The 56,642-nt window shown below is 62.7% G+C and carries 48 protein-coding genes, 1 tRNA gene and 1 pseudogene (2 of these 50 only partly in view); 18 read left to right on the plus strand and 32 right to left on the minus strand.

What is annotated here, in order from left to right; all coding sequences use genetic code 11:
- The 10 genes from OXH74_RS13440 to yaaA form a co-directional block, all read right to left on the minus strand.
- Window positions 1–1,414, minus strand: the 5' portion of a protein-coding gene (locus tag OXH74_RS13440; RefSeq protein WP_375737463.1) for an MBOAT family O-acyltransferase. 83 nt of this gene lie to the left of the window's left edge; only the first 1,414 of its 1,497 coding nucleotides appear in the window; its start codon is at window positions 1,412–1,414; the stop codon falls past the left edge of the window.
- A 190-nt stretch (window positions 1,415–1,604) separates the two neighbouring features.
- A complete protein-coding gene (locus tag OXH74_RS13445; protein WP_375737464.1) occupies window positions 1,605–2,690 on the minus strand; it encodes a mannuronate-specific alginate lyase in 1,086 nt (361 codons plus the stop codon).
- 14 nt (window positions 2,691–2,704) lie between these two features.
- Window positions 2,705–4,129, minus strand: coding sequence for an alginate O-acetyltransferase (locus OXH74_RS13450; RefSeq protein WP_375737465.1), 1,425 nt, complete (start codon window positions 4,127–4,129; stop codon window positions 2,705–2,707).
- A gap of 11 nt (window positions 4,130–4,140) precedes the next feature.
- The gene (gene algG, locus OXH74_RS13455) at window positions 4,141–5,700 is read right to left on the minus strand and encodes a mannuronan 5-epimerase AlgG (RefSeq protein WP_375737466.1); all 1,560 of its coding nucleotides are present in this window, start codon (window positions 5,698–5,700) and stop codon (window positions 4,141–4,143) included.
- Between the two features lie 29 nt (window positions 5,701–5,729).
- Entirely contained in the window at window positions 5,730–7,175 is a 1,446-nt protein-coding gene (locus tag OXH74_RS13460; protein WP_375737467.1) for an alginate export family protein, read from the minus strand.
- Window positions 7,176–7,321: 146 nt separating this feature from the next.
- Window positions 7,322–8,686, minus strand: a complete 1,365-nt coding sequence (gene algK / locus OXH74_RS13465; RefSeq protein ID WP_375737468.1) for an alginate biosynthesis TPR repeat lipoprotein AlgK — start codon at window positions 8,684–8,686, stop codon at window positions 7,322–7,324.
- Between the two features lie 13 nt (window positions 8,687–8,699).
- A complete protein-coding gene (locus tag OXH74_RS13470) occupies window positions 8,700–9,863 on the minus strand; it encodes a PilZ domain-containing protein (RefSeq protein ID WP_375737469.1) in 1,164 nt (387 codons plus the stop codon).
- A gap of 29 nt (window positions 9,864–9,892) precedes the next feature.
- The gene (alg8, locus tag OXH74_RS13475; RefSeq protein ID WP_375737470.1) at window positions 9,893–11,374 is read right to left on the minus strand and encodes a mannuronan synthase; all 1,482 of its coding nucleotides are present in this window, start codon (window positions 11,372–11,374) and stop codon (window positions 9,893–9,895) included.
- A 61-nt stretch (window positions 11,375–11,435) separates the two neighbouring features.
- Window positions 11,436–12,746, minus strand: coding sequence for a GDP-mannose 6-dehydrogenase (gene algD, locus OXH74_RS13480; RefSeq protein ID WP_375737471.1), 1,311 nt, complete (start codon window positions 12,744–12,746; stop codon window positions 11,436–11,438).
- A 771-nt stretch (window positions 12,747–13,517) separates the two neighbouring features.
- Window positions 13,518–14,297 (minus strand): peroxide stress protein YaaA, encoded by a 780-nt coding sequence (yaaA, locus tag OXH74_RS13485; protein WP_375737472.1) that lies wholly within the window; start codon window positions 14,295–14,297, stop codon window positions 13,518–13,520.
- A gap of 253 nt (window positions 14,298–14,550) precedes the next feature.
- Between yaaA and dmeF the strand changes: the two genes are divergently transcribed.
- The 6 genes from dmeF to OXH74_RS13515 all read left to right on the plus strand — a co-directional run bounded on the left by dmeF (window position 14,551) and on the right by OXH74_RS13515 (window position 19,547).
- Window positions 14,551–15,531 carry a CDF family Co(II)/Ni(II) efflux transporter DmeF gene (dmeF, locus tag OXH74_RS13490; RefSeq protein ID WP_375737473.1) on the plus strand — a complete coding sequence of 327 codons (981 nt, stop codon included), beginning with the start codon at window positions 14,551–14,553 and terminating at the stop codon, window positions 15,529–15,531.
- 267 nt (window positions 15,532–15,798) lie between these two features.
- Window positions 15,799–17,190 carry a PhoH family protein gene (locus OXH74_RS13495; protein ID WP_215378133.1) on the plus strand — a complete coding sequence of 464 codons (1,392 nt, stop codon included), beginning with the start codon at window positions 15,799–15,801 and terminating at the stop codon, window positions 17,188–17,190.
- 98 nt (window positions 17,191–17,288) lie between these two features.
- A complete protein-coding gene (gene moaC, locus OXH74_RS13500) occupies window positions 17,289–17,759 on the plus strand; it encodes a cyclic pyranopterin monophosphate synthase MoaC (protein WP_375737474.1) in 471 nt (156 codons plus the stop codon).
- Window positions 17,760–17,761: 2 nt separating this feature from the next.
- Window positions 17,762–18,010 (plus strand): MoaD/ThiS family protein, encoded by a 249-nt coding sequence (locus OXH74_RS13505; protein WP_215378138.1) that lies wholly within the window; start codon window positions 17,762–17,764, stop codon window positions 18,008–18,010.
- A gap of 1 nt (window position 18,011) precedes the next feature.
- Entirely contained in the window at window positions 18,012–18,464 is a 453-nt protein-coding gene (moaE, locus tag OXH74_RS13510) for a molybdopterin synthase catalytic subunit MoaE (protein ID WP_375737475.1), read from the plus strand.
- Between the two features lie 306 nt (window positions 18,465–18,770).
- Window positions 18,771–19,547, plus strand: a complete 777-nt coding sequence (locus tag OXH74_RS13515) for an ABC transporter substrate-binding protein (protein WP_375737476.1) — start codon at window positions 18,771–18,773, stop codon at window positions 19,545–19,547.
- A gap of 185 nt (window positions 19,548–19,732) precedes the next feature.
- Here the strand turns inward: OXH74_RS13515 and OXH74_RS13520 are convergent, their stop codons facing one another.
- From OXH74_RS13520 to OXH74_RS13560, 9 genes and pseudogenes are all read right to left on the minus strand, one after another.
- Window positions 19,733–20,365: a transcriptional regulator gene (locus OXH74_RS13520; RefSeq protein WP_375737477.1), complete on the minus strand. Its 633-nt coding sequence runs from the start codon at window positions 20,363–20,365 to the stop codon at window positions 19,733–19,735.
- Window positions 20,366–20,447: 82 nt separating this feature from the next.
- Window positions 20,448–21,572: an NAD(P)/FAD-dependent oxidoreductase gene (locus OXH74_RS13525; protein WP_375737478.1), complete on the minus strand. Its 1,125-nt coding sequence runs from the start codon at window positions 21,570–21,572 to the stop codon at window positions 20,448–20,450.
- Between the two features lie 9 nt (window positions 21,573–21,581).
- Window positions 21,582–22,541 (minus strand): ornithine cyclodeaminase family protein, encoded by a 960-nt coding sequence (locus OXH74_RS13530; RefSeq protein ID WP_375737479.1) that lies wholly within the window; start codon window positions 22,539–22,541, stop codon window positions 21,582–21,584.
- Window positions 22,542–22,702: 161 nt separating this feature from the next.
- Window positions 22,703–24,178, minus strand: a complete 1,476-nt coding sequence (gene rhlB / locus OXH74_RS13535; RefSeq protein WP_375737480.1) for an ATP-dependent RNA helicase RhlB — start codon at window positions 24,176–24,178, stop codon at window positions 22,703–22,705.
- Between the two features lie 97 nt (window positions 24,179–24,275).
- Window positions 24,276–25,433, minus strand: coding sequence for a dipeptidase (locus tag OXH74_RS13540; RefSeq protein WP_375737481.1), 1,158 nt, complete (start codon window positions 25,431–25,433; stop codon window positions 24,276–24,278).
- Between the two features lie 196 nt (window positions 25,434–25,629).
- Window positions 25,630–26,568: a GGDEF domain-containing protein gene (locus tag OXH74_RS13545; protein ID WP_375737482.1), complete on the minus strand. Its 939-nt coding sequence runs from the start codon at window positions 26,566–26,568 to the stop codon at window positions 25,630–25,632.
- A gap of 294 nt (window positions 26,569–26,862) precedes the next feature.
- Entirely contained in the window at window positions 26,863–27,003 is a 141-nt protein-coding gene (locus OXH74_RS13550; protein WP_375737483.1) for a hypothetical protein, read from the minus strand.
- Between the two features lie 41 nt (window positions 27,004–27,044).
- Window positions 27,045–27,747: pseudogene (locus tag OXH74_RS13555) on the minus strand (AMP-binding protein); the annotation flags it as partial.
- On the minus strand, window positions 27,704–28,387 hold the full coding sequence (locus OXH74_RS13560) for an alpha/beta hydrolase (protein WP_375737484.1): 684 nt from the start codon (window positions 28,385–28,387) through the stop codon (window positions 27,704–27,706). The gene OXH74_RS13560 and the pseudogene OXH74_RS13555, both read right to left, overlap by 44 nt.
- 475 nt (window positions 28,388–28,862) lie before the next feature.
- Between OXH74_RS13560 and OXH74_RS13565 the strand changes: the two genes are divergently transcribed.
- The 7 genes from OXH74_RS13565 (at window position 28,863) to OXH74_RS13595 (ending at window position 35,003) form a co-directional block, all read left to right on the plus strand.
- Window positions 28,863–29,891 (plus strand): amino acid ABC transporter substrate-binding protein, encoded by a 1,029-nt coding sequence (locus OXH74_RS13565; RefSeq protein ID WP_375737485.1) that lies wholly within the window; start codon window positions 28,863–28,865, stop codon window positions 29,889–29,891.
- A gap of 108 nt (window positions 29,892–29,999) precedes the next feature.
- Window positions 30,000–31,184: an amino acid ABC transporter permease gene (locus OXH74_RS13570; RefSeq protein ID WP_375737486.1), complete on the plus strand. Its 1,185-nt coding sequence runs from the start codon at window positions 30,000–30,002 to the stop codon at window positions 31,182–31,184.
- A 10-nt stretch (window positions 31,185–31,194) separates the two neighbouring features.
- Entirely contained in the window at window positions 31,195–32,292 is a 1,098-nt protein-coding gene (locus tag OXH74_RS13575) for an amino acid ABC transporter permease (RefSeq protein ID WP_375737487.1), read from the plus strand.
- 9 nt (window positions 32,293–32,301) lie between these two features.
- The gene (locus OXH74_RS13580; RefSeq protein ID WP_375737488.1) at window positions 32,302–33,063 is read left to right on the plus strand and encodes an amino acid ABC transporter ATP-binding protein; all 762 of its coding nucleotides are present in this window, start codon (window positions 32,302–32,304) and stop codon (window positions 33,061–33,063) included.
- A 92-nt stretch (window positions 33,064–33,155) separates the two neighbouring features.
- On the plus strand, window positions 33,156–33,626 hold the full coding sequence (locus OXH74_RS13585; RefSeq protein ID WP_375737489.1) for a nuclear transport factor 2 family protein: 471 nt from the start codon (window positions 33,156–33,158) through the stop codon (window positions 33,624–33,626).
- Between the two features lie 66 nt (window positions 33,627–33,692).
- A complete protein-coding gene (locus OXH74_RS13590; protein WP_375737490.1) occupies window positions 33,693–34,001 on the plus strand; it encodes a GIY-YIG nuclease family protein in 309 nt (102 codons plus the stop codon).
- 66 nt (window positions 34,002–34,067) lie between these two features.
- Window positions 34,068–35,003 (plus strand): glutathione S-transferase family protein, encoded by a 936-nt coding sequence (locus OXH74_RS13595; RefSeq protein ID WP_375737491.1) that lies wholly within the window; start codon window positions 34,068–34,070, stop codon window positions 35,001–35,003.
- A gap of 182 nt (window positions 35,004–35,185) precedes the next feature.
- Here the strand turns inward: OXH74_RS13595 and yejK are convergent, their stop codons facing one another.
- On the minus strand, window positions 35,186–36,196 hold the full coding sequence (gene yejK / locus OXH74_RS13600; protein WP_375737492.1) for a nucleoid-associated protein YejK: 1,011 nt from the start codon (window positions 36,194–36,196) through the stop codon (window positions 35,186–35,188).
- Window positions 36,197–36,264: 68 nt separating this feature from the next.
- A complete protein-coding gene (locus tag OXH74_RS13605; protein WP_375737493.1) occupies window positions 36,265–37,599 on the minus strand; it encodes a TAXI family TRAP transporter solute-binding subunit in 1,335 nt (444 codons plus the stop codon).
- Window positions 37,600–37,721: 122 nt separating this feature from the next.
- On the opposite strand from OXH74_RS13605, the gene sbcD reads away from it, so the two are divergent.
- Both sbcD and OXH74_RS13615 read left to right on the plus strand, forming a co-directional pair.
- Complete coding sequence (sbcD, locus tag OXH74_RS13610) at window positions 37,722–38,942, plus strand: exonuclease subunit SbcD (RefSeq protein WP_375737494.1); 1,221 nt, start codon at window positions 37,722–37,724, stop codon at window positions 38,940–38,942.
- Window positions 38,939–42,364 (plus strand): AAA family ATPase, encoded by a 3,426-nt coding sequence (locus tag OXH74_RS13615; protein ID WP_375737495.1) that lies wholly within the window; start codon window positions 38,939–38,941, stop codon window positions 42,362–42,364. The genes sbcD and OXH74_RS13615 overlap by 4 nt, the downstream gene beginning before the upstream one ends.
- A gap of 205 nt (window positions 42,365–42,569) precedes the next feature.
- Here the strand turns inward: OXH74_RS13615 and rlmF are convergent, their stop codons facing one another.
- The 8 genes from rlmF to OXH74_RS13655 form a co-directional block, all read right to left on the minus strand.
- Window positions 42,570–43,559 (minus strand): 23S rRNA (adenine(1618)-N(6))-methyltransferase RlmF, encoded by a 990-nt coding sequence (rlmF, locus tag OXH74_RS13620; RefSeq protein WP_375737496.1) that lies wholly within the window; start codon window positions 43,557–43,559, stop codon window positions 42,570–42,572.
- 67 nt (window positions 43,560–43,626) lie between these two features.
- Window positions 43,627–44,187, minus strand: coding sequence for a TVP38/TMEM64 family protein (locus OXH74_RS13625; RefSeq protein WP_375737497.1), 561 nt, complete (start codon window positions 44,185–44,187; stop codon window positions 43,627–43,629).
- Window positions 44,188–44,248: 61 nt separating this feature from the next.
- Window positions 44,249–46,078, minus strand: coding sequence for an SLC13 family permease (locus OXH74_RS13630; RefSeq protein ID WP_375737498.1), 1,830 nt, complete (start codon window positions 46,076–46,078; stop codon window positions 44,249–44,251).
- Window positions 46,079–46,114: 36 nt separating this feature from the next.
- A complete protein-coding gene (locus tag OXH74_RS13635) occupies window positions 46,115–46,411 on the minus strand; it encodes a helix-turn-helix domain-containing protein (protein ID WP_215378219.1) in 297 nt (98 codons plus the stop codon).
- Window positions 46,412–46,632: 221 nt separating this feature from the next.
- Window positions 46,633–49,497 carry a valine--tRNA ligase gene (locus tag OXH74_RS13640; RefSeq protein WP_375737499.1) on the minus strand — a complete coding sequence of 955 codons (2,865 nt, stop codon included), beginning with the start codon at window positions 49,495–49,497 and terminating at the stop codon, window positions 46,633–46,635.
- Between the two features lie 215 nt (window positions 49,498–49,712).
- Complete coding sequence (locus OXH74_RS13645) at window positions 49,713–50,117, minus strand: DNA polymerase III subunit chi (protein ID WP_375737500.1); 405 nt, start codon at window positions 50,115–50,117, stop codon at window positions 49,713–49,715.
- 11 nt (window positions 50,118–50,128) lie between these two features.
- Window positions 50,129–50,545, minus strand: a complete 417-nt coding sequence (locus tag OXH74_RS13650; RefSeq protein WP_375737501.1) for a DNA polymerase III subunit chi — start codon at window positions 50,543–50,545, stop codon at window positions 50,129–50,131.
- Window positions 50,542–52,029: a leucyl aminopeptidase gene (locus OXH74_RS13655; RefSeq protein WP_375737502.1), complete on the minus strand. Its 1,488-nt coding sequence runs from the start codon at window positions 52,027–52,029 to the stop codon at window positions 50,542–50,544. The genes OXH74_RS13650 and OXH74_RS13655 overlap by 4 nt, the downstream gene beginning before the upstream one ends.
- 143 nt (window positions 52,030–52,172) lie before the next feature.
- On the opposite strand from OXH74_RS13655, the gene lptF reads away from it, so the two are divergent.
- Both lptF and lptG read left to right on the plus strand, forming a co-directional pair.
- Window positions 52,173–53,294, plus strand: a complete 1,122-nt coding sequence (gene lptF / locus OXH74_RS13660) for an LPS export ABC transporter permease LptF (protein WP_215378237.1) — start codon at window positions 52,173–52,175, stop codon at window positions 53,292–53,294.
- The gene (gene lptG / locus OXH74_RS13665) at window positions 53,287–54,348 is read left to right on the plus strand and encodes an LPS export ABC transporter permease LptG (protein WP_375737503.1); all 1,062 of its coding nucleotides are present in this window, start codon (window positions 53,287–53,289) and stop codon (window positions 54,346–54,348) included. The genes lptF and lptG overlap by 8 nt, the downstream gene beginning before the upstream one ends.
- Before the next feature lie 59 nt (window positions 54,349–54,407).
- On the opposite strand, the gene OXH74_RS13670 is transcribed toward lptG, so the two are convergent.
- From OXH74_RS13670 to OXH74_RS13680, 3 genes are all read right to left on the minus strand, one after another.
- On the minus strand, window positions 54,408–54,902 hold the full coding sequence (locus OXH74_RS13670) for an RDD family protein (RefSeq protein ID WP_375737504.1): 495 nt from the start codon (window positions 54,900–54,902) through the stop codon (window positions 54,408–54,410).
- 102 nt (window positions 54,903–55,004) lie between these two features.
- Window positions 55,005–55,217 carry a cold-shock protein gene (locus OXH74_RS13675; RefSeq protein WP_215378246.1) on the minus strand — a complete coding sequence of 71 codons (213 nt, stop codon included), beginning with the start codon at window positions 55,215–55,217 and terminating at the stop codon, window positions 55,005–55,007.
- A gap of 301 nt (window positions 55,218–55,518) precedes the next feature.
- Window positions 55,519–55,605: transfer RNA gene (locus OXH74_RS13680), tRNA-Leu, on the minus strand.
- Window positions 55,606–55,714: 109 nt separating this feature from the next.
- Here OXH74_RS13680 and queA point away from each other — a divergent pair.
- On the plus strand, window positions 55,715–56,642 hold the 5' portion of the coding sequence (gene queA, locus OXH74_RS13685; protein ID WP_375737505.1) for a tRNA preQ1(34) S-adenosylmethionine ribosyltransferase-isomerase QueA. 122 nt of this gene lie beyond the right edge of the window; the window shows 928 of its 1,050 coding nt (coding positions 1–928); its start codon is at window positions 55,715–55,717; its stop codon lies beyond the right edge, outside the window.

The raw sequence follows: 56,642 nt of genomic DNA on the forward strand, positions 1-56,642 counted from the left end.
CGTGCAGGGCGACGGCGCGCAGCTGGCCGGTCCAGGCGCCCTGCAGGGCGACGGCACCATTGCCGCTGACCTGGATGTCTGCGTCGTCCTGGCTGGCCTTGGCCTTGGGCGCGCCGGACAGCGGTTGGGCATGGAACTGACGAATGCCGAACCAGGCGAGTACGGCGTAGGCCAGGATCAGGGTGGCGATCTGCAGGCTGGTCAGCTGGGCGCGGTTGAGTTCGGACAGCTGCCAGTCACCGAAGCTGAACATGGCGGCGTACATGCGCCAGGCGACGTCGAGGTTCTCGGCGCGGAAGATCACCCAGCCGATCACCACCAGCAGGAAGGTGAAGGCCCATTTCAGCGGCTTGATCACCGTCGGCGCGGCGTTCACGCCCAGGGCACGCTCGATGGCCAGCCAGGCTCCGTGCCAGGCGCCCCAGATGATGTAAGTGAAGTTGGCCCCGTGCCACAGGCCGCCCAGCAACATGGTGAGGAACAGGTTGCGGTAGGTCTGGAAGGTGGTGCCACGGTTGCCGCCCAGGCTGATGTACAGGTAGTCGCGCAGCCAGGTGGACAAGCTGATGTGCCAGCGCCGCCAGAATTCGGTGATGGACTGGCTGATGTAGGGCTGGTTGAAGTTTTCCATGAAGCGGAACCCCATCATCAGGCCGAGGCCGATGGCCATGTCGCTGTAACCGGAGAAGTCGAAATACAGCTGCGCGGTGTAGGCCAGCGCGCCAAGCCAGGCGTCACCCGTGGTGGGGTCGGAGAGCGCGAAGCAGTGGTCGGCGATGGGCGCGATGCTGTCGGCGATGAAGACCTTCTTGATGAAGCCTTGCATGAAGCGCGTGCAGCCTTCGGCGAACTTGTCGACGGTGTGGGTGCGGTGGTTGAACTGATCCACCAGGTCGCGGAAGCGCAGCACCGGGCCGGCGATCAGGTGCGGGAAGATCGCCACGAAGGCGGCGAAGTCGATCAGGTTGTGGGTCGCCGGCGTGTCGCCCCGGTAGACGTCGATGATGTAGCTGATGGACTCGAAGACGTAGAAGGAAATCCCGATCGGCAACAGGATGTGGGTGAGCACGAAGGGCTCCATGCCGAACGAGGTGATCATGGCGTTAAGGCTGTCGACGCCGAAGTTGGCGTACTTGAAATAGCCCAGCACGCAGAGGTCGACCACAACGCCGAGGAGCAGCCATTTCTGCGCGGTTTTCGTGCGCACGCCAGCAGCGCCTATGCGCAGGCCGATCCAGTAATTGAACACCGTGACCGCAGCGAACAACGCAAGGAAATCGATGCGCCACCACGCGTAGAAGATGTAGCTGGCAACCAGCAACAGCAGGTTTCGATAGCGCGTCCCGACCAGGTAGTACATGCCGAGGAAGATCGGCAGGAACAGGAACAGGAACACGTTTGAAGAAAAGACCATCCGAGTCTCTCCGTTGTGTGTCGGTTACAGGGCCGCCGCCGCGTCAGCGCGGGGGCGGGGTGTTTTTTCTCCCCTCTCCTTGTGGCGAGGGGCCGGGGCGGGCCGGGTTCGGATGAGGGATGCCTGGCTCCGCGCGGAGCTGAACTTCCCTCACCCCAACCCTCTCCCGGAGGGAGAGGGGCCATTCGCGCTAGCTCCCACCTCCCTTCTTCGGATGGAACACCTGGGTCACATCCCCGCCGAGGCGGAAGGTCTTGTACGGCCCCATCTCATCCTTCCATTCGCGGGTTTCGGCCGAGCACGGGTATAGCTCGCACCAGGGCTCCAGCCAGGCGAACTTGCTGTGCTTCTTCAGCTCGGTCATGTCCTGGCCCTTGCCGGTTTTCTTGTCGAAAGACTTTTGGTCCTCGACGCCTTCGATCACCTTCTCGCCGAGGCGGCGCAGGGCGCCGTTGTTTTCATTGCGCAGGTCCACGCCGTTGGCCTGGGCGAAGCTGGCGACCATCGCCAGCGGTGGCAGGCTGTAGTTGTGGTAGGCGAGGGCGCGCTGGCGGCGCTTGAGTTCGTTGGGTAGGAAGCCGTCCTTGTCGACCTGGTTGGCCGCCACGCGGAACTGCTTCACGGACCAGTCGAAGAGGTCGTGACGGTTGGTGGCCACGGCCGTGGACATGACCGACCAGGCCGCCCAATAGGCGTGGTTGTTGACCTTGTCCAGCGGCCGGCCGCTCCAGTCCTTCACCACCTGGTCGGCGAGTTTGGAGAACCACGACTCGATCACCTGGGTCTGCGAACGGTAGGGCGCCAGCGGCTGTGACTTGGAGAACTTCAGGCGCAGAAAGGCGGAGGACAGACTGCCCAGGGCCCATTTGCGCATGGACATGCCGGTGTGGTTGTAGTCGGTGCTCAGCAGGGCGTTGGCCTGTGCCCAACTGCCCAGCCATTGCAGGGTGCATTCGAGCTGCGGGCGCTGGCCTTCACGCATGTACTGCATGACCATCTTGCTGACCCCGCGCTCCATCTCACTGATGTCCGCGGTCTTTTTGCGGAAGGCCTTTTCCGCTGCCGGATTGAGCGTGGCGCGGGCCTTGTCGGAGCCTTCGTACTTGCTGCGGAACTGCAGACTAGCGGTGTAGGGCGCAGGTGGCGCTGTGCAGCCGCGTGGTGCCTTGTCGTCGATATCCACTGCAGCGAAGTAGCCGGGCGGCGGTACCAGCGCGGCAGCGAATGCCTGGGTGCTGAGTACAGCGCTGCCCAACAAGAGCCAGAGCTTTTTCATGGATTCCTCCTTCCTCAATCGGTGTGGGCCGTGAGGTTGATGCCGCCGGCGCTGGCGCGCTTGCAGACGCTGACATCGACGCTGAGGTCCTGCGGCATCTGTTCGGGGCTGTGGATTTCCAGGGAGAGCAGATTCAGATCGGCCCAGTCCTGCTCGTTGCGCAGTTCGAAGGCGTAGCGCCCGCCGGTGTCGATGCGGTCGCTCTGCTCGAGCTTGAAGTTTTCGCGGCGGCCGTTGAGGTACCAGATAGTGGTCTTGGCCTCGTGCACCGATGGGTCGCTGAAGCGCAGGTCGACCTGGTAATCGCTGCCGCGCAGGTCACGCAGAGGCTGCTGCTTGCCATTGACCAGCACCTCGTTGACGCCGGGCTTGAGCTTGACCTGGTTTTTCAGCACCACCGGGCGGCCTTCACAGCCGTTGTTCACCATCGGTACGGCCTGGCGATAGAAGCTCGCCTCGGCCAGGTCGTAGTGGGTGGCGAACTCCCAGATCAGCACCTTGGGCGGGTTCTCGTGGAATTCCTTGCTGCTCATGTACTGCATCAGGGCGCTTTCGAAGCCGCCGCCGCTGACGGCCATGTTGAGAACTTCGGCGCCGCTGTGCTGCTGCAGGAAACCGGCGAAGTTGTAGGCCGGGCCGCTGTTGCTGGTGCCCACCAGGGTCACCTGCGGGTTGGATTCGTCACCGAACAGACTGTCGCCGCCATCGCCGGCGGCTTCCGTCTCGTACTGGTCGACATACTGGGTGGCGTAGCCGCTGCCGCAGAGCTGGGTGGCGGTCTTGTGCAGGGTGCCGGCCTTGGGCAAGAGGCCGGTCACCTTGCTCTGATAGTTCTTCTTCGGGATATCGTCGAAGCCGGGAATCTGCTTCAGGGTCTCGGCCACCAGCTTGGCGGTGCGATCGGCACCGGCCGGGGTCCAGTGGTGGTCGGCCTTGAAGTAATAGTCGGTCTCCACTCCACGTTCATCGAACAGCGGCGAGAGGTCGGTGACCCAGATGCCAGCCTTTCTGAAGTTGGCCACGGCAGCAAGGTAGTTCTTCTTCGCCAGGTCGAAGTCGAAGGCAGCCTTTTCCTGCGGGGTGAGCTTTTCACGGTTCACCAGGCCACGGGTCGGCTGGTAGACCACCATCAGTTCGACGCCTTTCGCCTTCAGCGCATCGCGCAGGCGCTTCAGCTGGCTGTAGCCAAAGGGCGTGGTGCCGAAGTCGGTGCGCAGGTCGTACTGGGTACGGAACAGCCAGTCGCCCTGGCCCTGCACCAGGGTGGTGAAGAAGCTCAGGTACTTGGTGTTGTACGAGGCCGGGTTCTGGGCCACGGCGCAGAGCGGGCCGGTGCGTTGCACGCTGTATTGCGGGGCTGCTTGCGCGCCGTGGGCGCTGGCCAGCAGGGCGGCGGCCAGGGCGGAAGGGGTGAACCATTTATTTGAAAGTCTGTGCATGGTCTTTTGCCTCAATCCTGGAGTTCGGCCTGGGTTTCGACGGGATCGATCAGCACCGCCTGCTTGCGGCGCACCATCAGGTCAAGGATTTCTTCCTGCTTCTCGCCGAGAACGCCGGCAAAGCTGATGCCGGTGGATTTGCTCGGCGCGAGCAGTTCCACGCGGTACAACTCGACCGAGAGCGGCGAATCGATGGACAGGGGGCTGGAGCCGTTGCCGGCCAGCTTGCCGCCGACCAGGATCAGCGAGACTTTGGCGTCGAAGGGGTCAAGCTTGATGTCGCGGTCGGTGTTGGAGAGGTCCTTGATGTGGCCGAGCACACCGGTCAGGCCGTTGGCCGCGGAGAGGTTCTCGTACAGGCGGATGTTCACGCTGTTGCGCACGCGGATACCGTGGCGCGCGTTGTTGAGGACCTTGTTGCCCCACAACAGGTTGTTCGAGCTCTCGTAGAGGGTGATGCCGTCGGCGTGGTTCTGGTAGACCTCGTTCCAGGCCACCAGGTTGTTCACGCTGTTACGGTCGATGACGATGCCGGAGAGCTTGTTGTCGAAGGTCTTGTTGTTGACGATCCAGCTGTCATCCACCTCACGGGAGATGATGATGCCGTGCTTCTTCTTCGTACCAAATACGGTGTTCTCGGCGATGATCAGCCCGCGCGATCGGTCGTGCGGGTCGATGCCGTAGACGATGTTGTCGCGGTAGGTGTTGCCCTTGATGACGACATTCTCGGCCTCGAAGCAGTAGAAGCCGTACCAGTGGTCGACGAATTCCGAATTGATCAGCCAACCGGTGGGCGCCGCACGTTTGAGGCGCGCGGCTTGGCCGGGGGTATACTGAGTGATGGACACGCCATAGGACTTGGAGTTGTCGTAGCCGAGGCTGGTGACCGTGCTTGCGACTATGTACAGCTCGCTGCCACCCCAGGACACGAGGAACGGTCGGAACTCTTCCGGCTTGCGGAACCAGGCCGGGCTCTTGTCCTGCTCGCGCCAGGCGGTGAGCTTGCTGCCGGTGACGAACAGCTTGCCGTCGTTGACCAGGAACGAGCCCCGCTCTTGGGACAGGCGGAAATCGCGGGTTGCCTTGTCGATTTCAAGGCTTGCGTCGTGGGCTACCACCAGCGGCAGGCGCGCCAGGTAGACGCCTTTCTCCGTTTCGCTGAACTGGCTGTCCGGCAGGGCCTTGGCGATATCCGCCGGAGTGGCGTGACCACCTTCGATGAAGATCGCGTTAGGCATACCCTGCTGGCGCTTGACCCACTCGCGCAGGCGCTCGTTACCGCCGATAAAGTCCTTCAGCGCGTCCTGTTGCAGCATGCGCCGCACCACGACACGGCCTTTGCGGCTGCGGTCGATCTTGGCCTCCACCGCTTGTGCGGTGTATCCGGAGAGGTCCGGTAGCTTGGGTGGGTCAAGGTGCAGTTGTTCCACCGGTGCGGTGGAGACCGTGTAGTTCTTGATCTCCTTGAGCGCCTGCGTGGGCTCCGCTCCCTGGACCCAGGGCGCGGCCATCTGCAGGGCGCCTAGTACGACGCCGCCCATCAGCAGCGTGGTTCCCATGCCTCGTTTCATGGCTGTTACTCCCTTGCACGATGGCTGCATCAGAAGCGCCAGATGACGTCGACGAAGGCGCGGTGCATCAGCGAGTCGGTGCCGGCACCGTAGGCGTCGCCCGGCTTGAACACTCCGCCACGCAGGCGCACCAGGGCCGAGCGCTCGTCCAGGTGCTCAGTCATGGAAGCTGGCAGCAGGCCCTGCTTGAAGTACTTGGTGACCACCAGGTCAACTTCCTGGCCGATGTCCTTCTCGCCATCCTCGAGCGGCGCGATGATGCCGCTCTGGCCCACGTCCTGGTTGTCGTCCACGCGCCAGAAGCGGTGGTAGACCAGGCTGGCGTCGTAGTCCTCGCCCATCTGCCAGGAGGTGAATGCGCTGGCTACTTGCAGGTTGCTCAGCTCGCCCCGGAAGGCCTCGCCGAAACGGTGCATGCGCGCTTCGGTGCCAGTGAAGGCAGAGCGGTTGCTCTCGAGGCCGGTCTGGCGGAACTGCTCGGAGCTATCGTCATCACCACCGCCGCTGCCTCGGGCATAGGCGCCGCCGACTTTCCACTGGTCGTCGATGTTCCAGCGCAGACCCAGGTCCAGGGCCCAGGCGTTGACGTCGACACTGCGCGAGCCGCTGGCGATGGTCTGGTCGCCGACTGCGGTCTGCTCCAGCTCGTCCGCATCGCCGGTGAGCCAGGTGGCCTCGGCCCAGTAGTTCAGCGGCAGGGTGGAGCGGCGGTCGAAGAAGCCACCGTCGGCGTTGATGCCCAGCCAGGTGAGGTCCCCGGTGGTGCGCTTGGACAGCTCGTCCACTTCTTCGCCGACATTCGGCAGGTCGCCTTCGTCACGGCTGTGGTGGGCCTTCAGACCGACCCAGTGACCGGGTTGCCATTGCGTGGATATGTCGCCGAACAGGTGGCGGCGGTCTTCATCTTCCGGGGCCAGTTCGTCGATGTCGGTGCGGTACTCGCTGAAGCGCTCGGCAACGCCGACATGGGCCTTGAGCAGGGTGGTGTCGAAGCTCCAGCGCAGGGCTTCGATGTTGGTGTCCCACCAGGTGCCTTCCTCGCTGCGTACGCGCTGGCGGCCGAAACGCAGGTGCTCGCCCGGATAGGCAGTGAGGCCGCCGTAATCGACCCAGAACTCGCGCATGGCGAGGTAGTTCTTGTCCGGCTCGCGACCGTCGTTGCGCTGGCTGGAGTCGCTTTCGATATCACTGGATTCGAGCGTGTCGGTCTCGACGATGTCGGTGGCCGTCACTGCCTGGCCCATCGCGAAGGCACTCCACTCGCCACGCTCGCCATAGGCCCAGGGGCGCACATCGAGACCCAGGCCGTTGACGTCGCCACCGTCACGGGTGCCGAGGTCACGGTCGTCTTCGGACTGTGCGGTGATCTTCACGTCCAGGCCGAAATTCTTGTCATCGTTCTGGGCGGCGAAGGCAATGCTCGCCGAGAGCAGGGACAGGCCGAGGCCGGCGTTCATCCAGGGTTTCATGTTCATGGTCGTTCCTTATCGCTCGGTCTGGAGGCCGGGGCCGCAGGTTGGTGCTGAGCGCAACGCAGCCCAACAAGGCGCGCCGAGCGTGCCTCGCTGCGTTGAGCCTCGCTGGCTCGGCGCCAACCTACGGTCGACTTCCGGACGGGTCTTCATAGGCTGCTCATCTGGCCAGCGCCCTGGGCGCTGGCGCCACGCGCGAGGCGTTCCTCGCGTAGCAGTTGTTCGGCGCGGGCGCGTTCGGCGGGCGGCAGCTGCTGCTCCACCTGTTGCGCCAGTTCGAGCGCCTGCGGGGTGTTCTTGGGCAGGGCGAGCTGGCTGAATACATAGGCGTTGGCCGGGTTGGGCTGGATGCCCTTGCCTTGGGCGAACATCTGGCCGAGGGCGAAGTCGGCGTTGATCTGGCCGTTGCGGGCGGCGATCAGCAGGTGCTCCAGGGCCTTCTCCGGGTCCATGTCACCGAGGTAGCCGCGCAGGTACATCTGCCCCAGCAGGTAGTGGGCGTTGGGCTCGGTAGCGGAGGCCTTGAGCAGGTGTTGCTCGGCCTTGCGCGGGTCTTGCGGCACCAGCTTGCCTTCGTAGTACAGGCGGCCGAGCAGCAACTCGGCGCGGGGCAGGGCGGCGGCGCGACCTTTCTCCAGGTAAGCCAGCATCTGGTCGGTGTCGCCCAGCGCGGGATAGTCGTAAAGCAGCTTGGCCAGGCTGGTCCAGGCAGCCGGGTACGCCGGGGCGATTTCGTCCAGCAGCTCGCGGGCCTTGTTTTCGTCCGGCTTGCCCAGTTCGTTGTCGGCCAGCACCTGGGCCACCGAGTCCACGCGTTGGGCGGGAATACGGCCTGCGCGGTAGCCGGCCATCAGGCCGTCCAGCAGGGCCTTCTGGGCGTCTGACGTGCCTTGCTTCTGGTTGACGGTGGCCAGTTCGACGTAGCAGACATCGGCAATGGCCAGGTTGGAGGTGCAGATCCGCTCGATCTCTGCCAGGTGCTGATCGTAGGTGCCCTGGGTGCGATAGAAGAGGATCTGTGCCAGTGCGGCCTGGGTGTGGCCTTCCGCGCGCCATTGGGCGATGCGCGCGGGGACGTTGACCTCAGGGAAGTCCTGCGGGTACTGCATGTAGAGCATCACCAGCGGCATCAGGCTGCTTTCTTCACCTGCGGCGAAGGACTCCTCCAGCAGCTGTGCGGTCTCGCGACGTTCGGCCGGGTTCAGCTCGGGCTTGCGCACCAGCAGCTTGCCCAGGCGTGCCTTGGCTCGCGGCGAGTCGTCGATGGCCTGGCGATAGGTCTGTTCGGCGCGGCGCATCTGCTCCGGGTCGCCGGTGGCCACCTGCAGGTCGGCCAGGCCGACTTGGGCATCGGTGTAGCCGAGCTCCGCCAGCTGGCGGAAGTTCTGCTCTGCGGTGGCGCTGTCGCCGCGTTTGAGGGCTTCGCGGGCGAGGCGCTCGTCGGGTAACCCGGCGCAGCCGGCCAGGGCGATCGCCGCAGCTAGCAGCAGGAGTGGGGAGGCAGTGTGAGCCATGGCGGAGCCCTCCTCAGAGACCTGCGGCCAGGGGGCGATCGATCAGCCAGCCCAAGGACGGGCCGCGATCGATGCTGACTTCCACCGGCTGGCCGGCGAGGCTGCTCGGCAGAGGCTCGTCGGGCTGGATGGTGGCGCGGATATTCGCCGACATGTCACCGTCGTGCAGGCTGCTGCTGAGGATCTTGCCGTGGCGGACCTCATCCTCGCCGGCGACCTGGAAGCTGACGCTGGCGCCGGGCTTGGCCTGGGCGATGTTGCGGAAGGGGAAGCGCGCCTGCACGGTCGCCACGGTGTCCTGCGGGACCAGTTCGAAGATCACGTCACCCTTGCTGGCGAACTGGCCGTCGGCCACCAGTTGGCGGGCGATCTTGCAGTTGCAGGGGCTGGTGAGTGTGCCCTTCATCTCCTTGCCGAAGAGTTCTTCGACGTTGCTTGGGGAAAGCTGCTCGTCGGTCAGGTGACCCTTGAGCATTTCCAGCATGGTGGCGGAGAAGGAGGCGATGGGCGCACCTTTCTCGATGCTGGCGTCGGGGCCGACCAGGCTTTGTACCGTACCTTCGCGAGGCATGGTGACCTGCATGGAGGGCACCGCGACCATGGCCGAATCGGCATGGGTGACGAAGTACAGGCCGTAAAGCGATTTAGCGATATAGGCAAAGGCGCCGATGCCCACCATGAACAGCCCGAGGGTGAAGGAGACGGCCTTGAGGCGGCCGAACACGCCCATGCCATTGCCGCCCAAACCGTTCTTGCGCGCCCTCGTGAAGTTCTCGCGCTGCAGGGTGTTGAGCAGGTCGCCGGTGCTGACCAGTTCGCCCGACAGGTGCGCGCTGATCAGGTAGCGCAGGGTGGCGATATCGCGTGGCTTTAGGTTGTGGAACTGGCAGCCGACGCGACCGCTGCGTGGGTCGAACGCGCGGACCTGGAATTCCACGTCCAGACCCAGGGTGAGGCTGTCCACATGGAACTGCATACGGCCCCGGCAATGGTCGCCGACACTGATCTGGATGTTCCCGGCATTGAAGGCAAATCCGCCAGCAGAAACGTCGATCAGGGCCTGCTCCATGCGCTCGTTGCGGAGGATGTAGCGGATCTTGCCGGGGATCTTTACCCGCGCGTGCTGGCGCTGGGCTTCGGATTCATGCACCACATTGAGATTGACGGCTGTATTCATGGCTTCGATTCCTGTCAGATTCCTTGTGCTCACACGATCGCCATCAGGGTGGCGACGAATACGCTGGTTGCGGTGAAGGTCATGGCGCGTGAGGACCAGGTGTTGAACCAGCGCGTGAAGCTGGCGAGGTCACGGTTGAGCTTGGTGTTCTGGCGGGTCCAGGACTGCTGGTCGAGGCGGAAGAAGACGTAGATCTTCACCAGGGCCCCGACGATCTGGTTGTAATAAAGAATCAGCGGGTAGGCCGGGCCGATCCGGTGGCCGCTTATGGACAGCAGCAGGGTCAGGACCAGGCGGGTCAGGCCGATCCACAGCAGGTACACCAGCAGGTAGGCGATGCTGTACTTGAGGCTGGCGATGATGGCCACGGCCAGGCCCAGCAGGCAGGTCCACATGGACAGGCGCTGGTCGCTGAGAACCACGGTGGTGAACCAGCCCAGGCGGCTCGGTCCCAGGCGCAAGGCGCGGCTGTTCTGCCGTAGGTTGTTGCCGTACCAGCGGAACATCAGCTTGCGGCTGGCCTTGATGAAACTCTTCTCCGGCGGGTGTTCCACGGTGTTGATGGAGGCGTCTGGCACGTAGAAGGTGTCGTAGCCCAAACGCATCAGGCTGTACCAGCTGGACTTGTCGTCACCGGTGAGGAACTGGAAACGGCCCAGGCGCCAGTGGTCCAGGTGATCGCTTTCCACGTCGGCGATGAAGTCCGGGTCGGTCACCACCTTGGCGCGGAACACCGACATGCGCCCGGTCATCGTCAGCACGCGTTTGCTTAGTGCCATGGAGCACATGTTGAGGTGGCGCTGGGCGAAGCGCAGCTTGTGCCACTCGCTCATGATGTAGCCGCCACGCACCTCGCAGAACTCGTTGGTGGTCAGGCCGCCGACATTGGGAAAGAGCTTGAACCAGGGCACGGTCTTCTTCACCACACCCTCGGCCAGCACCGTGTCACCGTCGATGACCGCCACCACCGCATTCTCGTCCGGCAGTTGCCGGGAGATGGCGCGAAAGCCATAGGCCAGGCCGTCGCGCTTGCCGGTACCGGGAATGCGCACGAAGTCCAGCTTTACCCGCGCCGGCGGATTGAGCTTGGCCCAGAGGTTTTTCACCAGCAGTTCATCGGACAGCTCGACGATCGAGCAGACCACGGTGGTCGGGTAGCCGCAGTCGATCGCCTCCTGGATCACCGAGCGGTAGACCATCGCGGTGGTCAGCGCCTCGATGCGGAAACTGGTCACCATCAGGAACACATGGGACGGGTCGGCCGCACTGCCCAGCTTCGCCAGACGGCGCCGATACCAGGGGTAGACCAGGTAGAGGAACAGCGTGCCGCGAATGAAGTGCAGGGCGCCCATGGAATAGCGCCAGATACCGACCACGCCGACCAGCAGCAGGAAGTCCTTGGAGTCGGGGTCGAATACCGACTTGGGCAGGGCCAGTGCCAGCAGCATCAGCGCGATGAGGTAGAACAGCCAGCCCGAGGCTTCGAGCAGGCCATGCTTTAGCTTGTCCATAGTTTTATCGTCCTGGTTTCATTGGGCGAGCCCCCTCCCGCGAAGGAAGGGGGCGGGCCGCTTACCAGCAGATACCCTCGGCGTTACCGTGGGAGGCCTTGGGCATGAAGCCCACCAGGTCGATGACGCGCTTGCCTTCCGGGGCTTGCTGCGCCAGCGGGGCGAACAGCTCGTCGCGGTTGCCCAGGACGATGATGTCGGCCTTGTCGACAACTGCTTTCAGGTTGCTGTCGAGCAGCGAGGACACATGGGGAATCTTCGATTCGATGTAGTCCTTGTTGGCACCGTGGACGCGGGCGTACTCGACATTGCGGTCGTAGATGCTGAGGTCGAAGCCCTTGCCGATCAGCATCTCGGCCAGCTCCACCAGCGGGCTTTCGCGCAGGTCGTCGGTGCCGGCCTTGAACGACAGGCCGAGTAGGGCGACTTTGCGCTTCTCGTGGCTGGCGATGATTTCGAAGGCCTTCTGCACCTGGCCGGCGTTGCTGCGCATCAGCGAGCCGATCAGCGGCGAGTCGACGTCCAGGGAGGTTGCGCGATAGTTCAGCGCCCGCACGTCCTTGGGCAGGCAGGAGCCGCCGAAAGCGAAGCCAGGACGCATGTAGTACTTGGACAGGTTGAGCTTGTTGTCCTGGCAGACCACGTCCATCACTTCACGGCCGTCGACGCCCACTGCCTTGGCGATGTTGCCGATCTCGTTGGCGAAGGTGACCTTGGCGGCGTGCCAGACATTGCAGGTGTACTTGATCATCTCGGCGACTTCGACGTCCTTGCGGATGATCGGCGCGTCCAGTTCGCGGTACAGGCTTTCCAGCAGGTCACCGGAGCTCTTGTCCAGTTCGCCGATGACGGTCATGGGCGGGTAGTCGTAGTCCTTGATCGCGGTGCTCTCGCGGAGGAACTCCGGGTTTACTGCAACGCCGAAGTCGACGCCAGCCTGCTTGCCGGAGCAGTCTTCGAGGATCGGGATCACCACGTTCTTCACGGTGCCCGGCAGCACGGTGCTGCGCACGACCACGGTGTGGCGCTCGGCCTTGTCGCGCAGGGCGAAGCCAATTTCGCGGCAGACGCCTTCGATGTAGTCCAGCGACAGGTCGCCGTTCTTCTTGCTCGGGGTACCCACGCAGATGAAGGACACCTGGGTGTCGCGCACGGCGGCAGCGACATCGGTCATACCGCGCAGGCGGCCGGAGCGCACACCTTCTTGCAGCAGTTCTTCCAGACCCGGTTCGACGATGGGCGATTTGCCCGAATTGATCAGGTCGATCTTGGTCGGGGAGATATCCACACCAACCACTTCATGACCACGAGCAGAGAGACAACCGGCGCATACTGCGCCCACATAGCCCAAACCAAAGATGCTGATTCGCATCGCAATCACCTCGTCCATTCAGCACGCTGTTTAATATGTGGCGGTAGTGCCACTTCCATTCGCGCAGCCGGTTGCTTGGCAGCAACTTGGCAATACGCAGGCATGATTAATACCGGACGCCAAAGTTAGGGCGCCTGAACTGGGCGTGTAATAAGTCTTGCCCACTTAGAGTCCTGAGCGGATAGCCTTTAAAGGCTTTGGCTCGTTGGTTTTGTCCAGTTGGTCGAGTTGTTGAATTTCTCCTTGATTAATTTTCTGGTTTTATCCAGGTAAAACTGCTCCCTCGGCGTGAGCCGATAGATGTAGGCAGTTTGAGATCACGCCGAAAGTTGGCGGAAGAATTAAGTTACGGGGGTATGAGTGTCCGGCTTTTCGGATAGTTCCTACCGTTCGTCCCGAATTTGATCTATTGCATTTTTTTGACTATGGGGTGATTGCAGGGTAGTGGCGATGTGTTGGTATTTTGGTGTTCATGAAGTTTCGATGTTGCAAATTGCAAGTTTTCCAGCATTGCATTTTGCAAGTTGCCACTATTTAACTTTGTTGATAGAGGCAGTTTGATTATGAAATGCCACGAATGGCAAAAAGATATTCCGGCAAAAAATGGGGCTGGCCTTCGGCCTGCTTTGTGAGTGATTTGGCTATGTCTGCACTAGCTGTTGCCAGGAATAGTCCGTCGAGCGAAGAGTCTTGTAGGAGCGAGGGGAATGCGGCCAGTTGCACGTGGTGACCCCCTCTCCTGTTTACGGGAGAGGGGCGGGGGAAGGGCGGTCAGTCCTGCGGATGGTCCCGCAGGAACACCAGGCTATTCGGTTTGGAGTGCGCCACGGAAAAACGATACCCGTCGTAGTTGAAGTCCTTCAGACCCTCGGGGTCGTTCAGCCGCTCCTTGATCACGTAGCGCGCCATCAGGCCGCGGGCCTTCTTGGCGTAGAAGCTGATGATCTTGTATTGGTCGTTCTTCAGGTCCTTGAATTCGGTATCGATGAGGCGGGCCTTCAGCGCCTTGCGCTTCACCGAACTGAAGTACTCGTTGGAGGCCAGATTCAGCAGGACGTCGTCGCCCTGGGCTTCCAGGGCTTCGTTCAGCCAACCGCTGATGCGCTCTCCCCAGAAGGCATACAGGTCCTTGCCGCGCGCGTTGGCCAGCTTGGTGCCCATTTCCAGGCGGTATGGCTGCATCAGGTCCAGCGGCCGCAACAGGCCATAGAGGCCGGACAACATGCGCAGATGAGACTGGGCGAAGTCGAAGTCCGCTTCGCTGAAATCCTCGGCGTTCAGGCCGGTGTAGACGTCGCCCTTGAAGGCCAGCAGCGCTTGCTTGGCGTTCTGGGGAGTGAAATCCGGGTGCCAGCTGCCGTAGCGGGCGACATTGAGGCCTGCCAGTTTGTCGGACAGGTGCATCAGCTCGGCGATGTCGGTCGGCGTCAGGGTGCGCAGGTGCTGGATCAGCTCCTGGGCGTGATCCAGGTGTTGCGGCTGGGTATAGCGCGCCGTCACTGGCGGGGTCTCGTAGTCCAGGGTCTTGGCGGGGGAAATCACCATCAGCATGAGTCGTCTCCTTCGGGAACCCGGCGATTCTAGGGATTTAGGGACGATGACTCCACCTATGGGGATCATTGGCTAGTCTGCAAGAAAGGCCATTCCAGGCCGGGTGAAAACTGCTGCGCTCGATCATGCGGCGTTAGAGCAGCCCCGTGCGCGAGTCCAACCAAAATGCGCATTTACAATGCACAAGCCGCGCTGTTCTTGCCTGACCTTCGTTCGTGTTGTTTTCACACGGTCCGATCGCAGGGGACATGTCATGGACAACTGCAACCACTCACGCTGGGAACCTTCCCACGACTACCGCCCACTGGAGCACGGCGGCGAGCGACAGGCGTGGCTGGTGGTGGCCTTGACCGGCGGCACCATGCTGGCGGAGATCGTGGCCGGCCTCTGGTTCAACTCCATGGCACTGCTGGCTGACGGCTGGCACATGGCGTCGCACATGGTGGCCATTGGCATGGCGGCGTTCGCTTACCGCCTGGCGCGGCACTATGTGCAGGACCCGCGTTTTACCTTCGGGACGTGGAAGGTCGAAGTGCTGGCCGGTTTCGCCAGTGCGGTCCTGCTGATGGTGGTCGTGCTGCTGATGGCCTTGGAGTCCCTATGGCGTTTGTGGCTGCCGGTGGAGATCGGCTATGAGGTCGCCTTGTGGGTGGCGGTCGTCGGATTGGCAGTCAATCTGGCCTCGGCCAGGCTGCTGCGGGACAAGCACGAACATGGCCATGCTCACCACGACCACGACCACGACCATGCACACGGGCATCGGCATGGTGGGCTGGATCTGAATCGCCATGCGGCCTATCTCCATGTCCTGGCGGATGCCCTGACCTCCGTGGCCGCCATTTTCGCCTTGTTGGGCGGCATGCTGCTCGGCTGGGCGTGGCTCGATCCGCTGATGGGATTGCTGGGCGCGCTGATCATCGGCATCTGGGCCAAGGGCCTGCTGCTGGAAACCGGAAAGGTGCTGGTGGACCGCGAGATGGACCGCCCCCTGGTGGAGCTCGTGCGCACCACGCTGGAGCGCATTCCGGACACTGAAGTGGCCGACCTGCACCTCTGGAGGGTCGGTCGCACACAGTTCGCCTGCATCATCAGCCTGGTGACCCACGGCGAAACTTCTGCGGATCGTTACAAGGCGCGCCTGGCGGGCTTTTCAGAACTGGTGCACGTGACCGTGGAGGTCAATCGCTGCGGCGGGGAGGGGGTTGCCGAGGAGGGGAACGACTTTCGACTTTAAACGGCGAAATGTCCCCACGCCAAGGTTTTTTTGTCGTGAATAAAAAAATAATCAGACTGCGAAAAAATTACTTTTTTCTGTCATCCGGAATGGAGTATTAACGAATCAAGACCGCCGAATCCTGCAGACAGGTGGCGGCCATCGGCCCTCACTTGTTAGCACCATCTCCTGCCCCGGCATGACCCGGGAGGGAGTGGTCGGCGGCCCTCCGCGGCGGAGCGCCAGTCTGGCATTCCGTCGCCTGGCCAGATAAGAAGGTGACCGAGTATGGATGACCACGGACGCTCCCGCCCTACCGCTCCAACCTTGTACGCCCTCGATACCAACGTCCTGATCCACGATCCCAATGCGCTCCTGAACTTCCAGGAACACCACGTGGCCATTCCAATGACCGTGCTGGAAGAACTGGACAAGTTGAAGACCGGGAAGCAGGGTGTCGCCGCCGAATGTCGCCAGGCCATCCGCAATATCGACAAGATCCTCGGCGGAGCCTCTCCCGAGGAAGTCGAGCACGGTGTACCCATCCAGCGCGAGAAGAGCGGCCCCTGCGGCTTCCTCTCGATTCTCATGAGCAAGCGTGCAGCCCCGATCACCTGGCTGCCGGAAGACCTCAACGACAACAAGATCATCAACCAACTGGTGGAGCTGAAGAGCCGCAAACCGGGGATATCCGTGGTGCTGGTGACCAAGGACATCAACATGCGCCTCAAGGCGCGCGCCTGCGGCATCGACTCGGAGGACTACCACACCGACCAGCTGGTCGACGACGTTTCCCTGCTGTCTCGCGGTTACCATGACATGCCCGGCTCCTTCTGGGAGCGCGTCAGCAAGGTGGAAACCCGCCAGGACCATGGCCGGACCTGGCATCGGGTGCAGCTGACCGACAACCTGCCGGCGGTGCACGTCAACGAGTTCATCGTCGACGAGCAGGGCTTCGTCGGCTGGATCAAGGGCATCAAGGACGACGAGTTGCTGATACTCGACCTGCACCAGGAGCCCTTGCTGCACCAGGAAGCCTGGGGCCTGCGCCCGCGTGATGTGTATCAGGCGCTGGCGCTCTATGCCCTGCTCGATCCGGACATCCACCTGGTCAACCTGACCGGCGCGGCGGGCTCGGGCAAGACCATCCTGGCGTTGGCCGCGGCGATTGAGCAGACCATGGTCAGCAAACGCTACCGGCGCATCATCGCCACCCGCAGCGTGCAGGGGCTGGACCAGGAAATCGGCTTCCTGCCCGGCACCGAGGCGGAGAAGATGGAGCCTTGGCTGGGGGCCATCACCGACAACCTGGAAGCCCTCCACATGGAGGATGAAAACACCCACGGCAGCGTGGACTACATCCTCAGCAAGGTGCCCCTGCAGTTCAAATCGCTGAACTACATCCGCGGGCGCAGCTTCCAGCAGAGCCTGATCATCATCGACGAGTGCCAGAACCTGACGCCGCACCAGATGAAAACCATCATCACTCGTGCCGGCACCGGGTCCAAGGTGATCTGCCTGGGCAACCTGGCGCAGATCGATACCCCCTACCTCTCCGCGCCGAGCTCCGGCCTGACCTACCTGACCGAACGCTTCAAGGACTTCCCCCATGGCGTGCACATCACCCTGCAGGGTGTACCGCGCTCCGTGCTAGCCGAGTTCGCCGAAGCCCATATGTAACGTCACTGTCCGCCGGGCGGCACCTGCCGCCCAGGCTGTTTTTCTGTATACAATCTGCCTCCTGCGGGCCCTGAACGGCCCGCCCGAGGAGACTAGCAGTGCTGACCCATCTCGATTCCCAAGGTCGTGCCAACATGGTCGACGTCACCGACAAAGCGGTGACGTCCCGTGAGGCAACGGCTGAAGCCCGCGTGCGCATGCGCCCGGAAACCCTCCAGCTGATCCAGGCCGGCGGCCACCCCAAGGGCGACGTGTTCGCCGTGGCGCGCATCGCCGGCATCCAGGCGGCGAAGAAGACTTCCGACCTGATCCCGCTCTGTCACCCGTTGATGCTCACCAGCGTCAAGGTTGAGCTGAGCGCCGAAGGCGAAGACACCGTGCACATCGTCGCGCGGTGCAAGCTGGCCGGGCAGACGGGGGTGGAAATGGAAGCCCTGACCGCCGCCAGCGTTGCGGCCCTGACCATTTACGACATGTGCAAGGCGGTGGACCGCGGCATGACCATCGAAAGCGTGCGCCTGCTGGAGAAGCTGGGCGGCAAGAGCGGCCATTACCAGGCCGGGGAGTGAAGATGATTCGCGTGCAGTATTTCGCCCGTTACCGTGAAGCGCTCGGCATTGACGGCGAGCAACTTGGCTGGGTTTCGGGCTTCGCGAAGCTGGATGACCTGCGCCGTCATTTGCTGGCCCGGGGCGGTGTCTGGGAGGTGCTGGACGAGCAGAACCTGATGTGTGCGCGCAACCAGGAACTGTGCAGCCTTGACGAGGCCCTCGCCGATGGCGACGAGGTCGCCTTCTTCCCTACCGTTACCGGAGGCTGAGATGGCTATTCGCGTACAGGAAGCCGCTTTCGACCCAGGTGCCGAACTCAATGCCATGCACGCCGCCAACGTCGGTGTGGGCGCGGTGGTCGGTTTCGTCGGCTACGTGCGCGACTTCAACGACGGCCAGGACGTCGCCGGGATGTTCCTCGAGCACTACCCCGGCATGACCGAGAAAGCCCTGGAAAAGATTGCCCAGGAGGCCAGCCTGCGCTGGCCCTTGCTCAAGGTGGACATCCTCCACCGCATCGGCCGCCTGGAGCCGGGCGAGCCCATCGTCTTCGTCGGTACCGCCAGCGCCCATCGCCAGGCTGCATTCGATGCCTGCAACTTCATCATGGATTTCCTCAAGACCCGCGCGCCATTCTGGAAGAAGGAAGACACCGCTGGAGGGCCACGCTGGGTCGAGGGCCGTTGCAGCGACAAGGCTGCGGCAAAGCGGTGGGAAAACTAGGTCCTGGCATTTGCCTTGTGTGAGCGAATGAATTCGCTCACATCCAAACACACTGACATCGAACCCGGCACATGTCGGGTTTTTGCTGCCTGCCAACTGGGTATTGACGATTTGTACATTTAAGTCCAGCATGGACTCACAAGTACAAGATTGGCGGCGTCCCATAATGATTATCAGCCAGCTATCGTCGAATCCCTGCCCATGCCGGCCTGACCAGGCTGTACCTTCCTCTGCCTCGCAATCCAATTCGAATCCGCTCGCCCAACCCTTGCGGCGGGCCTCCATCCGTACTGCGGGAGTCGCACCATGAAGAAGCTCGTTCTGCTGGGCAGCCTTGCCCTTACTCTGCTGGCCTCCAGCGTCTTTGCCGCCGATAAGCCTTTGCGCCTCGGCATCGAAGCAGCCTATCCGCCCTTCGCCTTCAAGACGCCGGCAGGTGAGATTTCGGGCTTCGACTACGACATCGGCAACGCCATGTGCGAGGAGATGAAGGTCAAGTGCCAATGGGTCGAGCAGGAGTTCGATGGGCTGATCCCATCGCTCAAGGTGAAGAAGGTCGATGCCGTCCTCTCGTCGATGACCATTACCGACGAGCGACGCAAATCCGTGGACTTCACCGACAAGTATTACTACAGCCCGGCACGCTTGGTGATGAAAAAAGGCTCGACCGTCGACCCCGAATTCAAGAGCCTGGCCGGCAAGACCATTGGTACCCAGCGCTCCACCACCACCGACCGCTTCGCCACTGAAGTGCTGGAGCCCAAGGGCGTGAAAGTGGTGCGTTACAGCACCCAGAACGAAATCTACCTGGACGTGATTTCCGGTCGTCTGGATGGCGTGCTGGCCGATGCCTTCCCGCTCAACGAGGGCTTCCTGAAAACCGAGAACGGCAAAGGCTATGAGTTCGTCGGCCCGGTCTTCCAGGACCCGCAGTACTTCGGCGAGGGGGCGGGGATTGCGGTGCGCAAGGGCGACGACGCGCTGCGCGAGAAATTCAACGCCGCCATCAAGACCCTGCGCAGTAATGGCAAGTACCAGGCGATCCAGGCCAAGTACTTCGAATTCGATATCTACGGCGAGTGATGGTCGAACCAACATGAAAAAGCCGCGCATTGCGCGGCTTTTTCGCTTTGTAGCGCCGGACATCCATTTTTGTCCCCTCTCCCTCTGGGAGAGGGCTGGGGTGAGGGAAGTTGGGGCCCCCACGGATCCAGCCTACCTTCGCGAATGAATTCGCTCATGCAAAGAGGAAGGGGCAGAGCAGGGCGCTAAACCGACTCTTCCTTCAATTCCTTCAAGTGCTTGTAAACCGTCGCACGGCCCATGTTCAGCACATTGGCCACATAGTTGGCGGCGCTCTTGCCCTTGAATGCGCCCTCGGCGTGCAGCGCCAGTACCAGCTCGCGTTTGTGCTCGCGGGTCAGCAGGTTGAGGCCTAGCTGGCGCTGCTGCAGCCAGTTATGCAGGAAGGTATTGATACGCTCCTGCCAGTCATCGCGGAACAGCGAGTCCGGCTGGGGGATCACCTTGCTGGAGGAAAGGAACAGGTCCAGGGCGGCCTTGGCCGACTCGAACATCGAGATATTCAAGTTTATGCAGAGGACCGCCATCGGTGTGCCCATGGCATCGCGCAGTACCGTGCTGATGGAGCGGATTTTCTGGCCGTCCCAGTTGAGCTTCTCGTAGGGGCCGATGTTCCGCTCGTCGACCTCGCCGGTGAGCATGTCTTCCAGGGCCGCATCGTCCCCTATGCAGCGCTTGGAGATGTTATTGGCGATGTAGTCGATCTTCTGCGTGCGCAGGTCGTGCAGCACCACCTCAGCATGGGGGAAGAACAGGTTGGCGATGGCGTCGGCGATGGCCCGGTAGTTGTCCAGGCTCGGGTCTTGGCGGGGCGTCATGCGGGCGGCTCCGAAGGCGGGAAAAACGGCGCCGGGCTCGATTGGCCCGGCGCTGCGAGTGTGGCGCAAAGCTCCATTGGCGTCACCCCAGGCGCGCAGGGGAGAGCATCGCCTCGTTCAGCCCGTAGCGGATGAGGTGCTCCGGCAGGGGTTGGTGCAGGATCAGGCAGGTGCTCGCCTCCCCCATCGCAGCGGAGGTCTGGATGCCATAACCGCCTTGACCGGCTACCCAGTAGAACCCCGGCGTTTGCGCGTCATAACCGGACACCAGGTCGCCATCGGCGAAGAACGAACGCAGCCCGGCCCAGACGCGCATCGGCCGTCGGATGCTCATGGTGGTGTGGTCCTCGATCAGGTAGATGCCGAGGGCGATGTCCAACTCCTCCGGCTGTACATCATGAGGCTGCACCGGGTCGGCATTAGCCGGGGAACCCAGCAGCACGCCGGCATCCGGCTTGAAGTAGAAGGACTCGTCCAGGCTGACCAGGGCCGGCCAGCGGCGGCTGTCCACGCCTTCCGGCGGCGAGAAGATGAACGCGGCGCGGCGTTTGGGCTGCAAGCCCAAGGGTTTGACGCCGGCAAGTTCCGCAAGGTGGTCGCACCAGGCGCCAGCCGCGTTGACCAGCACGGGCGCCAGGAAGGTACCCGTGGTGGTGGTGACTTCCCACAGCTCGCCTCGGCGCTGGATGCCGGTCACTTCGGCTCCGTTGTGAATCTGGCCATTGTTGTGGCGGATACCGCGCATATAACCCTGGTGCAGGGCGTCGGTGTCGATGTCGGCTGCACTGGGGTCGAGCATGGCACCCTGGACCTTTTCGCGTCGCAGCACGGGCACCAGCTTGCAGGCTTGCTCCGGGGTGAGCATCTGCATCTCGGGCACATTCTCGCAGGCGCTATCGAACTGGCGTTGCAGTTCCTGCGGATCACCGGTGAAGTCGACCACCATTTCGCCGCGCGGGGTAAGAATAGGGTGCTCGCTGAAGCCTTGCGGCGGCGCATCGAAAAAAGCGCGGCTGGCGGCGGTCAGCGCACGAACCTGGGGCGTGCCATAAGCAACGGTGTAGAGCGCGGCGGAACGCCCGGTGGAGTGATAACCCGCCTGTTCTTCCCGCTCCAGCACAGCGACGCGTCCATGTCGGGAAAGCCAGTAGCCGGTGGAGGCGCCTGCGATGCCAGCGCCGATGATGATGAAATCAACCTGGTTCATGTGCATTCCTCACTGGCCTTGCCGGGTCAGGTGATAGAGGGCGTTGGCCAGCGCCATGTCTTCCAGGCCAAGGCCGATGGAACGGAAGAATACCGGGCGGCTGTAATCCGGGCGCGGCACCGCACCGCTCAGCAACTCGGGCAGGTCCCCGCAAATCTGCTCACAGCTCCAACCATTCTGTTCGGCTGCCAGCAGCATTTCCCCGGCTGAGCCCGGCGTGGTGGCGCGGTAGTCGCAGTAAACATCCATTTCAGCCAGGGCCGCAGGCGGCACCTCGTGGGCGCGCGGGGCGTTGGTGCTGATCGAGGTCACCAGGGCTGGTTTACCCAGTCTCAGCGGGTCGAGTATGGGGCTTGCCGAAGAGGTGCAGAGCATAACGACATCCGCATCGGCAATGGCCTGCTCCAGGCTGGCACACAACTCCATACGTGGATCCAGCGCGCGCAGTTCGGCATGGATCGCAGATTGCTCGCCTGCCAGGCTTGGGGAGTAGACACGTATGTCCTGCCAGTCCCGCAGGTCCTTCACGTAATGAATGTGCGCGCGAGCTACGGCGCCGCTGCCGATCACTGCGAGGCGGCGGGCCTGCGCGGGCGCCAGGGCGTCTATGGCCACGGCGGTAGTCGCCGCGGTGCGCGCGGTGGTCAGCTCACCGGCATCGCAGAGCAACAACGGCTCGCCGGTTTCCATGGACATCAGAAGGGTCCAGGCGGTTACCAGGGCGCCATCGGCGGTCTTGATGTAGGGCGAGGTCTTCACGCCGTAGACACGTTCCTTGGCCATGACGCCGAGGTAGTTGATGAAGTCTCCAGCCCCCGCCGGAAACTCCACAAGTTGCTGGGCGGGCTGCACCGCCTCACCGGCCGCGAGGTCTTGAAACATCCGACGCATGGTTTGGCGGACGTCGATCTGCTGCAGCAGGCGGCGGGCTTCGGCGTGCGGGATGACATAGGGCGTGGCGCTGGACATGAGACGTTCCTGGACTTGAAATAAACTTATCTGTCCATTCTGGACTTTTAGGTATATTTCAGCAAGCGCCGGGCGTCTGCCCATGAAACCGTAGCCAACAGGGTGGTGAGGGCAAAAAAAAAGGCGAAGCCGGGGCTTCGCCTTTTTTGATCGTGTTGCGATCAGTGATGCTTGCGCGGTACCGATTTGAGCAGTTCGGCGGGGGGCATCTCGCAGTTGATCTTGCGACCCAGCAGTTCCTCGATCGGCGGCAGGGCGAAGGCGTCGTCCTCGCCGGCGAAGCTGATGGACGTACCGCTGGCTCCGGCGCGGCCGGTACGACCGATGCGGTGCACGTAGTCGTCCGGGTCTTCCGGCAGAGTGAAGTTGATCACATGGCTGATGCCGTCGATATGGATGCCACGACCGGCGACGTCGGTGGCCACCAGGACGCGGATCTTGCCTTCGCGGAAACCTTCCAGGGTCCTGATGCGCTTGTGCTGCGGAACGTCGCCGGACATCTGGGCGGCACTGATGCCGTCGCGGGTCAGGCGCTCCTCGATGCGGCGCACCTCGTCCTTGCGGTTGGCGAAGACCATGACGCGGGTCCAGTCGTTCTGGTCGATCAGGTTGTATAGCAGCTTGTACTTGTCGCTGCCGGCGACGGCATAGACATGCTGCTCGACGGTTTCGCTGGCCACGTTTTCCGGTTCGATCTCGACGATGGCGGGGTCGACGGTCCACTGCTTGGCCAGGTTCATCACGTCTTCGGTGAAGGTGGCGGAGAACAGCAAGGTCTGGCGCTCGCCCTTGTACGGGGTCTGGCGGATGATCTGGCGAACCTGCGGGATGAAGCCCATATCGAGCATGCGGTCGGCTTCGTCCAGCACCATCACTTCGACCATGTCCAGGTGCACTTCGCCGCGCTGGTTGAAGTCCAGCAGACGGCCGGGCGTGGCTACCAGGATGTCGCAGAAGCGCGATTCCAGTTGCTTGAGCTGCTTGTCGAAGTCCATGCCGCCGACGAAGCTCATCACATTGAGGCCGCTGTGCTTGGTCAGCGCGGCGGCATCCTTGGCGATCTGCACCACCAGTTCACGGGTTGGCGCGATGATCAGTGCACGGGGTTCGCCCATGTAGCGCTCTTTCGGCGGCGGGGTCTGCAGCAGCTGGGTGATGATCGATATGAGGAACGCGGCAGTCTTGCCGGTGCCGGTCTGGGCGCGGCCGATGGCGTCCTGGCCCTTGAGGGTGAAGCCCAGCACCTGCGCCTGGATCGGCGTGCAGTAGGGGAAGCCGAGGTCGTGGATCGCGTGCATCAACCGTGGGTCGAGGTTGAAGTCGTGGAAGCGGGTCTTGCCTTCCTGGGGTTCTACCGCGAAGTCTTCCAGCTTCCAGTTATTGACCGGGGCTGCGGTTTTGGCGGGACGCTCGCGGCGCGGCTTGTCGGATTTCGGTTTGTCGCTGCGGGGTTTCTTCTCGCCGCGTGGGGGGCGCTCTGCGCTGCCTTCAGCTTTTTCGCCTGCGGTACGAGGCGCTCTCTTGGGCTTTTCCGGGCGCTCTTCGCTCTCGGCGCGAGCAGGGGCGGGTGCTGATGGGGTGGGGCTGGTTTGGGGCTCTTCGCCCTTGCTGAATATCTTTTTGAGTGCCTTGAGCACGGTGATCTCGTCAATTTGATTAAGGAGTGAACGCCCGCCAGTGTAAAGCAAGATGCCCGCGCGGCGAAGTGGCGCGGGCTACGGAGCATTGCGGGGCTTAAGGCAGGGCCTCGAGCAGCAGTCGGCGCACGTTGCCACCCATGATCGCGGCGATATCTGCCTCGCTGAAACCGGCTTCCTGCAAGCCCTGGGTGAGCTGGGCCAGGCCGCTGGTGTCGAATGGCGTGTGGACGGTACCGTCGAAATCCGAGCCAAGGGCCACGTGCTCGACCCCGACCTTGTCCGCGGTGTAGCGGATAGCGCGGACTATGGCGGCTACCGAGGTTTCGCAGACCGCGGCGTCCCAGTAGCCGATGCCGATGATGCCGCCCGTGGCGGCGATGCCCTGCAGGTGCTTGTCGGTAAGGTTGCGCGAACCCGGGCAGGTGCCTACGACGCCAGTGTGGGAAACCAGCACAGGGCGTTCCGCCATGGCCAGCACGTCGTCGATCAGCGCGCGGGAGGCGTGGGCCAGATCCACGATCATCTTTTTCTCTTCCAGCTGCGCGATCACGCGACGCCCAAAGGGCGTCAGGCCACCTTTTTCCAGGCCATGGGCGGAACCACCGACTTCGTTGTCGAAAAAGTGGGTGAGACCGGTGATACGGAAACCAGCATCGTAGAGCCGGTCGACGTTCTCCAGCTTGCCTTCCAGCGGGTGCAGGCCTTCGGTAGCGAGAATGGCGGCGGTTCGCTTGGGGTCCTTGTTCCAGGCCTCGAGGAAGCTGGCCAAGTCGGCGCGCGAGCGAACCAGCACCAGCTTGCCCTGGCTCTCGGCCGCGGCCTGCTGGAGTTTGTCACCTTGGTACAGGGCGCGCTGCAGGAGACTGGTCCAGGTAGGTTTTGGCCAGCGCTGGGCCAGGACCAGCAGGGTGATGTTGTCGCTGTCGGCGCCATTACTCTCGTAGTTGAGGCCGCGTGGGGTCTTGGTGACCGTGGAAAACACCTGGAGGCCGACCCGTCCTTCGAGCAGGCGCGGCAGGTCGCTATGGCCGAAGTCGTGGCGCTCCAGCAGGTTGCGGTTCCAGAGCAGGGCGTCATCGTGCAGGTCGGCGACGAACAGGGTGTCGTGGAGTTTTTCTGCGGCGGGAGAGGCGGGGTAGGGCGGCGGCGTGGCCACGCTGTTCATTCGGCGGTCGAGCAGGTTTGGCAGGCTGAAGAAGATTCCCAGGCCGACGGGGATCAGCACGAGCACGGCGATCAGGGTTTTGCGCATGTCCAGCATCCTGGCTGTGGTGTTGTCGTGCCTCGCACTCTAGCAAACGGATGTTTGAATGCGTGGGAAATTGCTGCGCCGCTTAGGGGCTCCGCTGTAGGGGCCAATTGATTCGCCAAGCAAGCCGAAGGCCGGCCAGTGGGGACGGGCCGCGGTCCTTCGCGAATGAGTTCGTTCCTATAACCAGACGTTGCTTTCAGCCGTGAAGGCGGTTGCGGCCGTTCTGCTTGGCTTGGTAGAGGGCGCTGTCGGCGCGGGCAATCAGCCCTTGCAAGCTGTCCCGCTGGTGCATCTGGGCAAGGCCAATGGAGACGGTCACGCCTGGGAGCACACCCAGTGGCGAATAGAAAGAGGTGATCTGCTCCAGACTGACGCGCAGCCGCTCGCCGATGGGACGGGCGTCGTTTTCGCCCAGCTCCGGCAGCAGTATCACGAACTCCTCGCCACCAAAGCGAGTCATGCTGTCCTTGGGCCGGAGCTGGCTGCGCAGGGTGTGCGCTACCAGGCACAGGGCATAATCGCCGGCCAGGTGGCCATGAGTGTCGTTGTAGGCCTTGAAGTGGTCGACATCCAGCATGAGCATGCTCAGTGGACTTCCATTGAAGGCACAGCGCGTGCTTTCCCGCACGTAAATGTGTTCCAGCCAGCGGCGGTTGTAGAGCCCGGTCAGGGTATCGATGTTGGCGTGCTGTTCAGTGTCCAGGATGATGCGGTTGCCCTGGCGTACCCGTTCGCAGAGCAGCTCCAGCAGGTTCTGCATCATTTGCGGCGATTGCCGGAGCAGACCGACCAGGGCGTCCCGGTGCAAGCGCAGGACGGTGGAGGGTTCGCCAGCGACCACATAGGCACTGGGGCAGTTGTTGTCGATGAAGCTGATCTCGCCGGCGCATTCGCCCGGCATCAGGTTGGCGACCGGGGTGTTGTCGACCGACCCCAGGTGGACATCGAGCCTTCCGGCAAGCAACAGGTAGAGGTGCTGGTTGCGGTTGAAGGGCGACAGGACGACTTCTCCTGCCGCCAGATCGCATGCGCGAAACTCCGTCAGCAGCCGCTTGAGGTTGCCGGGAGCGACATTGTGGAAAAGCCGCGCCTGACTGAGTTGCTGCAAGTCTTCCTGCCACTTGATGTGCTTCATCGCTGCAAAGGACCTGATTGGCAGTCGAAGCGGAGGGCACCGCTGACGTTCCTTATCTATGGGTCGAGACCGGCGGTTGACATTATTCCGGCCGTTCTGGGCTGGCAATGCTCGTTCAAAGTTCGGCCGACCAGCGGCCTGATTTATGTCAGTAACGTAACGTTGGCTGAAATTCGCGACTTATACCGCCACAAACGACACGGCAGGCGATCACGTCGTTGCCGGGCCTGTCGGTTTGTTCGAGTCGAAACCAGCCTATCCCCTATGAATCCTGCGGATTTGCAGGCTTGGGATTCATGGTAGCTGGCTTTCTGCCATTAGCTCGTATTTGATCGAGAAGCCGGCGAGGAAGGCGTTGAGCTGGCTCTCAAGGTCGGTCGAGAGGGCCGGCACATGGATTTCGACGAGCTGGCCGTTGCGGTCGTCGCTGATCACCCTGACCGTTATGCCTGGCGCTGCTCGACAATGCGACGGATGGCGTCAAAACGCAGCGTGCCGTTCTTGTCGAGCATGGCGATCTTCACCTGGCAGTAAGGCATGCGCATGCCGATGGAGGCGGTCCGTCATTCGCCCGCTGCAGGATTGCCACACGAGCCGCAGGTCCCTTCGGTGAGGCCATGGCCTTCGATAAGCTTGAGTCCGGTCTTGGCTTCGAACTGGCGGATCAGCTCGATCGGCATGGGCGCGGCGCCGCACAGGACACAGCGCAGGCTGGAGAGATCGTGGCCCTCGCTGAGCACCTGGAGCAATCCTGCATAGATGGTCGGTACGCCGCTGAAGAAGCTCACCCTGTAGCGTTCGATGACCTTCCAGAAATTCTGGATCAGCCGCGTGCTGCGGTAGCCGTGGGGGGCGATGAGGATTTCAGCACCCGCGAAGAAAGGAGCGAGGCCGGTCACCATCATGCCGTCGACGTGGAATAGTGGTAGGCCGCACAGGGAACTGTCGGTTTCCCCGAGGTTGATCGCATAGGCGAGGACCATCCCCACTTCTACGGTGGTTGTGCGGCGCCAGCTTGGGCGTGGTGCCGGTGGTATGGAAGTAGGAAGCCACGTCGTCGGGGGCTATGACGCGGCCGCTTTGCAGGTGGTTGCTGGGGAAGCCCTCGAGCAGTTCGTCGAATTCGAGGACGCCCTCAGGCAGGGTGCCGCGCTGAGCCTTGATGGCGCAGCCGCTCGGCCAACCAGGTGCCGATATCGCGGATCTCCTCTGGCAGAACCTCATGGGCCATCGGATAGGCGCGCCACTGCACGGCCACCCCGGCCCTGGCCAGGCGGTCGTGGGCGGAACGGCCCATTGCCGGGGTCACCACGTCGTCGAAGCTGCCATGCAGGCACAGTACCGGCAGTTGTTGTTTTGTTTCCGTCAGTTGCATTTCGTCACTGAACGTCGGGGCGTAGGTGGAGAGCGCGAGGACGCCGCCCAGTGGGCCCTGCCAGCGCAGGAACGCGGTGTGCAGGACAACGGCGCCGCCTTGGGAGAAACCGGCCAGGAAAATGCGCGCCGGGTCGATCCCTCCATCGCGCAGCGCTTCGATCAGGTTGATCACCTGCTGCGCCGATTCTTCCAGTTGTGCCTGGTCGATGGCGCGCTCCGGGCTCATGGCGAGGATGTCGTACCAGGAAGGCATGGCCCAGCCGCCGTTGATGGTGACTGGCCTGGTCGGCGCTTGCGGTAACACGAAGCGCGTGCTGTCGAGCACCTCCTGGAGCGCCTCGGCTACCGGGAGGAAGTCGTAGCGATCGGCGCCCAGCCCGTGAAGCCAGATGACACAGGCGTCAGCGGCAAGTGTGGGCTCAAGGATCAATGTGTCGCTCATGTGTGGCTCCGTTGTGGTGCTTCTGCCCACTTGGGGGGCAGTGCGTTCTGGGTAAGGTGGTTGATAACTGAATAATTTGTCGCAACGCTAAAACTTTACCTATTGACCTATAGGAAAGGCCCTGCTGGTTGCTGTCTGGTACGGCCCTTGCTAAGCGTCCTCCAAGCGAATTGTCCCATCAACCGGGTAACACTGGTGGGGCGAAACGGGTTGGTCACCGGTTGCAACCGGTGTCTTGCAAGCGCCCGCCAAGTGCCGACGATGGCATGGCAATGGGCGAAATCCGTCTCCAGCCCGTTCTACAAATGGGCGAGGAAGAGTCGGCTGGCGTGCGGAGCAGTGCCAACTAGACTCTTTCCTTAGGTCTGACACCCCGGTTGACCTTTTCTGGTGCATCGAAAGGTTGAACCTGCCTCACGAGGGTACGGCGGTGGGACCGAGACTCCAACACCAATAAAAGCAACTGGAGGTTTTGATGAAGATGGTGAAATCCACCCTGGCCGTGCTGACCGCGGCAGTTGTGCTCGGTGCCAGCGGTATCGCCCAGGCGGGCGCCACCCTGGACGCGGTGAAGAAGAAGGGCTTCGTACAGTGCGGCATCAGTGATGGCCTCCCGGGCTTTTCCTACGCTGATGGCAAAGGCAACTATCTGGGTATCGACGTCGACGTCTGTCGCGCAGTAGCGGCGGCAGTATTTGGCGATGCCAAAAAGGTGAAGTTCAGCCCGCTGACTGCCAAGGAACGTTTCACCGCGCTGCAGTCCGGCGAAGTGGATGTCCTGTCGCGCAACAGCACTTGGACCAGCTCCCGTGATGCGGCCATGGGCCTCAACTTCACCGGGGTGACCTACTACGACGGCCAGGGCTTCCTGGTGAACAAGAAGCTGGGTGTTTCCAGTGCCAAGGAACTCGATGGCGCGACCGTCTGCATCCAGGCCGGTACCACCACTGAACTCAACCTCGCCGACTACTTCCGCGCCAATGGCCTGAAGTACACCCCCATCACCTATGACACCTCCGACGAGAGCGCAAAATCGCTCGAGTCCGGCCGTTGCGACGTGCTGACTTCCGACCAGTCCCAGCTCTATGCGCAGCGCATCAAGCTGGCGGCACCGGACGAGTACGTGGTACTGCCGGAAGTGATCTCCAAGGAGCCCCTTGGCCCAGCCGTGCGCCAGGGTGACGAGGAGTGGTTCGACATCGTGCGCTGGTCGCTGTTCGCATTGCTCAACGCAGAAGAGCTGGGCCTGAACTCGAAGAACGTCGAAGAGCAGGCCAAGACCACCAAGAACCCCGACATCGCCCGCCTGTTGGGGGCTGAAGGTGACTTCGGCAAGGACCTGAAGCTGCCGAAGGATTGGGCAGTCCAGATCGTCAAGCAAGTTGGCAACTATGGTGAAGTCTTCGATCGCAATATCGGTGCCGGTAGCGAGCTGAAGATCGAGCGTGGTCTAAACGCCCTGTGGAACAAGGGCGGTCTGCAATACGCACCGCCGGTGCGCTGACCGTCGCCCGGCGGCTGCATGATGCGCCGCCGGGTTTGAGTTCCGTTTAGCGAGAAGTCCGGCTGGCCGCATTCCCGTGGGCCAGCCGGGGCTTCAAAGAGGGCTGTCATGCAAAATCCTGCAAGTACCCCGCGCCCCCGTGGATCGGTCTGGACCGACCCCAAGGCGCGCGCGTGGCTATTCCAGATCATCGCGGTCATCGCGGTCATCGCCATGGGTTGGTTCCTGTTCCAGAACACCCAGCACAACCTGCAACAACGCGGCATCCTGTCCGGCTTCGGATTCCTCGAACAGAGCGCTGGCTTCGGAATCTCCCAGCACCTGATCGATTACACCGAGAGCGATACCTACGCTCGCGTCTTCGTCATCGGCCTGCTCAACACCTTGCTGGTGTCCTGCATCGGCATCTTCTTCGCTACCATCCTGGGGTTCATTCTGGGGGTGGCGCGGCTGTCGCCCAACTGGCTGATTCGTAAGTTGGCGACCATCTATATCGAGACCTTCCGCAACATCCCGCCGCTGCTGCAGATCTTCTTCTGGTACTTCGCGGTGATGCTGCCGATGCCCGGTCCGCGGCAGAGCCTGAGCCTGGGGGAGAATTTCTTCCTCAACAACCGTGGGCTGTACATGCCTGCACCGACCCAGGCGGACGGATTCTGGCCATTCATGGTGGGCATGGTGCTGGTGCTGCTGGCGATTATCGCCGTGGCCCGCTGGGCCAAGGTCAAGCGCGAGGCAACCGGCGAGCGCTTCCCGGTGCTGATCACTTCGCTGGTGCTGCTGATCGCGGTTCCGTTCCTCGTGGCCCAGGTGTTCGGCGCACCGTTCATCTGGAGCGTGCCGGAGCTCACGGGCTTCAACTTCCGGGGTGGCTGGGTGGTGGTCCCTGAGCTGATCGCCCTGACCCTGGCGCTGACGGTGTACACCGCGGCCTTCATCGCCGAGAACGTGCGTTCCGGCATCCAGGCGGTCAGCCATGGCCAGACCGAGGCGGCGCGTTCGCTCGGACTGCCGGCGGGCAAGCTCCTGCGCCTGGTGATCATCCCGCAGGCCCTGCGCGTGATCATCCCGCCACTCACCAGCCAGTATCTGAATCTGGCCAAGAACTCGTCCCTGGCAGCCGGTATTGGATATCCGGACATGGTGTCGCTGTTCGCCGGAACCGTGCTCAACCAGACCGGCCAGGCCATCGAGGTGATCGCCATCACGATGAGCGTCTACCTGGCCATCAGTATCAGCATTTCGATTCTGATGAACTGGTACAACAAGCGCATTGCGCTGATCGAGCGGTGAGGTCCGAGCCATGACGACACATGTATTCAAGCCCGACCAGCCGCCACCGCGCCTTAGCGTTGGCGCACTTGGCTGGATGCGTTCCAACCTGTTCTCCAACTGGTTCAACTCCTTGTTGACCCTGTTCGCCATCTACCTGATCTGGCTGATGGTGCCGCCGCTGCTGCAGTGGGCGTTCTTCCAGGCCGACTGGACCGGCACCACCCGGGCCGACTGCACCAGCGAAGGTGCTTGCTGGGTGTTCATCAAGATGCGTTTCAGCCAGTTCATGTATGGCTTCTACCCTGAAGCCCTGCGCTGGCGGGTGGACCTGGCGGTCTGGCTGGCGATCATCGGCGCTGCGCCGTTGTTCGTGCCCAAGTTCCCGCACAAGGCTATCTATGGCCTGGGATTCCTGGTGGCCTATCCGCTGCTCGCGTACTGGCTGCTGCATGGCGGTTTCCTCGGCATGGAAACAGTCTCCACCAGCCAGTGGGGCGGGTTGATGCTGACTCTGGTGATCGCCTCCGTGGGCATCGTCGGTGCATTGCCACTGGGCATCATGCTGGCACTGGGCCGGCGTTCCGACATGCCGGCGATCCGCGTTCTCTGCGTGACCTTCATCGAGTTCTGGCGCGGCGTTCCGCTGATCACCGTGCTGTTCATGTCCTCGGTGATGCTGCCGCTGTTCCTGCCCGAGGGACTGAGCTTCGACAAGCTGCTGCGCGCGCTGATTGGGGTAATCCTGTTCCAGTCGGCCTACATCGCCGAAGTGGTGCGGGGCGGCCTGCAGGCCATTCCCAAGGGGCAGTACGAAGCGGCTGCCGCGATGGGCCTGGGCTACTGGCGGATGATGGGTCTGGTGATCCTGCCACAAGCCCTGAAGCTGGTGATTCCCGGCATCGTCAACACCTTCATCGCCCTGTTCAAGGACACCAGCCTGGTGATCATCATCGGTCTGTTCGACCTGCTCAACAGTATCAAGCAGGCCACCACCGATCCGACCTGGCTGGGCATGGCGACCGAAGGCTACGTCTTCGCCGCCCTGGTGTTCTGGATTTTCTGTTTCGGCATGTCCCGCTACTCCATGAGCCTGGAGCGCAAGCTGGACACCGGCCACAAGCGTTAGGAGTCACCCATGACTGAAGCAAGCAAAAGAACCGCCGGCGAGCCGATTATCCGCATGCAGGGCGTGAACAAGTGGTACGGCCAATTCCACGTGTTGAAAGACATCAACCTGGAGGTGCAGCAGGGCGAGCGTATCGTCCTCTGTGGGCCCTCCGGCTCCGGCAAGTCGACCACCATCCGCTGCATCAACCGCCTGGAGGAGCACCAGCAGGGGCACATCATCGTCGATGGCACCGAACTGACCAACGACCTCAAGCACATTGAGGCAATCCGCAGCGAAGTGGGCATGGTGTTCCAGCACTTCAACTTGTTCCCGCACCTCACCGTGCTGCAGAACTGCACCCTGGCGCCCATGTGGGTACGCAAGATGCCCAAGCGCAAGGCCGAGGAAATCGCCATGCACTTCCTGGAGCGGGTGCGCATCCCCGAGCAGGCCAACAAGTACCCGGGCCAGCTCTCCGGCGGGCAGCAGCAGCGGGTGGCCATTGCTCGCGCGCTGTGCATGAAGCCGAAGATCATGCTGTTCGACGAACCCACCTCGGCGCTGGATCCGGAGATGGTCAAGGAAGTGCTCGACACCATGATCGGCCTGGCCCAGGACGGCATGACCATGCTCTGCGTGACCCACGAAATGGGCTTCGCCCGCACCGTGGCGAACCGGGTGATCTTCATGGACAAGGGTGAGATCGTCGAACAGAACGAACCTCACGCCTTCTTCGACAACCCGCAGAACGAGCGGACCAAGCTGTTCCTGGGGCAGATCCTGCACTGAGGCGTCGCTTGTTGCGAAAGGAGCCTTCGGGCTCCTTTTTTCATGGATTCATGCCGTACCCTCCTTACACCACGTGTTTGCCGGAGTCCCCCATGGCCCATCCCAACGCCGAACTCATCACCCGCTTCTACCAGGCCTTCCAACGCCTCGACGCGGAAACCATGGCCGCCTGCTACAGCCCCGACGTGCGGTTCAGCGATCCGGTGTTCCCCGATCTGCGCGGCGAAGAGGCGGCCGACATGTGGCGCATGCTCGCCAGCCGTGCGCAGCAGTTTTCCCTGACCTTCGACGGTGTCGAGGCGGATGACCGACAGGGTCGCGCACGCTGGGTGGCGACCTACCTGTTCAGCCAGACCGGGCGAATGGTGGTCAATCGCATCGAGGCGCGCTTTCGCTTCGAGGATGGCCGCATCACTGAGCATCGTGACAGCTTCGATGTGTGGCGTTGGGCGCGGCAGGCACTAGGTGCCAAGGGGCTGCTGCTTGGCTGGCTGCCGGTGGTGCAGGGCAAGGTCCGCCAGCAGGCCGCACGTGGCTTGGCCGCCTATCGCGCCGGGCGTTGATGGCCTGGGCTTGTGCCAGGCAGCGGCACAGTGCCTAATCTCGCCGCTTCCCCACTGGACTATCCGATGTCTGAAAAACCCACCCCCGCAGCCAAGCCCTGGTTCGTCTACCTGGTGCGCGCCGAGAACGGCGCTTTGTATTGCGGCATCAGTGACGACCCACAGCGGCGTTTCGCCCAGCACCAGAGCGGCAAGGGCGCGCGCTTTTTCCATTCCAGCCCGGCCCAGGCGCTGGTGTTCGTCGAGTCCTGCATCGACAAGGGTGAGGCCTTGCGCCGCGAGCGTGCCATCAAGCAATTGCGCAAGGCGGCCAAGGAGCGTCTGGTGCTCCTGGGAATGCCAATCCAGCCGGCTGATGCCTTGGTATCAGGCTGACCCCGTGTGCCTGGGGTGTGAGCCCGGTTAAGCTGCGCCATCATCCGATCCGACATGGAGCCTGTCATGCATGAGTTGATCCTGCACCATTACCCGACCTCGCCCTTCGCCGAGAAAGCCCGTCTGATGCTGGGCTTCAAGCAGCTCTCCTGGCGGTCGGTGCTGATCCCGCCGGTGATGCCCAAGCCGGACCTCACCGCTCTCACCGGTGGCTACCGCAAGACCCCGGTGTTGCAGGTAGGCGCAGACGTCTATTGCGACACCGCGCTGATCGCCCGTCGCCTGGAGGCGGAGAAGGCCACTCCGGCCCTGTTCCCTGAGGGTCAGGAGTTCAACGTCGCCAGCTTTGCCCTGTGGGTGGACTCGGTGATCTTCCAGCATGCCGTTGCCCTGGTGTTCCAGCCTGAGTCGGTAGCCGTGCGTTTCGGCAAGTTGCCACCGGAGGCGATCAAGGCCTTCATCGCCGACCGTTCCGGGCTGTTCAGCGGGGGCAGCGCCACCCGCCTGCCGCTGGAGCAGGCCAAGCACAACTGGCCGACCTTGATGGCACGCGCAGAGCAGCAGCTGGCGCGCAGCGAGGGCGATTTCCTGTTCGGCGAGCCCTCCATTGCCGACTTCTCCCTGGCCCACGGCCTGTGGTTCCTCAAGGGCACCCCGGTCACCGCGCCGTTGGTGGATGCTTACCCTGACGTGTCGGCCTGGCTGGGGCGCGTCCTGGGCTTTGGCCACGGCTCTCCCAGCGAACTGTCCGCGACCGAGGCGCTGGAAATCGCCCGTAACGCGTCGCCGGCGGCACTGCCGGATGAGGATTTCGATGAGCCGAACGGCTTCGAGCTCGGGCAGAAAGTGCGAGTGGCAGCCACCGATTACGGCGTCGATCCGGTGGAAGGCGAGTTGCTCTTCGCTGGCCGTGAAGAACTCATCCTGCGCCGCGAAGACGAACGCGCCGGCGTTGTGCACGTGCATTTCCCGCGACTGGGCTTCCGCATCGAGGCGTGTTGAGTGGTGGGACGCTGCTCTTGTGGGGGCAAATTCATTCGCAAAGGGCCGCAAAGCGGCCCCTGATTGGCTGAGGAGCAGTCTTTCGGGTGCCTTGGTGGGTGAATTCGCCCCTACAGGAAAAGCCCCCGGACGCTAATCAGCCTCCACAAAGACAACGCCCGGTACTGCCGGGCGTTGTCGTTTCAATCTTCCTTGCGGCGCTTGAGCTGGTCCTTCAGCTGGGTCGGCAGCTGGCGGATGATCAGCATGTCGCGGCCCTCGTCGTACTCGACCTTTGAACCCAGCAGGTGTGCTTCGAAGCTGATGGACAACCCTTCGGCGCGGCCGGTGAAGCGCTGGAACTGGCTAAGGGTGCGCTTGTCCGGCGGAATCTCCGGGGAGAGGCCGTAGTCCTTGTTGCGGATATGCTCGTAGAAGGCGCGCGGACGTTCTTCATCGATCAGCCCGGACAGCTCTTGCAGGGTGATCGGCTCGCCCAGTTTGGCCTGGGTGCTGGCGTAATCCACCAAGGTCTTGGTCTTCTCGCGGGCCTGCTCTTCGGCCAGGTCTTCGCTCTCGACGAAATCACTGAAGGCTTTGAGCAGGGTGCGCGTCTCGCTGGGCGGGTCAATGCCTTCCTGGCAGCCGATGAAGTCGCGGAAGTAATCCGAGACCTTCTTGCCATTCTTGCCCTTGATGAAAGAGATGTATTGCTTCGACTGCTGGTTGTTCTGCCACTCGGACAAGTTGATGCGTGCTGCCAGGTGCAATTGGCCCAGGTCCAGGTGCCGGGCTGGTGCCACGTCCAAGGCGTCGGTGACGGTCACGCCTTCGCTGTGATGCAGCAGGGCGATGGCCAGGTAGTCGGTCATGCCTTGCTGATAGTGGGCGAAGAGCACATGGCCGCCTATGGAGAGGTTGGACTCTTCCATCAGCTTCTGCAGGTGCTCAACGGCCTGGCGGGTGAAGGCGGTGAAGTCGCGGCCGCCGTCCTGGTACTCCTTCAGCCAGCCGCTGAAGGGGTAGGCACCGGACTCTTCGTGAAAGAAGCCCCAGGCTTTGCCCTGCTTGGCGTTGTAGCTCTCGTTGAGGTCGGCCAGGAGGTTTTCCATGGCCTGGGATTCGGCCAGTTCGCTATCCCGGGCATGCAGCACGGCGGCGCTGCCGTCGGGCTTCTTGTCGATGAGGTGGACGATGCAGTGGCGGATGGGCATGGGGTTCGACCGTTGGAGAAAGACGCTCAGCCGGCGCGCGGGAGCGCCGGCGGGAAAAGTGCGCCAGTTTACCCGACCTGCTCGTTGGCTGCCTGCCGTCGCTGCAAGGCGTATAACCGTTCGATTACATAGCGCAGGTGCACGTGCAGGTCATACAGCTCGTTGGAGTAGGAGAGCGGCACCTCGACCTTCGCCAGGCGGTCCTCCAGACTCTCCAGGCGCTCGATCTCGGCACTCAGCTCGTCCGGCAGGGCGCCGGCGTCCAGCTTGCGGTCGATTTCGCGCAGGTACTTGTACCAGCGGTAAATGCGCGCCCGAATGCGCCAGCGGTAGATTGGACCGACGGCCTTGAGCAGCGGAATCATGATCACGATCAGCGGGATCAGCAGGATGATGTAGCGATCCGCCAGCGAAGCGATGCGGAAGGGCAGGTAGCGCTGCAGGATCGGCAAGCCCTTCTCGTAGTAGTAATCGGCCTCGTCGAGCGTCGGCAAGGTTTGCGGTTTGGCGCTCGGGTACTGGCCTGCAGCGTCGAGGAGGGTACCGTTCTTCATCACTTCGCGGGCGGCTTCGAGGATCAGTGGTGTCAGTGAGGTGTGGAAGCTGTCGTTGGCCACCAGGGTGGCGACGGGGGCCAGGGTACGGATGTCCTGCGAGGGGCTGTTCGTCGCAAGGTTGAGCAAACCTTCGCCGACCTCCAGTTTGGTCAGGAAGGGCAGGCGGGCGCCGTAGGCAGCGCTGCGGCGGAAGCTGACCAGGTCCAACTGCGGCTGCGCCGCCAGGCGCTGGATCAGCGGGTTTTCCGCCGGACCGATGAAAAACGCAGCGTCCAGATCCCCAGCGATCAGCGCCTCGGCGGCCGGGGTGCCGCTGAAGGCCTTCCATTCGGCGGGATACTGGTCTTCATTGATCTGGTTGGCGCTCAGGATGGCATCGCTGATCGAGCGGGTGCCGCTGTTCGGTGCGCCAATGGCTACTCGTAGCCGCTTCAGGTCGGCCATGCTGTCGATCTCCAGCTCCTTGTGCTTGAACAGCCACAACGGCTCCTGAAACATCACGCCCAGGCCGTGCAGCTTTCCACGCGCCTGGTTGTCCAGCGTCAGCTCCTGGCCGCTCTGGATCAGCGCGATCTCAACGTCGCCGGCCTGTAACTTGGCCAGGTTGTCCAGCGAGCCGCTACTGGGCACCAGCTCCAGCTCGAAGCTCTGTTTGGCCAGCTCGGCCTTGAGCTTCTCGCCGAACTCGCTGTAGCCGCCGGAGGGGCTGCCAGTGGCCAGGCGGGCATGCATGGGCGGCGGCGGAGCGACAAAGTAGAAGAGGGTGCCGACCAGCGCCGCCAGCACTGGAATCAACCAGAGGTTGGCGAGCAGCATGATCTTGATGTCGCGGAAGATGCGTTGCATGGAATTCCCTGTCGGCAGCGGTCAGCAGTAAGGATAGTAACAAGCGGTCCGGTGGTTGCCAGAAAACCAAGGAAATGACAGGGTTGCCGGCATTTCCGAATCGGTGACCCGTGATTTCCACCATGCGTATCCTGCACACCTCTGACTGGCACCTCGGCCAGCATTTCATGGGCAAGACCCGCCAAGCCGAACACCAGGCCTTCTGTGCTTGGCTGATCGAACAGGTGCGTGAGCATCAGGTGGACGCCGTCCTCATCGCCGGGGACGTGTTCGACACCGGAGCTCCGCCCAGCTATGCCCGTGAACAGTACAACCAGTTCATCGTCGAGCTACGCGCTACCGGGGCCGAACTTGTGGTGCTTGGCGGTAACCATGATTCGGTGGCCATGCTAGGGGAAAGCCGCACTCTCCTGGCGCAGCTCGACACCCAGGTGATTCCCTCCGTTGCCGAAGCGATCGAGGAGCAGGTGCTGGTGCTGCACCGCCGCACCGGCCAGGTGGGTGCAATCCTTTGCGCCATCCCGTTCATCCGGCCGCGCGACGTCCTCCAAAGCCAGGCCGGGCAGAGCGCGGCGGACAAGCAGCTTTCGTTGCAGCAGGCAATCCAGGGACACTACCAGGCGCTCCACGCCCTGGCCGAGCAGCGCCGCACCGAGTTGGGTGGCGGGCTTCCGATCATTGCCACCGGCCATCTGACCACAGTGGGCGCCAGCGCTAGCGAGTCGGTGCGGGAAATCTATGTTGGCGCCCTGGAAGCCTTCCCCACCAGCGCCTTCCCGCCGGTCGACTACATCGCCCTTGGCCATATCCATCGACCGCAGAGGGTCGGTGGTCTGGAGCACATCCGCTATTGCGGGTCGCCCATTCCGCTGTCGTTCGACGAAGCGTGGCAGCAGAAGGAGGTACTCCTGGTGGAGCTGGACAGCATCGGTCTGCACCGAGTGGAGGCGCTGCCGGTGCCACGTTTCCAGGCACTGTATTCCGTGCAGGGCGCCCTCGACGACCTGCCCGCGCACCTGGCCGAAGTCGCCAAGGAGGGAACGCCGGAACGCCCAGTGTGGCTGGAAGTGCTGGTGACCAGCGATGACTACCTCAGCGACCTGCAAACCCGCCTGGCCGCGCTCTGTGAGGGCCTGCCCGTGGAAGTGCTGCGTATCCGCCGTGAGCGCGGCACCGCCCAGCCCAGCCTGCAGCGCCAAGCGCGCGAGACCCTTGACGAACTCAAGCCGGAGGATGTGTTCGAACAGCGTCTTGGCAGCGAAACGCTTGAAGAGGGGCTGGAGCTGCGCCTCAAGGATCTGCATCGCCAGGTGCTCAATGAGCTTCAGGAGGGGCAGGCATGAAGATCCTCAGCCTGCGTCTGAAAAACCTCAACTCGCTGAAGGGGGAGTGGAAGATCGACTTCACCGGCGAACCCTTCGTCGGTAACGGGCTGTTCGCCATCACCGGGCCCACCGGCGCCGGCAAGACGACCTTGCTGGATGCCATCTGCCTGGCCCTCTACCACCGCACGCCGCGGATGAGCACGGTGTCGGCCAGTGCGAACGAGCTGATGACCCGTCACACCGCTGAGTGCCTGGCCGAAGTCGAGTTCGAGGTGAAGGGCGTCGCCTATCGCGCCTTCTGGAGCCAGCGCCGCGCCCGCGACAAGGCCGACGGCGGCCTGCAGCCGCCGAAGGTGGAACTGGCGCGAGTGGCGGACGGAGAGATTCTCACCGACAAGATCAACGACAAACTCAAGCAGACGGAAAGCCTCACCGGCCTCGACTTCGAGCGCTTCACCAAATCCATGCTGCTGGCCCAAGGCGGCTTTGCGGCCTTTCTGGAAGCCAGTGCCAACCAGCGCGCCGAGCTGCTGGAGGAGCTGACTGGCACCGAAATCTACGGCCAGCTCTCTCAGCGTGTGTTCGAACGTACCCGTGAGGTCAAGGTTGGTCTGGACCAACTGAAAGCCCGTGCTGAAGGTGTAGAGCTGCTGGATGAGCAGACCCGCGCAGGCCTGCAGGAAGAAGCCGTCAACCTGGAGGTCGAGGAACAGCGGCTCAGCATCCGTCAGGCGGACCTGCAGCGGCAGCGCCAGTGGCGCGATGAGCTGGACAAGGCCAAGGTTCGCCAGCGTGCCGCCGAACAACAAAGCGAGGCGGCGCGCCAGGCTCTGGAGCAAGCTCGACCGCAACTTGCACGGCTGGCCGCCAGTGAGCCGGCCAGTCAATTGCTGCCGGTGTATCGCGATTGGCAGCGGGCCCAGCAGCAACTGACCCGGGGCGAAAGCGAATTGCGGGTTACGCGCCACGAACTGCAGGGGCTGGCCGAGCGGATTCTTGACCAGCTATGGCAAGGCGCACAGCTCGGCGGCCAATGGGTCCAGGCACGTCAGCAGGTGCTGGATGCCTTGCATGACCAACGTGAAACCCTGCAACGACGCCTGGCGGAGCAGCCGCATTGGGCGCGCCTGGGTGAGTACCTGGGGGGCTGGCGTGCGGAATTTGCGGCGCTGGGCCGCGGCCATCGCGAGATTTCCGACCTGCAAGGCACCGCGGCGGAACTGGGCCGAAAGACCACCGAGCTTGGCGATCGGCTACTGCAGGCGCGCAATACGCTGGACGCAGTCCGCACCGAGCATGCCCAGGTCCAGCAGGAGGAGATCGAGGCGCAAGCGAGCCTTGATGCGCTGTTGGTCGGGCAAAGTGACGCTGCCTTGCGTGACCAGTGGCAGCAGCTGCTGGAGCAAGGCAGCCAGTTGGAACGCCTGGAGCAGCTGTCCCAGCAACGCCGGCAACTGGCGGAGCGGCAGGCGAAGGCCCGCGAGCTACTGCAACCCTTGCAAGCGGAGCAGCGCGAACTGGGGGGCAAGCGGGATGCCCTGCGTCGTCGCTTCAGCGAGCTCAAGCAGCAGATCGCCGACAAGGAAAAACTGCTGGAGCAGGAACAACGCATCCAGCAACTGGAGGCCTACCGAAGCGCCTTGCAGCCGGGCGAAGCCTGCCCCCTGTGCGGGTCCTTCGAGCATCCGGCCGTCGCCGAGTACCAGGCACTCAACCTCTCTGCAACCCAGCAGTCCCTGCACGAGTGCAGGGCTGCCCAGGATGCCGTGCGGGCTGAAGGGGAGACGCTGAGCAATCGGCTCGCCAGTCTGGAGGCCCAGATCATCCAGCTCAATGAGTCCCTGCAAAGTGGGGACACCGAGCAGCGGGAATACGTCGAGCGCTGGCGGCAACAATGCCAAGCGCTCGGCCTGCAACTGGCCGATATCCAGGCGCTGCACGACGAGGTCAGGGCTCACTGCGAGCGTAAGACGGCACTGCAGCAGCGGCTGGCACGACTGGATGAACTCAAGGCCGCCCTATCCTCTGCGCGGGACCGTCGCCAGCAGCGGGAGAAGGACCTGCACGACTGTGGCAGTCAGTTCGCCCTGCTGGAAAAGGATCAGGTCGGACTGCAGCAGCGGACCCAGGACAATGCCTTGCAACTGGCACAGCGCCTCAGTGAGCAGCAGCAGACGCGCCAGCAACTGGCGGACAGCCTTTCGGTGCTCGGCTATGCCTTGCCGGACGAAGGGAGCGCCTGGCTGGCCGAGCGCGAAGCCGAGTGGCAGCAATGGCAGCAGGACCAGGCTGCCAGTCAGCGCCTGGACGGCCAACTACGCGACCAGCAGCATGCCCTGGAGCAGGCAAGGGAGCAGGCCAGTATCTGGCAGGTACGTTGGCAGGCGTCGGGCTATGCCGGGCAATCCGCCATCGCACCGGTGGACGATCCACAGGCCGCGCTGGCTACGGTGCAGGCCGAGCTGGACGCGGCGCAGCAACGCCTGAACCAGCTCAAAGGCAGCGAGCAGAGCCAGGACCTGCGTGTCCGTGAAGCCCGGTATGGCCTGCAGCTGCAACTGGATGCCTGGCGGACAGGGGTGGAGGCAAGTCCTTTCGGGGACGAAGCCGCGTTCCTCGCAGCGTTGCTCGATGACAGCGAGCGCAGCACCCTTCAGGCCTTGCAGCAACGGCTGCAGCGCGAACTGGGCGACGCCCAGGCCCTGCTGGCGGATGCCCGTCAGCAGGTCGAGCAACTCCAGTCGATGCCGCAGAGCGAGATGATCCGGGAGGACTTAGAGCAGCAGTGGCAGGCTCTGGGCGAGCAGGCTCGGCTGCTGAGCCTGCGGCAAGGCGAAATTCGTGCGCAGCTTTCCGGTGATGAACTGCGCCGGCAGAGCCAGCAGGCGCTGTTCGCCGAAATCGCCCAGCAGGAAACTGACTACGACCTCTGGCAGCGCCTCAACAGCCTGATTGGCTCCGCCGACGGTGCGAAGTACCGTAAGTTCGCCCAGGGTCTGACCCTGGATCACCTCGTCTACCTGGCCAACCAGCAGCTGCAGCGCCTGCACGGCCGCTACCAACTGGCGCGGCGCAGCAGCGGTGAATTGGAACTGGAGGTGATGGATACCTGGCAGGCGGACGTGGTGCGTGATTGCAAGACACTGTCCGGTGGAGAGAGCTTCCTGGTGAGCCTGGCGCTGGCTTTGGCGCTGTCCGACCTGGTCAGCCACAAAACCAGCATCGATTCACTGTTCCTCGACGAAGGCTTCGGCACCCTCGACGGCGAGACCCTGGAGGTCGCCTTGGACGCACTGGATGCGCTGAACGCCAGCGGCAAGATGATCGGCGTGATCAGCCACGTCGAGGCCATGAAGGAGCGAATTCCGGTTCAGCTCAAGGTGCACAAGGGCGTGGGCATGGGCTATAGCCGGCTGGATGGGTGTTTCGCGGTTGGTTGATTGGGCAGACCTGCGGTCTGCTCAGCGATTGAAATCGCCCCCACAGGAAAAGCACGACGGTTCAGTGCGCACGGGCCGCTCCCCTCTCCTCTTCAGGGGAAGGGGCTGGGAGAGAGGGTAGCTGGCCTCGACTGGGACTTCCCGAGGCAGACTGCAGCCTGCCTTTGCGAATGAATTCGCTCCTACAAGGTTTGCCGCCAGGCGCTCACTTCCAGCGCGCGTTGCGCCAGGCCTCGCGCTGGCCGGAATCGAGAAAGGTCCAGGCGACGAAACGGCTCTGCTTCTGCCCCTGGGCCATTTCCACCACGTGCATCTCGGCGGCGCCGGCACGCTTCAGTCGCGCCTCCAGCCCCGGCAGATTGCCGCCCTTGGATACCAGGCTGCTGAACCAGAGCACCTGTTCCTTGAATTGCGCGCTTTCGTCCACCATCCGTTGCAGGAAGCCCGCTTCACCGCCCACACACCAAAGCTCTGCGCCCTGGCCACCGAAGTTCAGCACCGGCAACTTGCGCTTGGGGTCGAGCTTGCCGAGGTTCTTCCACTTGCGTTGGCTGCCTCGTGCGGCCTCTTCCAGCGAGCTGTGGAAGGGCGGGTTGCACAAGGTCAGGTCGAAGCGCTCACCGGGCAGCAGCAGGCCCTTGAATATGTGCTTCGGCTCGATCTGCCGGCGCAGTTCGATGCTGGTCGTCAGCTGGTTGGATTCGACGATGGCGCGGGCCGAGGCCAGCGCTGTGCCATCGATATCCGCTCCGGTGAAATGCCAGCCGTATTCGCTATGACCGATCAACGGGTAGATGCAGTTGGCGCCGATGCCGACATCCAGCGCCTGGATGCCCTTGCCGCGCGGGATCTCGCCGCCGTTGTCGGCGGCCAGCAGGTCGGCGAGGCCATGCAGATAGTCCGCGCGGCCTGGAATGGGCGGGCAGAGGTAGCCAGCCGGAATGTCCCAGTGGTAGATGCCATAGAACTGTCGGAGCAGGGCACGGTTGAACACCTTCACCGCTTCTGGATCGGCGAAGTCGATGCTTTCCTTGCCGTAGGGGTTGGTGATGACGAACTGTGCCAGCTCCGGGCTGCCCTGAATCAGCTTGGGAAAGTCGTAGCGACCCTGGTGTCGGTTGCGCGGGTGCAACAGGCCCTTGGCGGTGGGCGATTTGGTGGCTGATGGGCGAGGGCGCTTGGGCGGCTGGGGCATGATGGCTGGCGTCGAGGAATGAAAGCGCCGCATTTTCCCACAGCCGACGTTATTGGTGCGCACCATCCTACGAGATGTGCAGGGCACGGCCCAGGTAATCGAAAAACAGGCAGTAAAGGGCAATCGGCAATGGCAGGCCGAGCAGGGTCCCGGCCAGATAATGACGAAAGCGTACGCCGCTGAGGCTGAGGGCATAGTTGAGCGCTGGCACGGTTTGGAACATCACCCGCAACGATGCAACGACCAGCACTGGGCGTTCGTCGAGGTGGGCAATGATGCGCTGCGCCAGCTGGTTGTCGAACTGGCGCAGTGCATCGCCGCCCAGCAGGCGGATCACCAGGAAGGTGCAACAGCAGGAGAAGGTCGCCGCTACGTAGGTCGCCAGACCTCCCCAGAGTCGCCCCAGGGCCAGCACCGCAGCGGCGAGGAAGATCCAGCCGGGGATCTGGATCAGGTTGCCCAGGGCGAATAGCAGCGCGAATAGCACCACCCCCCAGAACTTGTGAGCCAGCAGTGCATCATGCAGGTACTGCAGGCTCAGGCTTTCGCGCAGGCCGCTGAACTGGAAGATTGCCAGCAACACAGCGAGGGTAAGGGCCACCAGCAACAGGCGCCGGTACTTGTCCATAGCGGTCGCTCCAAGGCTTCCCCTTCATTGAAGCCCATCCAATCCGGCGCGTCGCCACCCCTCAAAGCGGAAAGATCAGCGGCACCAGGAACACACTGACGATCATTACCAGCAAGGTAAAGGGCACCCCGACTTTGACGAAGTCTCCGAAGCTGTACTGGCCTGGGCCGAGCACCAGGGTATTCACTGGCGAGGAAACCGGAGTCATGAAGGCTGCCGACGCGGCCAGGGCGACGATCATCGCGAACGGATAGGGCGAAGTGCCAAGCTGCTGGGCCGTGGCGATAGCGACGGGAGCCATGAGCACCGCAGTGGCGGTATTGGAGATGAACAACCCGATCAGTGCGGTGACGATGAACAGGCACGCCAGCATCGCGTACGGCCCGGCGCCTCCGAGCACGGCAACCAGGCCTTTCACCGCGAGGTCGATGCCACCGGTCTGTTGCAGGGCGTGGGCAAAGGGCAGCATGCCAACAATGAGGATCAGGGTCGGCCAGTGAATGGCGCGGTAGGCGCTGGCCAGGTCGATGCAGCGGAACGCGCCCATCAGCAGGCAGCCGATCAGTGCGGCCATTACGTTAGGGACCAGGCCGCTGACCATCAGGCCCACCATCACAGCCAGGCTGAGCAACGCATAGGGCGCCTTGCGCGCAGTTGGCGCGACTTCGTCGACTTCAGCCGGCAGGCTCAGCACCAGGAAGTCGCGGCTCAGCCCCTGCAGGCGATGGATGTTCTTCCAGTTTCCGGCCACCAGCAGCATGTCCGAGGGCTTGAGTTTCTCATCCACCAGCACGCCTTCCAGCGCTACACCATGGCGGCGCAAGCCCACCACATTGAGCTTGTGCTGACTGCGAACGCCCAGCTCCAGGATGGTCTTGCCGGGAAGCGTCGATTCCGGTGGCAGCGCGACTTCCGCCAAGCCAAGCTCATGGGCGTGCAGACTGAAATAGGAGGTGGCCAGCGGCATGGGCTCCAGCCCCAGTTGCTGGTAAACGCCCAGCAGGCCTATGGTCGGACTGGCCAGATCCACCAGCAGCACATCGCCGGGCTCCAGCAGGGTGTTGCCTGTTGCCATCAATAGCAGCGTGCGGAATTTGCGCTGACGTTCGACGCCGATCACGTTGATGCCGTATTGCCGGCGCAGCTCCAACTCGTTAAGCGCCTGCCTGGCCAGGGGCGAGTCAGCCCGCACCTTCAGGCGCCGTTCTCGCTCGTTGAGCCTGTAGGCTGCGGCCAGGTCGGCGAGGGTCAGGCGGGGTGGGGCCGCATCGGCGTCGATGCCACTGCGAGCCAGCCAACTCCGCGTTAGCAGCATATAGCCGATGCCCAGCACGAGGACTGCGAGGCCAATGGGCGTGAGGCTGAAGAAGCCGAATCCTTCCAGGCCGGCGCGGAGCAACTCGCTGTTCACCACCAGATTCGGCGGCGTGGCCACCAGGGTCAGCATGCCGCTGATCAAGCCGGCGAAGGCCAGTGGCATCATCAGCCGCGCCGGGGCGATTTTCAGCCGCGCGGCAACGCCAAGGGCAACCGGAATGAAGATCGCGACGACGCCGGTGGAGCTCATCACCGAGCCGAGGCCTGCGGCCGAGAGCATCAGCAGGATGAGCAGGCGCGTTTCGCTGCTGCCGGCCCGGGCTACCAGCCAGTCGCCCAGGCGGTAGGCGATGCCGGTGCGCACAAGACCGTCGCCGATGACGAACAGCGCTGCGATCAATACCACGCTAGGGTCGCTGAATCCGGCGAGAGTCTGTTGGATTTCGAGCACGCCGGTCATCGGCAGGGCAACGATCACCAGTAATGCAACCACGTCCATGCGTGGTTTGTTCAGGACAAAAAGCGTAACGGCACCGAGCAAAAGGCCCAGCACGATGAGCAGATCCAGATTCAAGCGTGACTCCCAGTTCCTTGCAGGGGCGGCAGTCTGTCAGGGATAACCCAATACGGCCTTGATCTGATGCAGGTTAGCGGCGATCCAGCGCTTGTCGATGGCGCCCCAGTCGCGAATCACATAATGGCCTGCATTATTGCGCGCGCCCTCGTCCTGCTCGAAGTGGCAGTCGATATCCAGGTCGGCGAGCGCCAACAGCGTGTCCTGTGCGGTGCGACGGGGCATGCCGGTGGCCTCCATCAGCGCTGGCACGCTGGCTGCGGTGCTGCTGTCGATCAGCCAGGCGACGTAGAGGCGGCGGTAGAAGCTGGTTTTGGTCTTGCTGGTGTCCATGGGCGGTCCTTGCGACAAGGGCGGTGGAAAACGCTACCTGATTTTCCACCTTATCGGCACGATGGACGACGTTCTTTTCTTCCACCCAATAGGGGCCGAAAAGCACAAGGCCCGCATTACAGATTGTGTGAAAACTGCTGCGCTCGGTTATGCGGTGTTAAAAACAGCCTAACCTTCGCTCGCGACGTTTCACTCGGTCTGATCAGCGGGCCTCGTGGGCATTACAGGCTGGCGATCTTGCCGCGCTGTTCGGCAAGGTTGGCCAGGGCCTGCTCGGCCTCGGCCAGCTTGGCGCGCTCCTTCTCGATCACGTCGGCCGGGGCCTTGGCGACGAAGCCTTCGTTGCCGAGCTTACCGCCAACGCGCTTCACTTCGCCTTCCAGGCGCTGGATTTCCTTATCCAGGCGCGCCAGTTCGGCGTCTTTGTCGATCAGGCCTGCCATAGGCACCAACACCTGCATGTCGCCAACCAGGGCGGTGGCGGACATCGGGGCTTCCTCGCCGGTGGCGAGTACGCGGACGGTCTCCAGCTTGGCCAGCTTCTTCAGCAGCGGCTCGTTCTCGGTCAGGCGGCGACGGTCTTCGTCGTTGGCGTTAACGAGGATGATGTCGATGCGTTTGGCCATCGAGATGTTCATCTCGCCACGGATCTGCCGCACACCGAGCATCAGCGCCTTGATCCAGGCGATGTCGCCTTCGGCGGCGGCGTCGATGCGCGCTTCATTGGCCACTGGCCAGGGTTGCAGCATCAGGGTGTCGCCGCTCTTGCCTGCCTGGGCCTTGATGCGCTGCCAGATTTCCTCGGTGATGAACGGCATGAAGGGATGCGCCAGGCGCAGGGCTACTTCCAGCACGCGGATCAGCGTACGGCGGGTGCCGCGCTGGCGCTCGATCGGGGCGTTCTCGTCCCACAGCACCGGCTTGACCAGCTCCAGGTACCAGGCGCAGTACTCGTCCCAGACGAACTCGTAGAGGGCCTGGGTGGCGAGGTCGAAGCGGAAGGCTTCCAAGTGACGGGTGACTTCCTGCTCAGTCCGCTGCAGGGCAGAGATGATCCAGCGGTCTACCGAGGACAGTTCGACCGGAGCGCCGGCCGCCGGCTCGTCGTTGACGCCGGTGTCCTGGCCTTCGGTATTCTCGATGACGAAGTTGGCGGCATTCCACAGCTTGTTACAGAAGTTGCGGTAACCCTCGACGCGGCCCATGTCGAACTTGACATCGCGGCCCGTGGAGGCCAGCGAGCAAAAGGTGAAGCGCAGGGCATCGGTGCCGTAGCTGTTGATGCCTTCGGGGAACTCAGCGCGGGTCTGCTTGGCGATCTTCTCGGCCAGCTTGGGCTGCATCATGCCGCTGGTGCGTTTTTCCAGCAGGGTGTCGAGGTCTATGCCGTCGACGATGTCCAGCGGGTCGAGCACATTGCCCTTGGACTTGGACATCTTGTGGCCCTGGCTGTCGCGCACCAGACCGTGGACGTAGACGGTCTTGAACGGAACCTGTGGGGTGCCGTCTTCGTTCTTCACCAGGTGCATGGTCAGCATGATCATGCGGGCGACCCAGAAGAAGATGATGTCGAAGCCGGTGACCAGCACGTCGGTGGGGTGGAAGGTCTTGAGGAACTCGGTCTGTTCCGGCCAGCCAAGTGTGGAGAAGGTCCACAGGCCAGAGCTGAACCAGGTGTCCAGCACGTCCTCGTCCTGTTCCAGGGGGATGTCGCCCAGGTTGTGCTTGGCGCGGACCTCGGCCTCGTTGCGGCCGACGTAGACATTGCCTTCTTCGTCGTACCAGGCCGGGATGCGATGCCCCCACCAAAGCTGGCGGCTGATGCACCAGTCCTGTATGTCGCGCATCCAGGAGAAGTACATGTTTTCGTACTGCTTGGGCACGAACTGGATGCGACCGTCTTCCACGGCAGCGATGGCCGGCTCGGCCAACGGCTTGGTGGAGACGTACCATTGGTCGGTCAGCCAGGGTTCGATGACGGTGCCGGAACGGTCGCCCTTGGGCACTTTCAGCGCATGGTCTTCGATTTTTTCCAAGAGGCCCAGGGCGTCGAAGGCCTCGACGATGCGCTTGCGCGCCTCGAAGCGATCCAGGCCGGCATACTCGGCGGGCAGGCTGCCGTCGACTTCGTGGTTGACGTTACCGTCCAGGTTGAACACTTGGGCATGGGCCAGCACCGCAGCGTTCTTGTCGAAGATGTTGATAAGCGGCAGGTTGTGGCGCTTGCCGACTTCATAGTCATTGAAGTCGTGGGCCGGAGTGATCTTCACGCAGCCGGTGCCGAACTCGGGGTCGCAATACTCATCCGCGATGATCGGAATTCGACGACCCACCAGCGGCAGCGCAACGAAGGTGCCAATCAGGGATTTGTAGCGCTCGTCTTCCGGGTGCACGGCTACGGCAGCGTCACCGAGCATGGTTTCCGGACGGGTGGTGGCGACGATCAGGTAATCCTTGCCGTCGGCAGTCTTGTGGCCGTCGGCCAGCGGATAGCGGAGGTTCCATAGGCTGCCTTTCTCGTCGTGGTTCTCCACTTCGAGGTCGGAGATGGCGGTGTGGAACTTGGTGTCCCAGTTGACCAAGCGCTTGCCACGGTAGATCAGGCCGTCTTCATGCAGGCGTACGAAGGCTTCCTTGACCGCTTCGGACAGGCCCTCGTCCATGGTGAAACGCTCGCGCGACCAATCCACGGAGGAGCCGAGGCGACGGATCTGGCGGGTGATAGTGCCGCCGGACTGCTCCTTCCATTCCCAGACCTTTTCCAGGAATTTCTCGCGGCCGAGGTCATGGCGGCTGATGCCTTGGGCACCCAGCTGGCGCTCCACCACCATCTGGGTGGCGATGCCGGCGTGGTCGGTGCCCGGCTGCCACAGTGTGTTACGGCCCTGCATGCGGCGGAAGCGGATCAGCGCGTCCATGATGGCGTTGTTGAAGCCGTGCCCCATGTGCAGGCTGCCGGTGACGTTCGGCGGCGGGATCATGATGGTGTAGGGCTCGCCGGAACCTTGCGGGGCGAAGTAGTTCTTGGACTCCCAGGTTTTGTACCAGGAGGTTTCGATGGCGTGGGGCTGGTAGGTCTTGTCCATGGTTCGGCGGGGACCCTAGAAGGCAACTAGTCGGGAAAACCGGAGAGTATAGCGGCAACGGGCCGTCGAAAGAATTGGCGCACGCGTTCGGTACGCGATGAACGGGGTCGAAGGCGGGGGTGGCGCAGGTTGTGTAGGAGCCCGCTTGCTGGCGAAGGCGCTTGCTCCGTTCGCGAGCAAGCTCGCTCCTGCAGGGTGGGGCGGCGAGAGGGAGATCACCGCTTGGGGGGAGCCAGCAGGTGGGCCATATGCGCTTCGAGACGGCGTTTCAGCTCGGCCTCGATCTGCGGGACGAAATCGTCGATGACGTCCTGGAGAATTGCCTGTGCTGTGGCACGGAGCTCAGCATCCAGGTCGGCAGGTTCAGCCGATGCATCAGGCTCCAGGCGGTTCCGGACGGTATCGACCAGCGGTTGCAATAGCGGTGGCTCGGGGGCTGGCTGAAGCGGTGCGGAGAGTGCGGGCTCGATGATGTCCGAGAGCAGGGGAATGCCATCTGCTTCGAGGGGATCGGTGAGCAGGGGCGGTTCATTGCTGCCCGGCTGGTCGAGAAGGGCGCGGATCGACTCGAGATCGTCCAGCAGGTGCGCAGGCTTAGGAGGCTGTTTCGGGGTTTCCATGGATAGCACGATCAGAGTTCGACTCGTTTTGGATCATAGCCCCGCTGGCGGTAGGCGCGGAAATTCTCCCGGCAGGCGGCCAGCAGGTCGGGTTCCTGGTTGACGATCTCGATCACCCGGCTGAAGTACTCGATGTGTGGGGAAATGCTCGGGTTCAGATTGATCAGCAGGCCTTGCTGGATCGCTGGCGCCTCATCGAGGGCGAGCACGACCGGGGCTTCGGCATCGTCTTCATGCAGGTCGTGAGGGATGAAGTTTTCGGCCCGAAAACGCCACAGGAGCTGGTCCAGCTCGTCACGCTGGGCAACGTTGGCGCAGCGCAACATGACCGGGAGCCCATGACGCCAGCCCTTGGCGGCCAACTGGCAGGCCGCGCGGAGGCGGTCTGCCGGGTTTGCTGAGGAGAGGACATAGAACTCGATCCTCACTTGATACGGTCCAGCAGGTACTGGGTCAGCAGGGGCACTGGGCGACCGGTCGCCCCCTTGTCCTTGCCGCCGCTGACCCAAGCGGTACCAGCGATGTCCAGGTGCGCCCAGTGGTACTTCTTGGCGAAGCGCGACAGGAAGCACCCCGCTGTGATGGTGCCGGCCTTGGGGCCGCCGATGTTGGCGATGTCAGCAAAGGGGCTGTCCAGTTGCTCCTGGTATTCGTCGAACAGCGGCAGCTGCCAGGCACGGTCGTCAGCGTACTCGCCGGCCTTCAGGATCTGCTTGATCAGGCCGTCGTTGTTGCCCATCAGTCCGGACGTGTTGCTGCCCAGGGCGACGATGCAGGCGCCGGTGAGGGTGGCGATGTCGATCACCGCCTGAGGCTTGAAGCGCTCGGCATAGGTCAGGGTGTCGCACAGTACCAGCCGGCCTTCTGCGTCGGTGTTGAGGATCTCCACCGTCTGACCGCTCATGGTGGTGACGATGTCGCCCGGACGAGTGGCGCCGCCACTGGGCATGTTTTCGGCGCAGGCGAGCAGGCCGACGACGTTGATCGGCAGTTGCAGCTCGAGCAACGCGCGGAAGGTGCCGAGCACGCTGGCGGCACCGCACATGTCGTACTTCATCTCGTCCATGCCGGCTGCGGGCTTGATGCTGATGCCGCCGGTGTCGAAGGTGATGCCTTTGCCCACCAGGGCGAAGGGTTTGTCGTCTTTCTTGCCGCCCTGATAGTTGAGCACGATCATGCGCGGCGGCTGATCGCTGCCTTGGGCCACAGCCAGGAAGGCGCCGGCGCCCAGCTCCTTGAGCTTCTTCTCGTCCAGTACTTCGACCTTGAGGTTCTTGTGCTCCTTGGCCAGTGCTTTGGCCTCTTCGGCGATGAAGCTGGGGTGGCAGAGGTTAGGCGGCAGGTTGCCGAGGTCGCGGGTAAAGGCCATGCCCTTGGCGATGGCCTGAGCGTGGACGCTGCCACGCTCGACGTCAGCCAGCTCGGTCTTGTCGGCCAGTAGGGTGATCTTTTTCAGGGCCTTGGGCTCGGTTTTCTTGCTCTTGAAACGCTCGAACAGGTAGGTGCCATCGGCCAGGGTTTCCACCATCAGGCGCGCCTTGCCATAGGCGTCGCGGCCTTTGACGACCAGTTCGCCGAGGGCCAGGGTGGCGTCGCTGCCGCCGAGGCTCTTCAATACACCGTTGACTGCAGCGATCATTTTGCGGAACTGGCGGTCAGAGAGTTCGTGCTCCTTGCCGCTGCCCACCAGCAGCACGCGTTCGGCCTTGAGGTTGGGCAGGCTGTGGAGCAGCAGGGTCTGGCCTGACTTCCCTTGCAGGTCGCCGCGCTTGAGCAGTGTGCTGATGGCGCTTCCGCTGGCAGCGTCCAGCGCCGTGGCTGCTGCACCGAGCTTGCGCCCTTCACCCACGGCGACGACCAGTGTGGCGGTTTTCAGGGTTTCCAGACGGGCGCTTTTGACGAGGAATTCCATGACATGTGTCCCCAAGACAAAGAGCCGGTATTGCAGGATAATGCCGGCTATTTTTTCAGTGGCCCGCAATCACGGCGGGCTGGCCATAAAGCGGCTAGTTTGAGCGTAGCCGCCCGAGCCTGACAACCCTGGAGTGTCTGGTTTTGATTGTCTTCCGTTATCTCTCCCGCGAGGTCTTGATCACCCTCAGTGCGGTCAGCGCCGTATTGCTGGTAATCATCATGAGCGGCCGTTTCATCAAGTACCTGGCCCAGGCTGCCCAAGGGGTTCTGGACCCGGGCGTGCTGTTCATGATCATGGGCTACCGGATTCCAGGGTTCCTTCAACTGATCCTCCCGCTGGGCCTGTTCCTCGGCTTTCTGCTGGCTTACGGACGCCTCTATCTCGACAGTGAGATGACGGTGCTGACCGCTACGGGCATGAGCCAGCAGCGCTTGATGGTCTACAGTCTGGCGCCGGCCACCCTGGTCGCCTTGCTGGTGGCCTGGTTGAGCATGGGGCTGGCGCCGCAAGGCGTGAGCGAGGTTGGCCGTATCCTTCAGGAACAGGATGCGCTGACCGAGTTCGACACCCTGGTGCCCGGTCGCTTCCAGGGCCTCAAGGGTGGTGGACGGGTTACCTACACCGAGGCGTTGTCCGCCGACCGCGCTGAGCTGGGCGGGGTGTTCATCTCCGAGAAGCGCGTATCGCGTGAAAATGGCAAGGATCGCGGCATTGGCGTGCTGGTCGCCGAGAAAGGGCGTCAGGAAATCCAGCCTGATGGCAGCCGCTACCTTATCCTCCAGAACGGTTACCGCTACGACGGAAATCCGGGCAAGGCCGATTACCGCATTATCCATTACGAAACCTACGGGGTGCTGTTACCCAAGCCGGAAATCAGCGCCGAAATCGGCGAGCGCGAGGCGGTGCCGACCTCGGAGCTGATCGGCAGCGCCGATCCGCGCTACCAGGCCGAGTTGCAGTGGCGCCTATCGATCCCGTTGCTGGTATTTGTGGTCACGCTGCTCGCTGTTCCGTTGTCGAAGGTGAACCCACGCCAAGGGCGCTTCCTCAAGCTACTGCCGGCGATCCTGCTCTACATGGCCTATCTGTCGCTGCTGATAGCCGCGCGGGGGCAGCTGGACAAGGGGCGTATCCCCATGGTGCTTGGTCTGTGGTGGGTGCACGGGTTGTTCCTGGTGATCGGTCTGTTGTTGCTCTACTGGGAGCCTCTGCGCCTGAAGTGGGCGGCCCGTCGTGATGCCCGTGAGGTGGCCCATGGTTAAGTTGGATCGCTACATCGGTACCAGCGTGCTGTTCGGCATTCTTGCTGTGTTGGGGGTCATTGTCAGTCTTGCGGCGTTGTTTGCATTCATCGATGAGTTGGGCGACGTCGAGGGTGGCTATGGCGTGATGGACGCGGCCTGGTACGTGTTCCTGACCTTACCCCGTAGGCTCTACGACATGCTGCCGATGGCAGCGCTGATCGGCAGCCTGATCGGTCTCGGATCATTGGCCAGCAGCAGCGAGCTGACGGTCATGCGTGCGGCGGGCGTCTCCATTGGGCGCATCGTCTGGGCCGTCATGAAGCCGATGCTGGTGCTGATGCTGGTAGGCATCCTGGTCGGCGAGTACGTTGCCCCCTGGAGCGAGAATCTGGCGCAGGCCAACCGCTCCTTGGCTCAGGGCGGAGGTGATGCGCAAAGCTCCAAGCGTGGTCTCTGGCACCGCCAGGGCGAAGAGTTTGTGCACATCAACGCCGTGCAGCCCAATGGCGTTCTCTATGGCGTGACCCGTTACCGCTTCGATGCCGAGCGCCATATGCAGGCCGCCAGCTTCGCGCGTCGAGCGATGTTCCAGGGGGATCACTGGCTGCTGGAAGATGTGAAGACGACCCATTTCCGCGGCGACCATACTGAAGTGGGGGATGCAGCCAGCGAGCGTTGGGATGTGCAACTCGATCCGCAGTTGCTCGGCACGGTGGTGATGGAGCCTGAGGCGCTGTCCATCAGCGGGTTGTGGCGATACGCCCACTACCTGGCGGAGCAGGGGCTGAATAATGGGCGCTACTGGTTGGCCTTTTGGATCAAGGTGTTGCAGCCTCTGGTGACTGCCGCCCTGGTGCTGATGGCGATCTCCTTCATATTCGGGCCCTTGCGCTCCGTGACACTGGGGCAGCGGGTGTTCACCGGGGTTGTGATTGGCTTTGTGGTGCGCATCAGTCAGGACTTGCTGGGGCCCTCGAGCCTGGTGTTCGGATTCTCGCCGCTGCTGGCGGTGCTGATTCCAGCGGGCGTCTGTGCCTTGGCTGGCGTCTGGCTGTTGAGGCGGGCGGGGTGATCGTAGCCAATCCGCGATGAACAAAAAGCCGGCTCAATGCCGGCTTTTTGTTGTTTGGGTCATTTTTTGTGAATGCCCTTCGGAAGTTGCACCACCTGGCTTTCGGAGTAGAGGTCGTGCCAGGTGCGTTTTTCCTTGTCCCAGAGACTCCAGAGGAAGCCCAGGCCCAGGCACAGCCAGGAGCCGATGGCGACTACGAAGCGTAGCGTTGCCTGCCAAAGGCTTATGGCTGTGCCGTCCTTGTTCTGTACGCGGATGCCCCACACTTGCATGCCGAGGGTCTGGCCGGTGTGCGTCCAGAACTTGGCGAAGAAGGCGAACAGGCTGAAGAACACGAGAGTGGCGAGGACTGGGTCGCCATCGAGGGCTCCAGCGTCGGCAAGCTGTCTCATGCGCTCCTCGCCGTGAATCATGATGCGCATTGCCTGATAGGCAAAACCCACCACCAGGATCATCGCAGCGCAAAGCAGGAAGTCGTAGAACATGGCCGCAAAACGTCGGATCAGTCCGGCAGATGGAAATTCGCCCTGAGGGCGCAAGTGGTGTTTCGGCATTGCAGGCTCTTGGCGTGAGGGAGGCGCCATTCTAGCAGCCGAGCGCCGCGCACAAAAAAGCCCCTGATGTTTCCATCAGGGGCTTTTGCAAAGCTCAGGAGATCAGTTAACGATCTGAACCTGATCAGCCTGCATGCCTTTCTGGCCTTGCACGGCTACGAAAGTGACCTTCTGGCCTTCTTTCAGGCTACGGAAGCCGGAGCCTTCGATAGCGCGGAAGTGAACGAACAGATCCGGACCGCTCTCAGGGGTAATGAAGCCAAAACCCTTCTCGTCGTTGAACCATTTTACGGTGCCGGTTTGACGATTCGACATATCTTGTTTCCTTGAAACTGAAGTTGATGACAGCCTCCTGCTCCCGCTTGGGCAAGAAGGGCTGGAACTGGTTGCAAAGAGGTAAGAGAAGTCGAGCGGGATGTAGCGGATCTGGTGATCTACCGCATCAGGTCACGATTCAACAGCGACCCATGCAAACACAGTTGGCTCACTCTACGCTAAGTTTTGCGTAATTGCCAATCCCCCGTAGGGCCTATCTTACAAGGGGTATTCATGGGTACTGCGGCAGGCCTGATTTGCTGGGTGTGGCAGGCACTTGAGGAGGGAATTGCAGATATCGTGGTGCCCCGGGAGAGACTCGAACTCTCACTCTGTCGCCAGAAACGGATTTTGAATCCGCCGCGTCTACCGATTCCGCCACCGAGGCACGATGGGCGCGCAGTATAGGGAGGCGCTCTGGCTCGGTCAATCCGTCTTCATGGTCAGCTTCGTACATTTCCGGTATTATTTGCGCCCCTGCGATACGACCCCCCACCATGCGCGTAGCCGATTTTCACTTCGAGCTTCCTGAAGCTCAGATTGCCCGCCATCCACTCTCTGAGCGCCGGGCCAGCCGACTGCTGGTTCTGGATGGTGTCAGTGGCCAGCTCAGCCATCGGCAATTCGCCGACTTGCTGGAATACCTTCGTCCCGGCGACCTGATGGTCTTCAATAACACGCGAGTGATTCCTGCTCGCCTGTTCGGCCAGAAAGCGTCCGGCGGCAAGCTTGAGATGCTGGTCGAGCGCGTGCTGGACAGCCACCGCGTGCTGGCTCACGTCCGCTCCAGCAAATCTCCCAAGCCAGGCTCCTTCATCCTTATTGAGGGCGGCGGTGAGGCAGAGATGCTGGCGCGCCATGATGCGCTGTTCGAGTTGCGCTTCACTGAAGAGGTGCTTCCGCTGCTGGAGCGCGTCGGCCACATGCCGCTACCTCCTTACATCGACAGGCCTGACGAGGATGCTGACCGCGAGCGCTATCAGACGGTCTATGCCCGGCACGCCGGTGCCGTTGCGGCGCCCACTGCCGGTCTGCATTTCGATCAGGCCATGCTGGAGGCTATCGCCGAGAAAGGCGTTGCCACGGCTTTCGTCACCCTGCATGTCGGAGCTGGCACCTTTCAGCCCGTGCGCGTAGAGCGCATCGAGGATCACCACATGCACCATGAGTGGCTGGAAGTTGGCCAGGATGTCGTGGATGCGGTGGCGGCGTGTCGTGCGCGCGGCGGTCGTGTGATTGCAGTAGGGACTACCAGTGTTCGTTCGCTGGAAAGTGCAGCCCGTGACGGGCAGCTGAAGGCATTCAGCGGCGATACCGACATATTTCTATATCCGGGCAGGCCATTCCACGTGGTCGATGCCTTGGTGACCAACTTCCATTTGCCTGAATCCACCCTGTTGATGCTGGTCTCGGCCTTTGCCGGCT

Source organism: Metapseudomonas boanensis, from assembly GCF_042232855.1.
GTDB classification, from domain to species: domain Bacteria; phylum Pseudomonadota; class Gammaproteobacteria; order Pseudomonadales; family Pseudomonadaceae; genus Metapseudomonas; species Metapseudomonas boanensis.

What these genes read in the sequence shown, in the direction of transcription:
- OXH74_RS13640 (WP_375737499.1), bottom strand. Translation starts at nt 49,497, where the DNA reads ATGGACAAGACCTACCAGCCCCACGCCATCGAAACCTCCTGGTACAAA.
- OXH74_RS13595 (WP_375737491.1), top strand. Translation starts at nt 34,068, where the DNA reads ATGCATGAGTTGATCCTGCACCATTACCCGACCTCGCCCTTCGCCGAG.
- OXH74_RS13520 (WP_375737477.1), bottom strand. Translation starts at nt 20,365, where the DNA reads ATGACGCCCCGCCAAGACCCGAGCCTGGACAACTACCGGGCCATCGCC.
- OXH74_RS13525 (WP_375737478.1), bottom strand. Translation starts at nt 21,572, where the DNA reads ATGAACCAGGTTGATTTCATCATCATCGGCGCTGGCATCGCAGGCGCC.
- OXH74_RS13590 (WP_375737490.1), top strand. Translation starts at nt 33,693, where the DNA reads ATGTCTGAAAAACCCACCCCCGCAGCCAAGCCCTGGTTCGTCTACCTG.
- dmeF (WP_375737473.1), top strand. Translation starts at nt 14,551, where the DNA reads ATGGACAACTGCAACCACTCACGCTGGGAACCTTCCCACGACTACCGC.
- OXH74_RS13450 (WP_375737465.1), bottom strand. Translation starts at nt 4,129, where the DNA reads ATGCACAGACTTTCAAATAAATGGTTCACCCCTTCCGCCCTGGCCGCC.
- OXH74_RS13675 (WP_215378246.1), bottom strand. Translation starts at nt 55,217, where the DNA reads ATGTCGAATCGTCAAACCGGCACCGTAAAATGGTTCAACGACGAGAAG.
- OXH74_RS13505 (WP_215378138.1), top strand. Translation starts at nt 17,762, where the DNA reads ATGATTCGCGTGCAGTATTTCGCCCGTTACCGTGAAGCGCTCGGCATT.
- rlmF (WP_375737496.1), bottom strand. Translation starts at nt 43,559, where the DNA reads ATGCCCCAGCCGCCCAAGCGCCCTCGCCCATCAGCCACCAAATCGCCC.
- alg8 (WP_375737470.1), bottom strand. Translation starts at nt 11,374, where the DNA reads ATGGACAAGCTAAAGCATGGCCTGCTCGAAGCCTCGGGCTGGCTGTTC.
- OXH74_RS13495 (WP_215378133.1), top strand. Translation starts at nt 15,799, where the DNA reads ATGGATGACCACGGACGCTCCCGCCCTACCGCTCCAACCTTGTACGCC.
- OXH74_RS13655 (WP_375737502.1), bottom strand. Translation starts at nt 52,029, where the DNA reads ATGGAATTCCTCGTCAAAAGCGCCCGTCTGGAAACCCTGAAAACCGCC.
- sbcD (WP_375737494.1), top strand. Translation starts at nt 37,722, where the DNA reads ATGCGTATCCTGCACACCTCTGACTGGCACCTCGGCCAGCATTTCATG.
- OXH74_RS13645 (WP_375737500.1), bottom strand. Translation starts at nt 50,117, where the DNA reads ATGGAAACCCCGAAACAGCCTCCTAAGCCTGCGCACCTGCTGGACGAT.
- OXH74_RS13460 (WP_375737467.1), bottom strand. Translation starts at nt 7,175, where the DNA reads ATGAACATGAAACCCTGGATGAACGCCGGCCTCGGCCTGTCCCTGCTC.
- OXH74_RS13615 (WP_375737495.1), top strand. Translation starts at nt 38,939, where the DNA reads ATGAAGATCCTCAGCCTGCGTCTGAAAAACCTCAACTCGCTGAAGGGG.
- OXH74_RS13635 (WP_215378219.1), bottom strand. Translation starts at nt 46,411, where the DNA reads ATGGACACCAGCAAGACCAAAACCAGCTTCTACCGCCGCCTCTACGTC.
- lptG (WP_375737503.1), top strand. Translation starts at nt 53,287, where the DNA reads ATGGTTAAGTTGGATCGCTACATCGGTACCAGCGTGCTGTTCGGCATT.
- OXH74_RS13545 (WP_375737482.1), bottom strand. Translation starts at nt 26,568, where the DNA reads ATGAAGCACATCAAGTGGCAGGAAGACTTGCAGCAACTCAGTCAGGCG.
- OXH74_RS13625 (WP_375737497.1), bottom strand. Translation starts at nt 44,187, where the DNA reads ATGGACAAGTACCGGCGCCTGTTGCTGGTGGCCCTTACCCTCGCTGTG.
- OXH74_RS13560 (WP_375737484.1), bottom strand. Translation starts at nt 28,387, where the DNA reads ATGAGCGACACATTGATCCTTGAGCCCACACTTGCCGCTGACGCCTGT.
- OXH74_RS13580 (WP_375737488.1), top strand. Translation starts at nt 32,302, where the DNA reads ATGACTGAAGCAAGCAAAAGAACCGCCGGCGAGCCGATTATCCGCATG.
- OXH74_RS13540 (WP_375737481.1), bottom strand. Translation starts at nt 25,433, where the DNA reads ATGCGCAAAACCCTGATCGCCGTGCTCGTGCTGATCCCCGTCGGCCTG.
- yejK (WP_375737492.1), bottom strand. Translation starts at nt 36,196, where the DNA reads ATGCCCATCCGCCACTGCATCGTCCACCTCATCGACAAGAAGCCCGAC.
- OXH74_RS13575 (WP_375737487.1), top strand. Translation starts at nt 31,195, where the DNA reads ATGACGACACATGTATTCAAGCCCGACCAGCCGCCACCGCGCCTTAGC.
- OXH74_RS13570 (WP_375737486.1), top strand. Translation starts at nt 30,000, where the DNA reads ATGCAAAATCCTGCAAGTACCCCGCGCCCCCGTGGATCGGTCTGGACC.
- OXH74_RS13530 (WP_375737479.1), bottom strand. Translation starts at nt 22,541, where the DNA reads ATGTCCAGCGCCACGCCCTATGTCATCCCGCACGCCGAAGCCCGCCGC.
- moaE (WP_375737475.1), top strand. Translation starts at nt 18,012, where the DNA reads ATGGCTATTCGCGTACAGGAAGCCGCTTTCGACCCAGGTGCCGAACTC.
- OXH74_RS13470 (WP_375737469.1), bottom strand. Translation starts at nt 9,863, where the DNA reads ATGAATACAGCCGTCAATCTCAATGTGGTGCATGAATCCGAAGCCCAG.
- OXH74_RS13445 (WP_375737464.1), bottom strand. Translation starts at nt 2,690, where the DNA reads ATGAAAAAGCTCTGGCTCTTGTTGGGCAGCGCTGTACTCAGCACCCAG.
- OXH74_RS13585 (WP_375737489.1), top strand. Translation starts at nt 33,156, where the DNA reads ATGGCCCATCCCAACGCCGAACTCATCACCCGCTTCTACCAGGCCTTC.
- yaaA (WP_375737472.1), bottom strand. Translation starts at nt 14,297, where the DNA reads ATGCTGATGGTGATTTCCCCCGCCAAGACCCTGGACTACGAGACCCCG.
- OXH74_RS13565 (WP_375737485.1), top strand. Translation starts at nt 28,863, where the DNA reads ATGAAGATGGTGAAATCCACCCTGGCCGTGCTGACCGCGGCAGTTGTG.
- OXH74_RS13670 (WP_375737504.1), bottom strand. Translation starts at nt 54,902, where the DNA reads ATGCCGAAACACCACTTGCGCCCTCAGGGCGAATTTCCATCTGCCGGA.
- OXH74_RS13515 (WP_375737476.1), top strand. Translation starts at nt 18,771, where the DNA reads ATGAAGAAGCTCGTTCTGCTGGGCAGCCTTGCCCTTACTCTGCTGGCC.
- algK (WP_375737468.1), bottom strand. Translation starts at nt 8,686, where the DNA reads ATGGCTCACACTGCCTCCCCACTCCTGCTGCTAGCTGCGGCGATCGCC.
- algG (WP_375737466.1), bottom strand. Translation starts at nt 5,700, where the DNA reads ATGAAACGAGGCATGGGAACCACGCTGCTGATGGGCGGCGTCGTACTA.
- algD (WP_375737471.1), bottom strand. Translation starts at nt 12,746, where the DNA reads ATGCGAATCAGCATCTTTGGTTTGGGCTATGTGGGCGCAGTATGCGCC.
- OXH74_RS13605 (WP_375737493.1), bottom strand. Translation starts at nt 37,599, where the DNA reads ATGCAACGCATCTTCCGCGACATCAAGATCATGCTGCTCGCCAACCTC.